This window comes from Flavobacterium sp. NPDC079362, assembly GCF_050267765.1.
Classification (GTDB): Bacteria; Bacteroidota; Bacteroidia; order Flavobacteriales; family Flavobacteriaceae; genus Flavobacterium; species Flavobacterium azizsancarii.
In genome coordinates, this window is record NZ_JBNNFM010000028.1 from 1 (window position 1) to 57671 (window position 57671).

At 33.6% G+C, this 57671-nt stretch carries 46 protein-coding genes and 1 other RNA gene (1 of these 47 running past the window's edge); 19 read left to right on the plus strand and 28 right to left on the minus strand.

Features of this window, described 5'->3' with window-relative positions:
- The 6 genes from nagB to ACQKCJ_RS19290 form a co-directional block, all read right to left on the minus strand.
- On the minus strand, positions 1-1003 hold a 1003-nt coding region (gene nagB, locus ACQKCJ_RS19265; protein ID WP_427402728.1), incomplete at its 3' end, for a glucosamine-6-phosphate deaminase.
- 119 nt (positions 1004-1122) lie between these two features.
- Positions 1123-2700 carry a RagB/SusD family nutrient uptake outer membrane protein gene (locus tag ACQKCJ_RS19270; protein ID WP_427402729.1) on the minus strand — a complete coding sequence of 526 codons (1578 nt, stop codon included), beginning with the start codon at positions 2698-2700 and terminating at the stop codon, positions 1123-1125.
- Between the two features lie 11 nt (positions 2701-2711).
- The gene (locus tag ACQKCJ_RS19275) at positions 2712-5759 is read right to left on the minus strand and encodes a SusC/RagA family TonB-linked outer membrane protein (RefSeq protein WP_271336051.1); all 3048 of its coding nucleotides are present in this window, start codon (positions 5757-5759) and stop codon (positions 2712-2714) included.
- A 358-nt stretch (positions 5760-6117) separates the two neighbouring features.
- Entirely contained in the window at positions 6118-7143 is a 1026-nt protein-coding gene (locus ACQKCJ_RS19280) for a glycosyl hydrolase family 18 protein (protein WP_271336050.1), read from the minus strand.
- A gap of 89 nt (positions 7144-7232) precedes the next feature.
- The gene (locus ACQKCJ_RS19285; RefSeq protein WP_271336049.1) at positions 7233-8753 is read right to left on the minus strand and encodes a SusD/RagB family nutrient-binding outer membrane lipoprotein; all 1521 of its coding nucleotides are present in this window, start codon (positions 8751-8753) and stop codon (positions 7233-7235) included.
- An 11-nt stretch (positions 8754-8764) separates the two neighbouring features.
- Positions 8765-11953: a SusC/RagA family TonB-linked outer membrane protein gene (locus ACQKCJ_RS19290; RefSeq protein ID WP_427402730.1), complete on the minus strand. Its 3189-nt coding sequence runs from the start codon at positions 11951-11953 to the stop codon at positions 8765-8767.
- Positions 11954-12223: 270 nt separating this feature from the next.
- Between ACQKCJ_RS19290 and ACQKCJ_RS19295 the strand changes: the two genes are divergently transcribed.
- From ACQKCJ_RS19295 to ACQKCJ_RS19305, 3 genes are all read left to right on the plus strand, one after another.
- Positions 12224-13276, plus strand: coding sequence for a sensor histidine kinase (locus tag ACQKCJ_RS19295; protein ID WP_271336047.1), 1053 nt, complete (start codon positions 12224-12226; stop codon positions 13274-13276).
- Positions 13266-13967: a LytR/AlgR family response regulator transcription factor gene (locus tag ACQKCJ_RS19300; protein WP_271336046.1), complete on the plus strand. Its 702-nt coding sequence runs from the start codon at positions 13266-13268 to the stop codon at positions 13965-13967. The genes ACQKCJ_RS19295 and ACQKCJ_RS19300 overlap by 11 nt, the downstream gene beginning before the upstream one ends.
- A gap of 176 nt (positions 13968-14143) precedes the next feature.
- Positions 14144-15616 (plus strand): MFS transporter, encoded by a 1473-nt coding sequence (locus ACQKCJ_RS19305; RefSeq protein ID WP_271336045.1) that lies wholly within the window; start codon positions 14144-14146, stop codon positions 15614-15616.
- 174 nt (positions 15617-15790) lie between these two features.
- Here the strand turns inward: ACQKCJ_RS19305 and ACQKCJ_RS19310 are convergent, their stop codons facing one another.
- Both ACQKCJ_RS19310 and fsa read right to left on the minus strand, forming a co-directional pair.
- Positions 15791-16288, minus strand: a complete 498-nt coding sequence (locus tag ACQKCJ_RS19310; RefSeq protein ID WP_271336044.1) for a hypothetical protein — start codon at positions 16286-16288, stop codon at positions 15791-15793.
- A gap of 89 nt (positions 16289-16377) precedes the next feature.
- Positions 16378-17034 carry a fructose-6-phosphate aldolase gene (fsa, locus tag ACQKCJ_RS19315; RefSeq protein WP_192187922.1) on the minus strand — a complete coding sequence of 219 codons (657 nt, stop codon included), beginning with the start codon at positions 17032-17034 and terminating at the stop codon, positions 16378-16380.
- A gap of 216 nt (positions 17035-17250) precedes the next feature.
- Between fsa and ACQKCJ_RS19320 the strand changes: the two genes are divergently transcribed.
- Both ACQKCJ_RS19320 and ACQKCJ_RS19325 read left to right on the plus strand, forming a co-directional pair.
- Complete coding sequence (locus ACQKCJ_RS19320) at positions 17251-17496, plus strand: hypothetical protein (protein ID WP_427402731.1); 246 nt, start codon at positions 17251-17253, stop codon at positions 17494-17496.
- 2 nt (positions 17497-17498) lie between these two features.
- A complete protein-coding gene (locus tag ACQKCJ_RS19325; protein WP_427402746.1) occupies positions 17499-18590 on the plus strand; it encodes a GAF domain-containing sensor histidine kinase in 1092 nt (363 codons plus the stop codon).
- A gap of 28 nt (positions 18591-18618) precedes the next feature.
- Here the strand turns inward: ACQKCJ_RS19325 and ACQKCJ_RS19330 are convergent, their stop codons facing one another.
- From ACQKCJ_RS19330 to ffs, 3 genes are all read right to left on the minus strand, one after another.
- Entirely contained in the window at positions 18619-19422 is an 804-nt protein-coding gene (locus ACQKCJ_RS19330; RefSeq protein ID WP_427402732.1) for an SDR family oxidoreductase, read from the minus strand.
- 107 nt (positions 19423-19529) lie between these two features.
- On the minus strand, positions 19530-19907 hold the full coding sequence (locus ACQKCJ_RS19335) for a hypothetical protein (RefSeq protein WP_271336041.1): 378 nt from the start codon (positions 19905-19907) through the stop codon (positions 19530-19532).
- Positions 19908-20175: 268 nt separating this feature from the next.
- Positions 20176-20273, minus strand: an RNA gene (gene ffs, locus ACQKCJ_RS19340) — signal recognition particle sRNA small type.
- 88 nt (positions 20274-20361) lie between these two features.
- Between ffs and ACQKCJ_RS19345 the strand changes: the two genes are divergently transcribed.
- Entirely contained in the window at positions 20362-21414 is a 1053-nt protein-coding gene (locus ACQKCJ_RS19345) for a glutaminyl-peptide cyclotransferase (RefSeq protein WP_271336040.1), read from the plus strand.
- 164 nt (positions 21415-21578) lie between these two features.
- Entirely contained in the window at positions 21579-22817 is a 1239-nt protein-coding gene (hutI, locus tag ACQKCJ_RS19350; protein WP_271336039.1) for an imidazolonepropionase, read from the plus strand.
- Between the two features lie 123 nt (positions 22818-22940).
- Here the strand turns inward: hutI and ACQKCJ_RS19355 are convergent, their stop codons facing one another.
- Entirely contained in the window at positions 22941-23819 is an 879-nt protein-coding gene (locus tag ACQKCJ_RS19355) for a hypothetical protein (protein ID WP_271336038.1), read from the minus strand.
- Positions 23820-23917: 98 nt separating this feature from the next.
- On the opposite strand from ACQKCJ_RS19355, the gene ACQKCJ_RS19360 reads away from it, so the two are divergent.
- Entirely contained in the window at positions 23918-24964 is a 1047-nt protein-coding gene (locus tag ACQKCJ_RS19360; RefSeq protein WP_271336037.1) for a formimidoylglutamase, read from the plus strand.
- A gap of 124 nt (positions 24965-25088) precedes the next feature.
- On the plus strand, positions 25089-26339 hold the full coding sequence (locus tag ACQKCJ_RS19365; RefSeq protein ID WP_271336036.1) for a DEAD/DEAH box helicase: 1251 nt from the start codon (positions 25089-25091) through the stop codon (positions 26337-26339).
- A gap of 129 nt (positions 26340-26468) precedes the next feature.
- Here the strand turns inward: ACQKCJ_RS19365 and ACQKCJ_RS19370 are convergent, their stop codons facing one another.
- The 3 genes from ACQKCJ_RS19370 to aroC form a co-directional block, all read right to left on the minus strand.
- Positions 26469-28667, minus strand: a complete 2199-nt coding sequence (locus ACQKCJ_RS19370) for a response regulator (protein ID WP_271336035.1) — start codon at positions 28665-28667, stop codon at positions 26469-26471.
- A gap of 136 nt (positions 28668-28803) precedes the next feature.
- Complete coding sequence (locus ACQKCJ_RS19375; protein ID WP_271336034.1) at positions 28804-30108, minus strand: dicarboxylate/amino acid:cation symporter; 1305 nt, start codon at positions 30106-30108, stop codon at positions 28804-28806.
- Positions 30109-30161: 53 nt separating this feature from the next.
- Positions 30162-31220: a chorismate synthase gene (aroC, locus tag ACQKCJ_RS19380; RefSeq protein WP_271336033.1), complete on the minus strand. Its 1059-nt coding sequence runs from the start codon at positions 31218-31220 to the stop codon at positions 30162-30164.
- 188 nt (positions 31221-31408) lie between these two features.
- Between aroC and ACQKCJ_RS19385 the strand changes: the two genes are divergently transcribed.
- Both ACQKCJ_RS19385 and ACQKCJ_RS19390 read left to right on the plus strand, forming a co-directional pair.
- On the plus strand, positions 31409-32236 hold the full coding sequence (locus tag ACQKCJ_RS19385; protein WP_427402733.1) for a UDP-2,3-diacylglucosamine diphosphatase: 828 nt from the start codon (positions 31409-31411) through the stop codon (positions 32234-32236).
- 146 nt (positions 32237-32382) lie between these two features.
- A complete protein-coding gene (locus ACQKCJ_RS19390) occupies positions 32383-32880 on the plus strand; it encodes a hypothetical protein (protein WP_271336031.1) in 498 nt (165 codons plus the stop codon).
- A gap of 271 nt (positions 32881-33151) precedes the next feature.
- Here ACQKCJ_RS19390 and ACQKCJ_RS19395 read toward each other — a convergent pair whose 3' ends face one another.
- The 7 genes from ACQKCJ_RS19395 to ACQKCJ_RS19425 form a co-directional block, all read right to left on the minus strand.
- Complete coding sequence (locus ACQKCJ_RS19395; RefSeq protein ID WP_427402734.1) at positions 33152-33580, minus strand: protease complex subunit PrcB family protein; 429 nt, start codon at positions 33578-33580, stop codon at positions 33152-33154.
- A 19-nt stretch (positions 33581-33599) separates the two neighbouring features.
- Complete coding sequence (bshA, locus tag ACQKCJ_RS19400; RefSeq protein WP_427402735.1) at positions 33600-34736, minus strand: N-acetyl-alpha-D-glucosaminyl L-malate synthase BshA; 1137 nt, start codon at positions 34734-34736, stop codon at positions 33600-33602.
- An 803-nt stretch (positions 34737-35539) separates the two neighbouring features.
- The gene (locus ACQKCJ_RS19405) at positions 35540-36022 is read right to left on the minus strand and encodes an ABC transporter ATPase (RefSeq protein ID WP_083692817.1); all 483 of its coding nucleotides are present in this window, start codon (positions 36020-36022) and stop codon (positions 35540-35542) included.
- A gap of 83 nt (positions 36023-36105) precedes the next feature.
- Positions 36106-36897, minus strand: a complete 792-nt coding sequence (locus ACQKCJ_RS19410; RefSeq protein WP_427402736.1) for a (Fe-S)-binding protein — start codon at positions 36895-36897, stop codon at positions 36106-36108.
- A gap of 138 nt (positions 36898-37035) precedes the next feature.
- Positions 37036-38373, minus strand: a complete 1338-nt coding sequence (locus tag ACQKCJ_RS19415) for a (Fe-S)-binding protein (protein ID WP_271336026.1) — start codon at positions 38371-38373, stop codon at positions 37036-37038.
- A 4-nt stretch (positions 38374-38377) separates the two neighbouring features.
- The gene (locus ACQKCJ_RS19420) at positions 38378-39343 is read right to left on the minus strand and encodes an MlaD family protein (RefSeq protein ID WP_271336025.1); all 966 of its coding nucleotides are present in this window, start codon (positions 39341-39343) and stop codon (positions 38378-38380) included.
- A gap of 51 nt (positions 39344-39394) precedes the next feature.
- Positions 39395-40522 carry an N-acetylmuramoyl-L-alanine amidase family protein gene (locus ACQKCJ_RS19425; RefSeq protein WP_271336024.1) on the minus strand — a complete coding sequence of 376 codons (1128 nt, stop codon included), beginning with the start codon at positions 40520-40522 and terminating at the stop codon, positions 39395-39397.
- Positions 40523-40571: 49 nt separating this feature from the next.
- Between ACQKCJ_RS19425 and ACQKCJ_RS19430 the strand changes: the two genes are divergently transcribed.
- Together ACQKCJ_RS19430 and ACQKCJ_RS19435 are read left to right on the plus strand one after the other, a co-directional pair.
- A complete protein-coding gene (locus tag ACQKCJ_RS19430) occupies positions 40572-43328 on the plus strand; it encodes a putative LPS assembly protein LptD (protein WP_427402737.1) in 2757 nt (918 codons plus the stop codon).
- A 125-nt stretch (positions 43329-43453) separates the two neighbouring features.
- Positions 43454-43834 carry a RidA family protein gene (locus tag ACQKCJ_RS19435; protein WP_271336022.1) on the plus strand — a complete coding sequence of 127 codons (381 nt, stop codon included), beginning with the start codon at positions 43454-43456 and terminating at the stop codon, positions 43832-43834.
- Here the strand turns inward: ACQKCJ_RS19435 and ACQKCJ_RS19440 are convergent.
- The 6 genes from ACQKCJ_RS19440 to ACQKCJ_RS19465 form a co-directional block, all read right to left on the minus strand.
- Positions 43815-44201: a methylglyoxal synthase gene (locus tag ACQKCJ_RS19440; RefSeq protein WP_271336021.1), complete on the minus strand. Its 387-nt coding sequence runs from the start codon at positions 44199-44201 to the stop codon at positions 43815-43817. The two genes, ACQKCJ_RS19435 and ACQKCJ_RS19440, sit on opposite strands and share 20 nt — an antisense overlap.
- A gap of 191 nt (positions 44202-44392) precedes the next feature.
- Entirely contained in the window at positions 44393-44767 is a 375-nt protein-coding gene (locus ACQKCJ_RS19445) for a methylglyoxal synthase (RefSeq protein WP_271336020.1), read from the minus strand.
- A gap of 12 nt (positions 44768-44779) precedes the next feature.
- Positions 44780-45631, minus strand: coding sequence for an N-acetylglucosamine kinase (locus tag ACQKCJ_RS19450; RefSeq protein ID WP_271336019.1), 852 nt, complete (start codon positions 45629-45631; stop codon positions 44780-44782).
- A 131-nt stretch (positions 45632-45762) separates the two neighbouring features.
- Positions 45763-46767, minus strand: a complete 1005-nt coding sequence (gene gap, locus ACQKCJ_RS19455; RefSeq protein ID WP_271336018.1) for a type I glyceraldehyde-3-phosphate dehydrogenase — start codon at positions 46765-46767, stop codon at positions 45763-45765.
- A gap of 88 nt (positions 46768-46855) precedes the next feature.
- Positions 46856-47842, minus strand: coding sequence for a 6-phosphofructokinase (gene pfkA, locus ACQKCJ_RS19460; RefSeq protein ID WP_271336017.1), 987 nt, complete (start codon positions 47840-47842; stop codon positions 46856-46858).
- 311 nt (positions 47843-48153) lie between these two features.
- Entirely contained in the window at positions 48154-52653 is a 4500-nt protein-coding gene (locus tag ACQKCJ_RS19465; RefSeq protein ID WP_271336016.1) for a translocation/assembly module TamB domain-containing protein, read from the minus strand.
- A 194-nt stretch (positions 52654-52847) separates the two neighbouring features.
- Between ACQKCJ_RS19465 and tsaD the strand changes: the two genes are divergently transcribed.
- From tsaD to ACQKCJ_RS19495, 6 genes are all read left to right on the plus strand, one after another.
- On the plus strand, positions 52848-53870 hold the full coding sequence (gene tsaD / locus ACQKCJ_RS19470) for a tRNA (adenosine(37)-N6)-threonylcarbamoyltransferase complex transferase subunit TsaD (RefSeq protein WP_271336015.1): 1023 nt from the start codon (positions 52848-52850) through the stop codon (positions 53868-53870).
- A gap of 2 nt (positions 53871-53872) precedes the next feature.
- Positions 53873-54586, plus strand: a complete 714-nt coding sequence (locus tag ACQKCJ_RS19475) for a 16S rRNA (uracil(1498)-N(3))-methyltransferase (RefSeq protein ID WP_427402738.1) — start codon at positions 53873-53875, stop codon at positions 54584-54586.
- A 135-nt stretch (positions 54587-54721) separates the two neighbouring features.
- Positions 54722-55360 (plus strand): DUF4159 domain-containing protein, encoded by a 639-nt coding sequence (locus tag ACQKCJ_RS19480; RefSeq protein ID WP_271336013.1) that lies wholly within the window; start codon positions 54722-54724, stop codon positions 55358-55360.
- Positions 55361-55370: 10 nt separating this feature from the next.
- On the plus strand, positions 55371-55865 hold the full coding sequence (locus ACQKCJ_RS19485; RefSeq protein ID WP_271336012.1) for a TrmH family RNA methyltransferase: 495 nt from the start codon (positions 55371-55373) through the stop codon (positions 55863-55865).
- A gap of 159 nt (positions 55866-56024) precedes the next feature.
- A complete protein-coding gene (locus tag ACQKCJ_RS19490) occupies positions 56025-56975 on the plus strand; it encodes a zinc metalloprotease (RefSeq protein ID WP_427402739.1) in 951 nt (316 codons plus the stop codon).
- Between the two features lie 114 nt (positions 56976-57089).
- Positions 57090-57671 carry the 5' portion of an AI-2E family transporter gene (locus ACQKCJ_RS19495; RefSeq protein ID WP_271336010.1) on the plus strand. The gene runs 510 nt beyond the window's last position, so 582 of the gene's 1092 nt are visible here — the first part of the coding sequence; its start codon is at positions 57090-57092; its stop codon lies off the right edge, out of view.

A 57671-nucleotide genomic window follows, 5' to 3' on the forward strand; every position in this document is an offset into this window, starting at 1 on the left:
TATTAAGATCATAAGCAGAACCTTCCTGCGCCAAAAGATCAGACATTCCGTTATTGTTGTAATCTCTGTCTGTTAATTTTAATATTGATTGTTTTATTTTTTGGCACAACCAAACAATCGCTTTGCTTTTTAATTCCTGGTTCCAGATGCATTCTCCAACGAGCCAAGGCGTTTTGAAACGCGTTAATTCTGATGCTGCAGACTGGTCTAATACAAAGGTTGCATTAGGATGGTTTTGTAAAAATGTAGCAGGAACTTCTGAAGATATATCACCTTGAATAGTTCTCTTGATGATATCGGCTTTGTTTTGTCCCCAGGCCATTAATACGATTCTTTTAGATCTCATGATGGTTGAAACTCCCATGGTAATCGCTCTTTTAGGAACGTTGTCGATACCATTAAAATCTGATGAAGCGTCTACTCTTGTAATATGATCCAGTGTAATAATCCTGGTTCCTGAATTGACGTGTGATCCCGGTTCATTGAAACCTACGTGACCTGTACGACCAATTCCTAATAACTGAAAATCAAGTCCTCCGGCATTTTTAATGTTCATTTCGTAGTCGATGCAATATTGATTTAATTCCTCAATATTTACAGTTCCATCAGGAATATTAACGTTCTCCGGTTTGATATCAATATGGTTAAAAAGATGCTGGTGCATGAAATAATGATAGCTCTGATTGTTCTCTTTGGTCATTGGATAATATTCATCCAGATTAAAAGTGATTACATTGCTAAAACTTAATCCTTCTTCTTTGTGCATTCTCACTAATTCCTCATAAACTTTGATAGGAGAAGAACCTGTTGCTAAACCTAATACGCAAGATTTTCCTTTTTCTTGTTTAGATCTAATTAATTGCGCGATTTCCTGCGCTACAATTATCGAAGCTTCTGTAGAATTTCTGAAGATTTCGTTGTGGATTTTCTCAAATCTCGTCTCTTCAAATTTTCCCGCGCTTTTATAGCTGATATCAGGTTTTATTTCTAAAGCACTTTTCATGTCTTTTTTCTTTTTTTTTGTATTTACAACTTTGGTTTTTGAAATGGTATAAGCAACTCACATTGCTTATACCATTTACTAACCAAACTTAAATTCTTATAGTTCTTTGATATTTTATTCTAGAAATTCGGAGCATTCACATCCCACCAATTTCTTGTTCCTCCAGTATCAGGACCATTAAGCTTTGCAATTCCTGTTTTAAGTCCTTCAGGGTTTCCGTCTTTTTCACTAGAAACAAAAGGTATTCTTCTTACCCCAAATTCAGTAGTAACTGCACCACCACTTTGATTGTTAATAATTGGTAATAATTTAGGATAACCCGTTCTACGATGATCTGCCCAAGCTTCCATCCCATCAGGAAAATTAGCAATCCATTTTTGAGTGATGATTTTTTGCAATTTTACTTCATTACTTGCTGCATTATCCCAGGCAACGGTAACTTTATTTACTGCTAAGCCATTATTAGATGGGGCAACCGGATCTACATAATCTTTAGCCATTTTTACATTATCAGCGATATAATCAGCAGCGCCTCCAGTAGCAAGCAAATCAAATGATGCATTAATACCTGCTTTATACAATGTTTCGGCGTCACCACCCATATTCCATCCTCTTAGCGCTCCTTCTGCTCTTAAAAAGTAAATTTCAGAAGTGTTCAGCCATACTACTCTTTTATCGTCTCTTATTATTTTACCAAAATTTGAGAATGGCATATGTATCGTTTTATCTCCCTGATTTCCTCCGGTACGAACTCCTTTATATTCTCCGGGAACTTGATCAGATGTTGTAAAATAAACCTGCATTCTAGGATCATTGTAACCTCCCATAATAGACTCCATGTCTGCAGACATACGGCTGTCATTATATTCATAAGCAGATACCTTAAGAGGATGCTGTGATACATTTTTAGTTACTATAAAACTATCGCTTACAACTTTCATCACACCAAATTTTTGGCTAACGGCTTTTTCAGCTTCTTCTTTAGCTAATGCTGGATTAACTTTTACAATACGCATTGCTAATCTTAAACGTAATGAATTCGCATATATAACCCATTTTTTATAATCACCTTCATATGTTGAACGATCTATATTCGTAAAAGAACTTTTCTCGCCGGCATCGACTCTTTTTGTTAATTCTGCAACAGCAAAATCTAAGTCTTTAAACATTAACCCATAAGCTTCTTCCTGAGAATCGTATCCAATTGCTGCATCAGTAGTACCTAATTTTGAGTATACAATTGGCCCCCATGAATCTGCTGCTTTATGTAAAGTTTGTACTTTAATAATTGTAGCAAGAGCGTAAAACTCATCATATTTACCTTTGGATGCAGCTTCAACTTTTAAATAATTTGCCATAACCTGTGTGTAAATAGCTTCCCAGCCCCAAAGGTTCCAGTTATCAGAAAGTGCATAGGAAAGATTATTAGCTCCATCAAAACCTGGTGGGGTCGTGTAACCTCCCCAATTATTACCCGATAAGTCGATGGCTACCTGGTATTTCCAACCCGGAACATTCACCATTACATTATCAAACATGGTTGTAAAAGGACCTTTTATATAATTAAAGTCCTGTTTTAGTTCATCTTGTGTAAAAGCATCAGGATTACTGTTAATCTTTTCGAAATTATCTGTACAACCAACTAAGGCTAAAAGACCGAAACAGATTAATGATTTTTTTATATTATTTGTTTTCATGATATTTTAAATTAGAAAGTTACATTTAAATTAAGACCAATACTTCTTGTTGATGGCATACCATAAATATCAACTCCCTGTAAACCTTGACCTGTACTTAAAGCAATGTTTGGATCAAAAGGTGCATCTTTATAAATAAAGAATAAGTTTCTTGCGATTAATGATAAAGTTGCCGTATTAACAAACGGAAGTACTTTTTTGTTGAAAGTATAACCAAGTGAAACCTCTCTTAAACTTACATTTGTAGCAGAATATACATATTCAGCTGTAGCACCATTAACCCCGGCAACTGTAGTGTAATACTGCTCAGCAGGCATACTCGTTACTTTTGAACCATCAGGCCTAACTGCATCAATTGCAACACCGCCTGCGTTTCTTGCATCTCCACTTCTTTTTGAAACTCCATAAAAATCATTCATAGATTCTGTAATACTCATTACATCTCCGCCAAAACGTCCGTCGATTAAGAAGTTTGCTGTAAAAGCACCAAACTTAAATGTGTTTGACCATCCTAACATAAAATCAGGATTTGCATTACCTACTTCGCGCAATCCAGCTTCTAACGATACATTTCCTTTATCATCTAAAACAATTTCTCCTTTATCGTTTTTTACAATATGTTTACCTTCAATAACTCCAAATGGTCTTCCTTCAGTTAAAGCATATCTGTAATTGATATTATTTACAGGTGTCAACGGAATTGTACCTCCTAATTCTTCAGGAATTTCTTTAACTTTATTTCTGTTTTGAGAATAATTTACTGTAGTGTCCCAAGAAAATTTATCTCCGGCAATGATTTTTCCGGTAAGAACAACTTCAAAACCTTGATTTGCAATACTACCAGCATTAATTCCATAGTTTATGTAACCAAAAGGGTTGGTTGCAGGCGCAGCAACCTGAACATACTGATTTTTAGTTACTGAATTATAGTATGAAATCTCAAAACCTAATCTGTTATTAAACATTCTCCACTCAGTACCAAATTCGTATTCTGATTTTAATTCTGGTTTTAATGATTCACCTGGTCTTGGTCCTACTGAAGGATAAAGAATATTACCTCCCTGGATAGTTGATTTTGGAGAAGTTACAAAAGTCGAAATATCATTACCAACTTGCGCATAAGTTCCTCTCACTTTAGCAAAGTTAATCCAAGCTGGCATAGTTGTCATTTCACTCAAAAGAGCTGTAACCCCTACAGATGGATAGAAATAGGATCCAGTATCTGTATTTACCAACGTAGAAGACCAGTCGTTACGTCCTGTAACATCTAAATACAACATACTTTTATAACCAAAAGTTGCAGATGCAAATACAGATTGAACTTCTCTTGAAGAACCAGTAGACTGTAAACTTAAATTATCTAATCCGGAAGCGCTTCCAAAGTTACCTAAAGTAAACAAGTTTGCATTAACAAGCCCTCCAACAATACCAGAATCCAAAGTAGTTGCATGATTTCCTAATGTGTTATTGATACTTGCCCCAACTATGGCATTAAAACTGAAATCTTCGTTGAAGTTCGTATTGATTTTAGCGATTAAATCTCCGTAACGCTGTGTGCTTAATGTGGCAACATTAATGTATCTACCATTTATATTAGATAAGGAAATGTTTGTAGTTGCGTATATCCTTTTATCAAAATCGTTTTCAATTCTGTTATAACTATATCTTGCACCAATACTTAACCAGTTGTTTGCTTTATAGTCTAACGCTATATTTCCATTAAAGAAATTATCTTTATCAACAGATTTGTTTCTATTAATTAACCAATATGGGTTTTGAACATAAATATCAGCATTTGGCAAAGTATAAAAATTTTGTCCGTATAAATTTCGATCTGGCTGATAAGCTTCAAAATTATCTTTATAATAATTAAAGTCATTTCCTCTTTGAAACAAATATACTCCCGTAAGAGGATTTGAATAAAGTCCGTTTACAGGTCTGTTATCAATAGTTTGAGTTGTATATTTTGCATCAGCAGAAACAGTTAATTTATTATTAAAAAATTTCGCTGTCTGACGAATCCCAAAATTATTTTTCTTTAACCCGTTTCCTTCTATCACTCCTGATGCAGAAGTATTAGCATAAGATATACTTGTTGAATTTACTTCTGTTCCTGTTGTAAACGCTAATGAAGTAATTTGTGTAACTCCCGTATTAAAAAAGTCTTTTTCAAAATCATTTGACTGCACTTTTCCTCCCCAAGATTTTTGAGCACCAGCCGTTCCATATTCATGTTGGAATTTTGGCAAAGAATGTACCGACTCAAAAGTTGTAACAGAAGAAACTGCTAAGTTAGAAGTGTTTTCTTTAGTCTTTTTAGAAGAAAGCAAGATAACACCATTTGCTCCCTGAGATCCGTATAGTACAGATGCTGCTGCACCTTTAAGTACTGTCATTCCTTCGTAATCATCAGGATTAATTAATGATACAACATCTCCACCATCACGGTTACCTCCGGCAGTACTACCAAATGAATCGTTTGGCTGATTCGAACTTCCGTTATACAAAGGAATACCATCAATAACATAAAGAGGCTGACTGTTCATGATAGAAGAGTTACCACGAATAAGTACTTTAGTAGATCCTCCAGTACCACCAGAACTTTTTGTTACGGCAACACCGGCAATTTTACCAGCAATTGTATTGATAATGTTGGCATCTTTTACACGAGTTAGTTCTTCTCCTTTAAGTTCCTGAGCAGAATAAGTTAAAGATTTTCTAGTTTTCTTAAGACCTAATGAAGTTACAACAACTTCTGTTAATGCATTAGATGCTGCAGTGATCATTTTAACATTAATTGTGGCAGCATCACCAACAACAACTCTTTGTGTTTCAAGACCTACATAAGTAAAAACTAAAGTCTGTCCTTTTTGTGCTTCAATTGTGTACAAACCATCAAAATCGGTAGTAGCACCTTTTTGACCTCCTTGTACTGCAACAGATGCCCCTGGCAATGGCATCCCCTCAGAATCTGTAATCACACCTTTGACATTTTTTACTTGTGCAAGCGAAACTTGCGCCGTAAAAACAATCATAAAGATTAAGAAAATTTTTTTCATGTTTATTTATTTTGTTAGTTATGGTGTAAATTTATTCTTAAGGGATTGTTAAAAAAAATAATTTATACAAACGACTGCAAATTTTAAACCAACGACATAAAACAATCAATAATACGTTTCACGAAAACGTTTTCAAATTACTTTATCTATCGTTTTTATCACATTTACCACTATTTTATTCATAGAATTTACTTATTTAGTAAAAATTCCCCATTTACAATAAAAACCTAATAACGTGATGTTTATATGTGAATTTAAAACTAAAGAGGCTATTTTTTTAATTATATGCAAAAAAATAATACTCATAATCTTACTGCTTTAACAAAGTATTGTATTTTCAATTTAAACGATATTCATTTTAATTTCCACATAAACCTGTTGTCTTTACTTTTAAAGTTGTAAATGTTTTATGAATAAGATCCAGTAAAGAATATTCATTGAAAGAATCCTGAGCTAATTCCCAAATCATAATACCGCCCGTATTTTCAGAAGCCAATGTTACTTTTTTGGCAATTGTAGGTCTGCCATTATAATATATCTTACCTAATTCGTCCTGATCTGCAAATTGAGTTCCTGCTTCTATAATTTGAGCATATGTAGAACTTGTAGCATCAGGATAAGTAAAATTATAACCGTAAAAAGGCACACCCAGAGTAATTTTATCACTTGGAACATTTTGAAGTTTGTGCCAAAAATCAATTCCTTCTTTTGCAAAATCAAAAGAACTATGCTGTCCGGGATTATTAGGAGTCCATGGTCCTGTGCTGTCATAAGCCATTACATTAATAAAATCGAACGCATTTAATGCTGCCGAATTTATATTTTCGAAACGGGTATTATTGGGCAAAGCTGCCGTTAATAATTTTTTATGTTCTGCAAGGCTCTTTTTTAATTCAATAATAAAACCGCTATATCCTGAGGTCACAGCGTTCCATTCCAGATCTACATCTACCCCATTCAGATCGTGCAACTCTACAAAACTTATTATGTTCTGAATTAGACCCGGCCTGTTTTCCGGTTTGTCTATCAAAAAAGACCAATTTGATGCTTGCTCTTCTGATATCACTCCACCGGCAAGCGAAATACTTATTATAATAGTAGGATTAACTGATTTGACATATTTAATAAGCGAATCAAGATCTCCGTTAAAAATTAAATTTCCATTTTTATCCGGATTTGCAAATGCGATATTAAGATGTGTCAATTTGCAAAACTGTATAGAATTCATTTTATCGAAATTCCCTGATGATAAATAACCTACGACTCTTGCAGTTTTAGTTTTTGAATTTTCAGGATCAGATTGTTTTTCAGCTGAACAGCTGTACGCTGAAAAAAGAGAACTTAGAAAAAAAAGGATGCCTAGTAAGGCTTTATTTTTTATCATAATTTTTAATTTAAACTTCTTGTTTTTAATCTTAATTAGAATGAAAATAACACCTTATTAGGCATAACTTTATATTTGAGATTTTATTTTTAGTTTACATCCCACCAAACTTTACCTAACCAATCATTCTTCCCTCCTAATCTTGCTACAGCTTCCTGATAATTTTTTTCGTTTTTTTGTAATTCATCACTTGGATAGTACAAACGTGTTGGCACAACTCCGCCTGTTCCGGAATCTGAATTTGTTATGGGTACTAAATGAGGATATCCTGTTCTTCTCCAGTTAGAGTATGCTTCGATACTATTGAATAAATAGGTGATCCAAATTTGTGTTCCAATTTGTTCTTTTTCTGTTCCTGCCACTAATGGCTTGGCATTTACATAAGCATCGATACTTGCCTGACTTGCAGGAGCCGCACCATAAATCTCTAATTGCTTCACACCTGCCTCAACACCTTTTTTATAATAATCTGCTGCAGAACCTGAAACCCAGCCTCTATAAGCTGCTTCTGCCAATAATAGTTCTGTCTCTGAATAACTTACATGCAAAAATGGAGTTGTTCTTAATTTTAAATAAGACTGTATACCAGAGGCTGAATTTGATCCTCCGGCAAGCTCCCATCTAAATACTCCAGGTTTAACACCTTCATATAATGTTTCGCCTGGCTGTATAGGTGCCCAGGGAACGACACTACTACTTGTTTTGGGAGTAGCGATCATAGTCAATCTTGGATCTCCGTTATTTTTTAGATAGTCTATTAGCAGTGAACTAAAATGATCTCCCTGATCATTTCCTATAAAACCATAAGACAATCCGTTTCCTCTGTAATCCAATCTGGCAGGATCATCACTAAAAGGAAAATCTAAATGATGCATAATACAGTTGTCATCATTACTTTCAAAAACTCCATTCTGAAGCGCTGCTTTCGCTTGTTTTTCTGCTTCAGCAGGGTTTACTTCTGAAATTCTCATTGCCGCACGCAAACGCATCGTGTTGGCTAATTTTTTCCATTTTGAAACATCTCCTTTATAAAACAGATCTCCTTTTATCAAATCTTTCCCAGTATTTAACTGATTAAAAGCTTCATCTAATTCTTTAAAAAAAGAAGCATAGATATCTTCTTGTTTATCATATTTGGGTGTTACAATTCCTTTAGAAAAAGCTAAACCTGCTTCTGAATAAGGTACATCACCATAAATATCTGTCAAACGCTGTGCAACCATCACTTTCATAATTTTAGCAACAGCATTCATATTTACAGCCAAAGGATCTTTACTCGTTACATCAAGAATATCAACAACACTTTTCATTTCATGAGCATATACGTTTCTCCATAAAGCCACTGCATATTCCTCTGAATTATTAAATTTGCCACCGTAGTTTGTAACCCCCCAGGAACCAGAGTAATGCTGCACAAAACCTCCTGCATATATTAAATTAGTTCTGTGCTGATAGTATCCGTCTCCGGACATACACAATTGGGTAAATGTAAGCTGACCTGCCGGATTTGCAGATAATGCCACAGGATCTTTTTCCAGTTCGTCAAAGTTTTCTGTACAGCCAACTACCGTAAATACTGCAAGTATGGCTATTATATATTTGATTTTCATAATTTACTTTTTTAGAATGTAATTTTAATATTAAAGCCATACGATTTCCTTGATGGTAATGAACCATATTCAAAACCTTGTCCATTTCCTGAAGTATACATCGACTCCGGATCTATGTTTGGTAAATCTTTACTGAATGTCAATAGATTTCTTGCAAATACAGAAAGATAGATAGAATTTATTTTTGCTCCGCCAAAAACACTTTTAGGTATGGTATACCCTAAACTTACCTCTCTTAATTTCACAAAAGAAGCATCATAAATAAAAGGTGCAGGCGTATTATCTGTAACATCTCTCCAATAATCCTGAGGATCTACAGGTTTTGTGTTTTTTACATAAACAGGATTATCAGCCGTTCCTGTATTTACCACTCCATTTGCTACATAACCACCCGTAGGAACCCATTTAGTGATATCGAAATTAGGATCAGTCGCGGCAGCTTGCGTTCTTGCAGCAATATAAGCATCTCTTCCTTCTGTAGTAATATCTAATAATCCTCTTGCTGCAGCAACAGAGTTTGTCATAGAATACACATCCATACCAAATTTCATATCCAATAAAAACTGAAGCGTGATTCCTTTATAAGAAAATCTATTGGTTAAACCAGCAGCCCAATCCGGAAGTCCTTTTCCTAAAGCAACCTTATTATCTGTGTAAACAGGCATACCATTTGCCCCTACAATCATTTCTCCCGAAGCTGTTCTTTGAAAATCTTTCCCAATAATGGTTCCAAATTGTCCGCCAACCTGTGCTACAATTGCGGCATTAGCCCAACGCGCCTCAGAAATAGTATAAGTACTGATATCCGGATGCAAAGAAAGAATTGAGTTTTTATTCTTAGAAAAATTCAAATCAATTCCCCATTCAAAATTCTTAGTTTTAATTGGAGTACCTGATAAAAATATCTCAATACCTTCGTTACGTAATTCTCCCGCATTTACTGAAAGAAATTCATATCCTGATGTTGCAGAAGAGGCTAAATCAAGTGTCTGATCAGATGTATCCTCACGATATACCGTAATATCTGCTTTTAATCTGTTTTTAAAGAAAGCCGTTTCTAAACCAAACTCAATTCCTTTTTTTGTCTGAAAAGTCAAGTTCGCATTTGGAGCCGATGTATTCTTAACATTTACCACACTCTGTCCGTCATAAGAAGAGTAAGTTGTGTAGTTTAATGAATTTTTATAAGCTCCCGGAGCATTAGAAACTTTTGCCCATGAAGCTCTTAATTTTCCATAAGAAAAAGCATCACTCTTAATATTAAATGCATCTGAGAATACGAAACCTAATGAGGCTCCCGGATAAAAAGCATCTTTATTAATAACACTGAACCAGTCATTTCTTCCTGTAAACTCAGCATATAAATAACCTTTGTAATCCAACTTTGCAGAACCGTAAACTGAATTTGTTCTTGTTCTTGTTTCTATTGGTGCATTTATTGTCTGAGTTGAAAAATTACTAATATATTCTGTTCCCGGCTGAATAATATTGGTTCCCTGACTAGAATTTTCTGATCTCCTGAAATCCCTTCTTGTTGCTCCTAAAATTCCTGAAAAAGTCAAATCAGTAGCTAATTTGATTGCATTAAAGCTGGCGATGATATCAGTATTCATTTCAGAAACCGTAATATCATTTAATCCAAGATAACCAGTATCTCTTCCTGGCCATGTATTGCCCGGAACCATGAAATCTTTAGAATCAAAAACATAAGTATCCAAACCGGTTCTAAAAGTCAGTCCAACCCATTTTTCAAGTTGATAGGTTCCTGCAACATTCCCTGTAAAACGATTTTTCTTAGAGGAATTGTGATTCGCATCTACCGTTAAATAAGGATTCAATTGATAAATATTGTTATTCCACTTATAGATTTCTGCAGTCTCCGGATTTCCATAATTTTTCAACCACGCCTGATCAATATTTGGTGCCAGACCACTTAAGGAATAACCAACATTGTTAGGAGAATCACCTAAGCCAGGTCGATTATTTGTTGTTTCCATCATGTAATTTACATTAGCATCTAAAGTAAATTTCTCTGATTTTAAAGTAGCGTTTAAAGTCGCATTATTTCTTTCTAATCCTGAATTTGGAATAACGTCATCATTTTTCATGTTATTAAATCCAAAACGAAGAAATGCGTTTTCACTTCCTCCAGAAAGTGCAATTCCGTTTGTTGTTGTAACACCGGTTCTGAAAAAATCCTGAATATTATTATCCACTTTAGCATAAGGACGCATAGAACCATCAAATATTTTTACCTGTTCTCCTACATGATTAGAAAATTTAGGTCCCCATGCACTAGTCGTATATCCGTAAATTTCACTAGGTGCCTTTAAAGGATCCGGCAAAATTCCGCGGCCTCCAGTACCATATTCATCTTGAAAATCATCATACTTTGCATTTACACGATCAAAACTAACACCGCTGGTCAGTTCTACTTGCAATTTTCCTTTGCTTCCTTTTTTAGTCGTAATTAGTATTACCCCGTTTAAAGCTCTCGAACCGTACAAAGCTGATGCAGCTGCGCCTTTTAATACAGTCAGACTCTCAATATCATTCGGGTTAATGCTCGAAAGACCGTCACCGTTATCTCTTCCGTCAAACCATTTACTGGCTGCGGCATTGTCATTATTCAAACCTGAGTTATCAATTGGCACTCCATCTACAATATAAAGCGGCTGGTTACTCTCGCCTATACTAGAAATACCTCTAATAATAACTCTGGCACTCCCTCCTACTCCTGTCGAAGGCATCGAAACATCAACTCCGGCAATTTTACCTGAAAGCGACGATGCTACATTTGTTGTAATCACTTTATTAAGCTGATCTCCTTTAATATCCTGAACCGCATAACCCAGTTCTTTCTTCTGTCTCTTAATACCTAACGCAGTCACTACAACTTCATTTAGGTTTTGTGTATCTTCTGCCAATACAACATTTACTGTAGTTGATTCGCCTACAGTGGCAGTCTTGGTTTTAATACCGATATACGAAAACACAAGAACATCTCCTGCAGATGCTTGTATCGTATATTTTCCGTCATAATCAGATTGGGCGGTTGTTTTCCCTCCTTGAATTACAATACTTACTCCTGGCAGCGGCAATCCGTTTTGATCGCTCACTAAACCTTTGATTGTTTTTACTTGGGCAAGCGTGACCTGCGCAGTAAACACAAACATAAAGATTAACATAATTTGTTTCATTTTAACATGGTTTTGTTGGTTAAGCGATAAATCTATTGTTAAAATTAACATAAATAAAACATTTTAAACAAACAGCACAAAACCTTAAACCAACGACACAAAACAATCAATAATACGTTTTACGAAAACGATATCCCAAATAGATAATATAAATTTTACCTTTTTTTACAAAATTTTATTCAAAAGAATTGCGTTTTACCCAGTAATTGTTTAAAGTTGCACAATATTTATAAGTAAAAGAATACCTAATAACAAATTGCAAAAGTAAAGTTGACTGAAATCCAAAAATTAAAATTTGACATTAAGCTTAAAAACCACGTTTGGTTTTGGGGCAGCTATTTCACTCTTAACTTTTTACGATGGGGAGCTTACTTTAATGATTATCCTTACTCCTTCAAATCAAACCTGATTGAGTTCTCTTTGCATATCCCACTTGTCTATTTTAATCTTTTTGTTTTAGTACCACGTTATGTATTAAAGCAGAAATATATTACATATACAATTTCGCTGATCATAAGTTTATTTTGCATCTATTTACTAAAAACAGCTCTTACCTATTATATTATATCAGAAAACATCTGGCCTGAGGCGAATAGAGAATATCATCCTTTCGAAATCAACCATATTGTTGCCGTTTGCATTGGCGAATTGTACGTTCTTGCCATGGCATCATCCGTTTACCTTACACTAACGTGGTTAAGAGAGAGAGAAAGAAACAGATCTTTGAGAGAAAATCAGTTTAAAATCAAACTAAAGTATCTTGAAAATCAAATCCAGCCGCATTTCTTTTTCAACACCCTAAACAATCTCTATGCATTGTCATTAGAATCTTCTGATAAGGTTCCGGATGTAATTATAAAACTATCAAATTTGATGGAATATGTTTTATATGATGTAAAAGGAACCAAATTTGTTCCATTAATTAAAGAAATTGATTATATTCAAAATTATATCGAAATTGAGAAGTTACGCTTTGATAATGTAGAAGTTACAGTAAACTTAGAATCTAATATCGATGACATTATAGTACCTCCTCTAATATTCATTTCATTGGTCGAAAATGCCTTTAAACACGGGAGTATAAACAACAATAACTTAAAAATTAAAATCAATTGTAAGATTATCGATAATAAAATATTGGATTTTGAAATCTTAAATAATTTTGTAAATTCACAAAATTTAAATACCAAAGGCGGAATTGGCTTAGTAAATACCAAAAAAAGATTAAAATTAATTTACAAAAACGATTTCAGTTTAAAAAATACCACTAAATTAAACTACTATATAATCCGTTTGCAAATACCTATTAATAATGAAGATTAAATGCGTGTTGATTGATGATGAGCCATTAGCGATCAAAGTCCTGCAAAATTATTTTACAAATTTTACAGATTTTGAGGTAATTGGTACATTCAATAATTCTTTAGAAGCGCTTGATTTTATAAACAGTACTGCTGTGGATGCCGTGTTTCTGGACATTAATATGCCTATGATGACAGGTTTTGAACTTATTAGCTTAATAGAAAACAAAACAAAAGTCATTATTACCACTGCCTTCAGGGAGTTTGCAGCAGAAAGCTATGATCTTGATGTTCTGGATTATTTAGTAAAACCAATTCCATTACCGCGTTTTATAAAATGTATCAATAAAATCACTACTGAATACAATGTAAAAAACAATATCAAGGTTGAAACCACAAAAGGCGATTCTCATATTTTTATCAAAGTCGATAAAAAAATGATGAAAATTAACATTGAAGAAATCCTATTTGTTGAGGGCATGAAGGAATATATAAAAGTTGTCACGCCTGATAAAACTTACATTACCCATAAATCATTGACATCTTTGTCTGAAGAATTACCTGCAGATCGCTTTTTACGCATTCATAAATCGTATGTAATTGCGCTAAATAAGGTAAAATCTATCGAAGGAAACCGTATTCAGATACAATCTTACACCATTCCTATTGGCAGAAATTACAGTAAAGAGGTAAAAAATAAAATTCTTGAATAAACTTTAACTTTTAAATTCATTTTCTAAGTCGGTAAAAATTAACACTTTGTTGAAAAAATGACGTCGTTCGTTTAAATTTAACATTATTTGTGCCTTTTTATTTTTTTTTGATATACTTAACAAATATATTTACGGTCTTCAAAAAACAATAAAATAAAAAATTAACCTCTTAAATTATGAGTTCAGAAAATGTTCAAACCAAATGGGGACAGTTTATCTCGTTGATAATTGTTTTCTTCTTTTGGGGTTTTGTTGGTTCTGCCAATGATATCCTGATTCCGGTATTCAAAAAAGTTTTTACTTTATCTCAAGTACAATCACAATTAGTAGCCTGGGCATTTTACGCCGCATACTTCGTAGGGTCTGTGATTTTCTTTTTAGTATCTACAAAAGTAGATGTTTTACAAAAATTTGGATACAAAAAAACCCTTTCTGCTGGTTTACTTCTTTCAGCAGTTGGATCATTCTTATTTATTCCTGCCGCAACAATGGAAAGCTTTCCATTCTTCTTAACAGCTTTATTTACTGTAGGTTTAGGATTTTCAATCCAGCAAATTGTAGCGAATCCACTTGCAATTAAAATGGGAAGCCCTCAAACAGGAGCTCACCGTTTGACTTTAGCAGGAGGTATTAATTCTTTTGGAACAACAATTGGAGCTATTTTATTAGGAATTGCTTTGTTTGGAATGGGAGATAACAAAAACACATCACTTTCATTAGAAGATATCAAACTACCTTTTATTATCCTTGGACTTGCTTTTATCGCAGTTGCCATTTTCATGAACTTCTCTAAAATCGAAGATCCTGCAAAAGAAGAGGAAGAAGTAGTGAAGGTAGCTCACGAAAAATTCAAAATATCTGACTACCCTCAACTATACCTGGGAATGTTAGGAATCTTCATTTACGTTGGAACTGAAGTTACAATTATCAGTAACTTACCCGCTTTATTGCATACCGCTGAATTTGGTAATGTTTTAGAAGATGCCATAGCGCCATTTATTGCACTTTATTGGGGAAGCTTAATGATAGGCCGTTGGAATGGTGGTGCAAACGTTTTCAACACTTCTAACTTAGTAAACACAGCATTAAAATTCATTGTACCGGCAGTAGCTTTTGGAGTTATTATTGGCGCCAACATTTTTGCTGCTCACGATGTTTCTGCATTCTATATTTATCCACTTTGGATTTTATTGTTTATCGCCGTAAGTTTTGTAGGTGGTAAAAATGCCGGAAAAACGTTAATGCTTTTCGGAATATCAGGATTATTAATGATGGTTGCAGGATTGGTTTGGCCAGATCCTTCAATTGCTAAATTCTTCTTTATCTCCGGAGGTTTATTCTTATCTATTATGTGGCCGTCGATCTTCGATTTAGCGATTGCAGGTTTAGGTAAAAATACAGGAAAAGCATCTTCATTTTTAATTATGATGATTCTTGGAGGAGGAGTTATTCCTTTGATTCAAGGTAGTATTTGCGACTTTGATCTTACCAGTCCAGGAGGAATCTTCGGAATCACATGGACACATTTCTCTTATGTTATTCCACTTCTTGGATTTGCTTATTTAGGATTTTACGGTTTCTATTGCCCAAAAATCTTAAAAAGACAAGGAATTGATCATAACATTCAAAGCGAAGGCGGAGGTCACTAAGCCAAATCATAAAAACAAAAAAAATCCCAAATTCCAATTTTATCGATTGGAATTTGGGATTTTTTTATTTGCAACTTTATCTTTTCCTAAACCCTACCGGTTTTTAAAACCTGTAGGGTTCCTATACGTCAAATCAAAACCTTTGAACCTTTATACCTTTGCATCTTTGAGCCTCTACTTAGCATTTATAACATTTTCCAGATTCTTCTTGAATACTGCTTTATTTTGCGCTGACAACGTATAAACAACATCTTTATCAGCATGTACTATCACTTTGTCTATATTAGCTTCTAAAAGAGCTTTTGGGTCTTTTATTTTCAAAGTGCAGGCACCATCGAAAAAACCATCATCTTCGATAATTTTTTTCGCCTCGATAATAGTTCCGTCATTTAAAACTGCTGAAATTGTCATCGTCTTATTCAGTGTATTAGAGTAAAACCCATCCATGACCAATAATAATCGATATGAATTTTTCAATTCAGGCCCTTTAAACTCATGGCGTGTAATGTTATACCGCAAACCTTTTGCCAGCGTTTGAAATTGCACAGAACAATCCAGTTCAAAACTGGCCACATCACCTGCTTCATTAACCTGTTTTACAATTTTAGCAACCTGAGCATTAGCCACCATATTTCCAATCAAAAACACGAAAATCAAAATACTTTTTTTCATATACATTTCTTTTTGAGACATATAAATGTAAAAAAAAATCGCCACCTTATTTAAAAGATGACGATTTTTAAATTTTAAATACCTGAGTATTACTTATTTCCTTTTTCGAAATCAGCTACAAATTGAGCCAATCCAATATCAGTTAATGGGTGTTTCAACAACCCGTAAATTGCAGAAAGAGGTCCCGTCATAACATCAGCACCAATTTTAGCACAATTTACAATATGCATTGTATGACGCACAGAAGCAGCTAAAATTTGAGTTTCATAACCATAGTTATCATAAATCAATCTAATTTCTTCGATCAAATTCAAACCATCAGTTGATATATCATCTAAACGACCAATAAAAGGAGAAACATAAGTAGCTCCTGCTTTTGCAGCCAATAAAGCCTGACCAGCAGAAAATACTAATGTAACGTTTGTCTTAATTCCTTTATCAGAGAAATATTTTGCAGCCATTACACCTTCTTTAGTCATAGGCAATTTAACTACGATCTGATCATGCAATTCAGCCAATTCTTCACCTTCTTTGATCATTCCATCATAATCAAGCGCATTAACTTCAGCACTAACATCTCCTTCAACAAGATTGCAAATATCAACATAGTGCTTTAAAATGTTGTTTTTTCCGGTAATTCCTTCTTTTGCCATCAATGACGGGTTAGTTGTTACACCATCTAAAACACCTAAAGCCTGTGCTTCTTTAATCTGAGCTAAATTAGCTGTGTCAATAAAAAATTTCATAATTATATCTATTTAATTGTGTTCCTCTTTTGGGCGTGTTCGCCGCGGCGAATCGGGCTTTCGCCTTTATCTTTTGTTCCGTTTCACTTCACAAAAGGATACCGCCTCTATCTCTCACGCAAAATTCCGTGCAAAATTACAATTTATAATTTCCATAAAATAAAAAACTAAAGAAAAATTCTAAATATCAAGATTCAACCACATTATTTCTATAAGATGAAACTAATTTTATTTTTTGTACTTTTAAACAATAAAATTCCCAATAAAAAAGTGCTAGAAGATAACTTCAAACAAGATATAATTAATATCGAGAACATTACAATTGTTCCTAATCTACTTAATGTTATTTGCCAAACTACCGGAATGGGTTTTGCAGCAGTAGCAAGAGTAACAGAGGATCGATGGATTACTTGCAGCGTACAGGACAATGTTAATTTTGGTTTAAACCAGGAGACGAATTAAAAATAAAAACAACGATTTGTAACGAAATCAGACAAAATCCTAAACCTGTAATAATCGATAATGTAAGCAAAGATCCTGATTATCACGATCACCATACTCCCGCAATGTACAAATTGCAAAGCTATATTTCTGTACCAATAATACGTCAGGATGGAAGCTTTTTTGGAACATTATGTGCAATTGACCCAAAACCAAACAGCTTAAAAGAATTCAAAATTAGCGAAATGTTCAATTTATTCGCTGAGCTTATTTCGTTTCACCTTACGGCAGTAGAACAGTCAGCAGAAAACAAACTGATTCTAAAAGAAAAAACACATCTTCTTGAAAAAACAGTCGATGAAAAAAAAGGCATTGAGAAAAAGCTAATCCAAAAGAATATTTCATTAGAAAAAATGAACAGCGAGCTCGAAGCTTTCAACTACATTTCAAGTCACGATTTACAAGAGCCTCTAAGAAAAATTCAGCTATTTACAGATACAATTGAGCGCGAAGAAGCCTGTAATTTATCAGAAAAAGGGAAAGCAGCATTTCACAAAATCAAGTCTTCAGCTTTTAGGATGCAAAATTTAATCAATGATCTTTTGATTTATTCTAAAACAAAATTTGATGATAGAAAGTTCGAACTAAAAGACTTAAATGTTATCGCTAAAGATGTTATTGAAGATCTTACAAATGAGTTTGAAAATAAAAATGTAACTTTTGATATACAAGAATTAGGAAAACTCTCTGTAATAGAATTTCAATTCAGGCAATTACTTTATAACCTAATCAATAATTCATTAAAATTTGCAAGTCCGGACCGCAATTTAATCATCACGGTATCAGCAAAAATTACAAACGGTGAATTAGAAAAACTTTCACCGCTTACCAAATATTATAAAATAACCATTGCAGACAACGGTATTGGATTTGATCCGTCGTACAGCGATAAAATATTTGGACTTTTCCAGGCTCTACACACAAAACCCCTGAAAAGTACCGGAATTGGGCTCACAATAGTAAAACGAATTGTAGAAAATCACAACGGATTTATCAAGGCTGAAGGGATCCTGAATCAAGGAGCAAAATTCGAGATCTTTATTCCAGTAGAATAGATTCGAATTTTGCTCTCAGATTGTATTGTTACAATTTATAATGATTCATTAACATATTTTCATATACTTTATCAGGAAGAGCACGTTTTAAGACAATCGAAAACTTTTGCATGAAAGCCCCCACTTTATAATGCACGTTTGGCTTTTTTTGCTGCATGATCTTATAAATAAATTCAGCCATTTCAGTAGGATTACTTCCCGCATCGACATGCTCATTCATTGTTGCAAGCGTTTCTCCATATACTTTTTCGTAGGCAGAACCTTTTACAACCGGCGCGTGATAACGTCCTGATGCAATATTTGTTGCAAAATCTCCAGGCGCCACATTCGTAATTTCGATTCCAAATGACTTTACTTCCATACGCAAAGCTTCTGTAATCAATTCCAAAGCTCCTTTTGATGCAGAGTAAACACTGCGATATGGCAATCCCATATAAGCAGCAATCGAAGTAATATTAATAATCAAACCAGATTTCTGCTCACGCATTTGTGGCAAAACAGCCTTCATTACTTCAATAGGTCCAAAAAAATTAGTCTCGAAATTATTTTTAATTTCTTCCATCGGAATTTCTTCCAAAGGTCCGGTAATTCCAACACCTGCATTATTAATCACCACATCTAATCGACCTGAATTTGCAATAATTTTATTTACGGCCAACTTTATCGATTCGGCATTGCGAACATCCAAAGCAACCAACGGGAAAATTGAATTGAGTACTTTCTCAGGATTTCTGCTTGTTCCGTATACTATGAAACCTTTTTTATGTAAAAATTCTCCAATTGATTTTCCAATCCCAGAAGATCCTCCGGTTATTAAAACGACTTTGCTCATTGCAAGTTAGATGTTAAATGTTATTAGGTAAAAAATTAATGTTTTTTTTATTGCGGTCAAATATACAAAACAATGACTATTTTTTTAAACGATAAACTACGGCCTTATTAATGATCAAGCCAATATTTAAATTCAAGTTTTGATTCTAATTCTTTTATCATTGTTGAATCCTTTACTTCTTTAGAAAAATCAACACTAATCTTATCAGGATCTATTGTTGAATATTGTACTACGAAATATTTATTTAATTTAAATGTAGAACTATCAGGACAAGCACCTGCTCTATTTCGGTATAATTTATCATTTACATAATATTTTACATACGCATCACTAGTTTTTCCTGTTGGCCTACATAAAGTATATCTACAAATAGTCTCACCAGGATATTCTCTGATTTCTTTTTTATAATTTTTTCCTTTAACAACAAGATAAATCAATCCAAAAAATAAAAAGACAAAAAATAGTTTCGAAAATTTTTCTTTCATTAATTAAAGAATTTCAGGCGTAAACGAATAATACATTATAATCTTAGAACTAATTTGTTTATAAACATTTTCCAGATACGTTCCCAGGGTTAAAACCTCGGGCTAAGACTGAAATACAACAAAAATATAGAAATTAGAGCTCTATCTTCTCACATTTCACTAATAACACTTCAAATTCAAAACATCCAAAAATAAAAAAATCCTCCATAAGGAAGACTACTTTTCAATTAATTATAAAAAAAAATCCCGAAAGATCGGGAATAAAAAAAAATGGCAAGCGACCTACATCGCACCGCTCAACCACGTACCCTTGCTATGTTCCCATCCTGGGGGAGTCTGCAGGAGCTGGTCGTGTAGGACTTGCCGGTGCAAATATACAATCTTTTTATATTTTTGCAAGACCTTTGTTGCTATAAAAATATCGTCGTATATTGGCTTATTCAAATTTTTAACTATGAAAAAATATAACTTCCTAACTGTCATTTTATTAGGAATCACATTAATTGGATGTGGAGATAAAAATAAAGCTGAAAATTCTTTATTTAATATTGATGATTCTGCTTTTCCGGCTCATTTTACACAACAAGAATCAATTTCTATTGGAATTTTGAACCCAAATTCGAAAGAAATCGACAGCATTGCATACTTTGTCAACGACAAAAAAGTGGGAAGCACAAAAGGTGCTCAAAAATTTAATTTCGCATTAAAAGATCAAAAATTAGGATATCAATACTTAAAAGCTTCAGTTTATTTTGGATCTGCTTCTTCTGATGCAACCAAAAGAATCGAATTAGTTTCTAATATTGAAGCTAAACCTTTAAAATATAAAATAGTCAATACTTACCCTCACGATAAAAAATCTTTTACTGAAGGTTTAGAGTTCTATAAGGATACTTTGTATGAAAGCACAGGACAAGAAGGCGCTTCTTACTTAAGAAAATACGATTATAAAACAGGAAAAATCTACAAACAAATTGATCTTGACAAAAAATATTTTGGTGAAGGAATTACTTTTATCAACGGAAAATTGTTTCAGTTGACGTGGCAAAACAAAACCGGTTTCATTTATGATGCAAACACATTAAAATTAGAAAAAACATTTGCTTACGATAAAGACATTGAAGGCTGGGGAATGACAAATGATGGAAAATACATCTATCAGACTGATAAAACAGAGAAAATCTGGAAAATGGATCCGGCAACTCAAAAAATGGTAGATTATATCAATGTATACTCAGGAACGTCAAAAATTAAAGCAATCAATGAATTAGAATGGATTAACGGAAAGATTTACACCAATGTTTGGTTTAAAGATGCGATTGCAGTTGTAAATCCAACATCCGGAGCGGTTGAAGGAATTCTGGACATGTCAGGTTTACGCAAATTGATGCCGGATGTAACCAAAGATGATGTTTTAAACGGTATTGCTTACAATCCTAAAACAAAAACAATCTTTGTAACAGGAAAAAACTGGAGTAAAATGTTCGAAATAACAGTTTCAGAATAAAAGTTAAAAGGAAATATTCAATTTTTTTTAATTTCAAATTCCAATATTAAACACGAATTTCACAGATTTCACGGATTAGCTCGTGATAATTTGTGAAATTTGTGTTTTAATCTAATAGCTAAATATCAAAAAAGTCTTTTCTCTAATACAACTAAATTCATATAATGATTACTCTCATCAAAAACATAAAAGAATTACTTCAGGTTCGTGAAACTTCTGTCCCTAAAGTTTCAGGGGCCGAAATGGCAGTTCTTCCTTCTATAAAAAATGCATTTTTAATTATAAAAGACAATCTTATCATAGATTTTGGTTCTATGGGAAATCTTCCGGAAATCAAAGCTGACAAAGTTATTGATGCAACAGGAAGAATTGTTTTGCCTTCATGGTGCGACAGTCATACACATATTGTATATGCAGGAAATCGCGAACAGGAATTTGTAGACAGAATCAACGGATTCTCTTATGAAGAAATTGCTAATCGCGGCGGCGGAATTTTAAATTCAGCCAAGAAACTCAACGAAACTTCTGAAGAAGAAATTTATGAGCAATCAAGACTACGCTTAGAAGAAGTCATGCATTTAGGAACCGGAGCTGTCGAAATAAAGTCCGGTTACGGCTTAACAATTGAAGGCGAACTAAAAATGCTGCGTGTTATTAAAAAATTATCTAAAAATTATCCAATTTCAATAAAAGCTACCTTTTTAGGCGCTCATGCTTTTCCGCTTCATTACAAAGACAATAAAGCAGGTTATATCGAAGAAATCATCACTAAAATGCTGCCGGAAATTGCTCAAAACAAATTAGCAGATTACATTGATGTGTTTTGCGAGACTGGTTATTTTTCTGTTGAAGAAACTGAAAAAATAATGGAAGCCGGAATTAAATTCGGCTTAGAACCAAAAATCCATGTAAATCAGTTTAATTCTATTGGAGGAATACAGGCCGGAATTAAATTTAAAGCCCTTTCTGTCGATCATCTCGAAATTATGACACGAGAAGATATCAACGCTTTAAAAAACACAGAAACAATGCCTGTAGCATTACCATCATGTTCTTATTTTTTAAGTATTCCGTACACGCCAGCCAGAGAAATGATAAAAGCAGGCTTACCAATTGCTTTGGCTACAGATTTTAATCCAGGTTCTACTCCGTCCGGAAATATGAATTTTGTAGTGGCAACAGCTTGTATCAAAATGAAAATGACTCCTGAAGAAGCCATTAATGCTGCAACAATAAATGGCGCTTATGCTATGGGAATCTCTGAAACCCACGGAAGCATCACTAAAGGAAAAAAAGCCAATTTAATCCTTACGAAACCTATTTCGTCTTATTATCAGATTCCATATGCTTTTGGCAGTAATCTCATCGAAAGCGTTTTTCTTGAAGGCGAAATCTTAATGTAAAAGACTTTTCAAACAGATTCTAAAAGCAATTAAAGAGATCATCTAATTCCATAAAAAAAGGTCTGCGAAAACTTCGCAGACCTTTAATATTTTAGTGGTATTATTATTCTAAAATACTAGTTTTTACCTTAAGTTAAAACTAGTTTTAGAAACTAATTCATCATTATCAAAAACATTGATAAAATAAGTTCCTTTAGCAAAATCTTTACCTGGTAAATCTTCACTAACATTCACTGTTTTGTTTTCATACTTAACAGTAGTTTTAAAACTATAAGTTAAAGTATTATCACCAAAATTTTCTGTTTTTTTATCTCCTAAAACATTATTTTTAGCATCGATAACTTGTACATAATACGTTTTATCACCTGATTTTGCAATTTGGTTTTCAGCAACAGTAAAACTAATTTTCAAAATATCTGCACGGCTTGCTTTATCAGTTTCAATTTGTTTTCCAGAACTTCTAAGTTTGTAAGCAGAAGTTTTTGTGTTCAAAATTGATAATTTAGCCCCTTTTTCAACAGTTTTTGCTAATTCTTCGTTTTGACCAACTAATACTTCATTGTACTTTTTAGATTCTCCTAAAACTACGATTGTACTATCTCTTTGAGTTGTTAAAACACCATTTTGTTTTTTCAATTCATCATTTTCAGCAACCAGAGTTTTCATTTTACCTTGCATTGCCTGAACCTGAGATCTAAATTTAGATACATCTCCTTTTGATTTATTCAAATCATCCATTAGAGCTACTACTTTATCTCTTTCCTGAATTAATTCATCAGACATAGAAGTATTTTCAGCGATTGCAGCATCATAAGTTGTTTTTAACTCTTGCAGATCTTTCATAACAGATTCTTTCTCTGTTAGAGTTGTTGTAAGTTCAGTTTTTGTAACATCTGAATCAGACGATAATTTAAAAATATACACTAAGCTACCAATCAGTAGGACTGCTAAAACTGCGATTACCGCTTTTAGACTTGAGTTGTTGTTCTTTGGGTTTTCCATATTTAAAATAATTTTCTTTAAAACAAATTTAAGAATTAATATAAGGTTATAACGTAAGTTACTACAATTATATTATTTTTGGAAAATAAAATTTTTTCATGGAGAAATTAATTCCTTTTACTATTAATGATTTAGCAAAAGTCACAAATCATCGCAGTGGTGAAATAAAGTTCGGAGAAAAGATGATTATCATTCCGAAAGGAGTTGATAAAATTAATTTTCTGAAAGAAAGCGAAGCCAAATATGTGCTTTTGGGAATCCCCGAAGATATTGGTGTGCGCGCCAATTACGGAAGGCCCGGAGCAGCATCCGCATGGGAAAGCGCTATAAAAAGTATTGCGAACATCCAGCACAATCGCTTTGCTAAAGGCAGTCAGATTATTGTTTTAGGACAAATTAATGTCACCCAGGAAATGCGTGATGTCGAAAATCTTGATTTCAATGATATTGACGATCGCTCAAAATTGAGCCAGCTTGTTGAAAAAATCGACAAGGAGGTCTCGCATATTATTTTTAATATCGTAAAAGCAGGAAAAATCCCGATCATCATTGGCGGAGGTCACAATAATGCTTACGGAAATATAAAAGGTTCTGCTCTGGCCAAAGGAAAACCAATCAATGCTATTAATTTTGATGCCCATTCAGATTTTAGGATCCTTGAAGGCCGTCATAGCGGAAACGGGTTTTCATATGCGTATGAAGAAGGTTTCTTAAAAAAATATTTCATTTTTGGCTTACATGAAAACTATACTTCAAAAAGTGTTTTGGATATCATCAAAAAACTGGAAGACAGGGTTCGATACAATACTTACGACAGTGTAAATATTCGCAAAGAAAAAGACTTTAACAGAGAAATGGCTTTAGCATTAGAATTTATCAAAACAGATTCTTTTGGTATAGAAATAGATCTGGATGCAATTCCCAATATTGCCAGTAGCGCCATGACAATCAGCGGATTTTCAGTTGAAGAATTACGCCAGTTTATTTCCTTTTTCGGACAACACAGAAACGCGACTTATTTGCATATTTGCGAAGGAGCACCCGATTTGGCAGATTCTCCTAACAATAATTTAATTGGTAAATTGATTGGTTACTTAATCACTGACTTTATAAAAGCAAACAACGAAAAAGAAAAATTGCCATGAAGGTCAACCGGCTTAAAACCTCATATTTTCCAAATAATAGAAGATTCAAATAAACGATTGGTCGAATAAACCTATCTTTGCACAGAATTTTAGTACTTAAAACTAGAATCTTAATACCTAAGATATGTTATTCGAAGATTTATCACTTTCAAAAAGTATACAAAAAGCCGTATTTGAAGAAGGCTACCTTAACCCTACTCCTATTCAGGAACAATCTATCCCGATTGTTTTGGCAGGAAGGGATTTAATTGGTTGCGCACAAACCGGTACAGGAAAAACTGCAGCATTTGCAATCCCAATCATACATCAATTACACCGAATTGTAGGCTCAACAAAAAAAGCTAAAGTAATTCGTGCTCTTATAGTTACTCCAACACGTGAATTAGCGGTTCAGATTGGACAAAGTTTTGATACTTATGCCAAATATACTAACCTGACTCAATTGACGATTTTTGGTGGGGTTTCGCAAAATCCACAGGTAGATGCGTTAAAAAATGGAGTTGATATTCTGGTTGCAACACCAGGAAGATTATTAGACTTACAAAAACAAGGTTTTCTTGATTTAGATCATTTACACACTTTAGTTTTAGACGAAGCAGATCAAATGCTGGACATGGGTTTTATAAACGATGTAAAAAAGATCGTAAAACTAACACCTAAAAACCGTCAGACTTTATTGTTTTCTGCAACAATGCCAATTGCAATTCGCGAATTAGCCGAAATGTTTTTGCAGGATCCTGCAAAAGTCGAAGTTTCTCCGGTTTCATCAACAGCAGAAAACGTTGAACAGCGTGTTTATTTTGTTGAAAAAACAGAAAAGAGAAATTTATTATACCATTTAATAAAAAACGAAGATTTATCGAATGTTTTGGTTTTCTCAAGAACAAAACACGGAGCTGATAATGTTGTAAAAGCACTGAGAAAAAATAATATCGCAGCCGAAGCAATTCACGGCGATAAATCTCAAAATGCAAGACAACGTGTTCTTGATGCTTTCAAAAATAAAGAAGTTGGTGTTCTGGTTGCTACAGATATTGCTGCCCGTGGTATTGACATTGATCAATTACCATTTGTAATCAATTTTGACTTACCAAACATTCCTGAAACTTACGTACACAGAATTGGACGTACAGGACGTGCCGGAAACGGAGGAATTGCAATTTCGTTTTGTAGTAAAGATGAACACGGATATTGGAAAGACATTCAAAAACTTATAAAAGTGGATGTTAAAACCATTACTGATCATCCGTATCAATGGCATGCAGGAAGTCCTGAAGCAGTGGCAGAGAAACCTAAAAATTCAAACCGAAGCAGTGGAGCACATAAATCCAGAAAGTCAGACGCTTCTAAGCAAAATAAAAAACGCTGGTATTAGTATTAGCATACTATTATTGTAAATAGTTCTGAACACGAATTTCACAAATTAGCACAAAGTTTAATAGTTAAAATTAGTTTGAAAAATTAATTTAACGAAAGAATTAGTGGCAATGAATGAAATTCGTGTTTATTTGTTTATACTCAACTCGTTTTTCGCCTCATTTATTAAATAGCTTATAATTTTAAACAATTTAATAGGTTCAAATGGCTTAATAATAATATCATTGATTCCAGACGAAATTGCTTCATCAGTAATTTCATCCTTGTCAAAAGCTGTCAGAGCTACAATAGGCGTTCTTATCCCTTTTAAACGAATTCTTTTAGTAGTTTCAAAACCATTCATCAAAGGCATATTAATATCCATTAAAATAAGATCAAAATCTTCTTTTTCTAATATATCCAAAGCGCCAAAACCATCGTCAACTACTTTACAGATATAATTATTTTTTTCGATGATCTTCTTTGTTACCAATTGATTTATGAGATTATCCTCTACAATTAAAATTCTATAAACTTCATGTGATGTTAAATCAACTTCGATTTCATCAATAATATTTTTTGTTCTCTGAGGATCATATTCAAAAGGAATAACAAACAAAAACGAGGTTCCTTCGCCAACATTACTTTCAAGACTTATTGTACTGCCAAAAAGCCCTAACAATCTTTTTACAATACTCAGGCCTAAACCAGTTCCCTGATAATCCTCGTCATTTCTGCCAACCTGAACAAATTTCTCAAAAATTTTCCCCTGATCTACAATTGCAATCCCAACGCCATTATCTTTTATAAGAAAATCAAGAAAATAGATCTTTCCCTCTACCTTCTGCAGCTTTACAATAATCTCAACTTCTCCATCTTTGGTAAACTTTAATGCATTACTCACTAAATTCATAAGAATTTGTGCAAGCCGCAACTTATCCCCAATTAAATATTCCGGAATCTCAGGATCTATAGTGATTGAAATCTTATTATTATTTTTTTGAGATAAAAAAGAAAGAGAATTTTTGATCATTGTAATTTCATCTGAAATATTAAATGTCAAATTTTCCAATACCACTTTATTCTCTTCAATTTTATTAATCTGGAGAATATCATTTACTAATGACAATAAATAACGCGCTGAAAATTTCAGGGAACTCAAATGCTGGCTTCGGGATAATTCTTTATGTTCTTCAAGCAACATATTAGTAATACCAACAACACCATACAAAGGAGTGCGCAATTCATGGCTTATAGTCGAAATAAACTGAGTTTTGAGCAAAGAGGCTTCTTCTGCAATTTCTTTTGCCTGAAGGAGCTCTAAATTATGTTTTTTCTTGAATTTTATATTTTTTACTAAAGTGATAATTAAAAAGAGAAGAATAAGGGAAATCAGAATAAACAGAACAACTATTATTCTTGATTTTTTAAGACTTTGGTATTGTGAATCTTTTTCATTTTCTATTTTATCTATCTGTCTTTTATATTCATCCAGTTCAAGACTAAAACCGGCACTCGAAGCTTTCTTGAGTTTTTCCTGATTGTACAATTCATCAGTAATTTTATCATATAAAGCGAGGTTTTCATAAGCTTCTTTGTGCCTTTCGTTTTTATTCAAAAACTTCGAATATTCTAAATGAGCGAATGCCAGATCTGATTTCTCTTCACTGTTTTTTCCGGCCCTTATTGCTTTCTTAAAAAAATCATTTGCTGATACATTTTCATTTTTATGACTCATGTACATCCCGTTAAGCATATTAACTACAATACCAGTAGATCTGTCACCGTATTTTTGGATATTATTGCCTACAAATTTCAAATAAGGATATCCTTCTTCGTATTTACCAATATCAAAATAGGCCCAGGCTATATTTACATTTGTAAAATAAACCTGGCTCATGTCATTAATTTTTAAACCGTAAGCAATTGATTTTTTATAGTAACTGATGCCTTTATCAAATTGTTTTTTTTCGAAACAATATATATTCCCTAAATTATTATAAAGACTGTATTTTATAGAATCGTTGTTTGTTTTATTAGCATAAAACAAACCTTTATTATAGAAGAAAATTGCTTTATCAAACTCTGATAATTCACTGTAATTACCAGCAATAATTTTGTATGATTTTGCTATTAAATAATTATTCTTGGCTGCTGTAGCATAATTTAGTGCTACTCTGGAAGTAATTAATGATTTTTCGAAATTGGCTTTCTTATAATCATTCCATGCTTTTTTTACAAGTGCTGTGATTTTCTCATCTGACATGCTTTCAGATTGCGCACTTGCCGAATTGGCGAAACAATTCAGGAGTAAAAACATCAATAAAAAATTCCGCATTTGGGGCATCAATCGGCTAATTTTATCAAATATACACTTAAAAATAAAAAAAAGCTGTATTTCATTAAAAAATACAGCTTTTCTTTATTTGCTTGCTTATTACTTAATATTTCGATATGTTTTTATTTAAAAAACATCGAATATCTTATATATTATCTGAAATAACATCCTGTCCATCCGGAATGTCATCCATATCATTATCATTTTCCCATTGCCCAACAACAGAAGTTGCCAATGCATTCCCTAATACGTTTGTAGCACTCCTGAACATATCACAAAAGTGATCTATTGGCAAAATCAGGGCAATTCCTTCTACAGGAATTTTAAACATTCCACAAGTAGCCGCTACAACTACCAAACTTGCTCTTGGTACTCCGGCAATTCCTTTACTGGTTAACATTAAAACCAGAAGCATAACCATTTGAGTTCCCAAATCTAAATGCACACCATAAAACTGAGCAATAAAAATACTTGCAAAGGTCATGTACATCATACTTCCGTCAAGATTAAATGAATATCCCAGCGGTAACATAAAAGATACAATTTTATTTTTTACACCAAAATCTTCTAATTCTTCTGTTAATTTTGGAAAAACAGCTTCACTGCTCGTTGTTCCAAAAGCAATTGCTACAGGTCCAACAATACGGCGTAACAACTCTGTCATTCTTCCTTTCAGGAAAATATAACCTACCAGAATTAAAACTACCCAAAGCGTACTTATTCCAATTAAAAACGATCCGAAAAATTTAAAATAGGTAATCAATAACTCTTCTGCATCCCGTATTGCAAATACTCCGGCAATTGCTCCAAAAACTCCAATTGGAGCGAAGTTCATCACATAATTTACCATTTTTAAAACGATATGCGATATTTTATCAAAAGCATTAATAACCGGCTTCACAGTACTTCCTAACGAAGCTGCAGCCAATCCAAAAAATATTGCGAATATAACGATCTGCAAAATCTCATTAGTCGCCATTGCCTCAAAAATACTTTTAGGAACAATGTGTTCAATAAAATTTTCAAAAGACAATATTTTTGTTTTAGCAGTTACCTCAGATGCAGCCGCCATATCTACATGATCTAATTTCAGACCAACTCCCGGCTGTAAGATATTTACATAAAACAATCCTATTAATAATGATATAAAAGAAGCTGTGAAAAACCATCCAAGAGCCTTTCCTCCAATTCTTCCTACTGTTTTTAAATCTCCAAGTTTAGCAATCCCCACAACTAAAGTTGTAAATACTAAAGGAGAAATAATCATTTGTACCAATCGGATAAAAATGGTGGCAAGCATTTTTATTTTATCACTAAATGATTGCGCTGCCTCGGCCGAAATCGAGTTGTGCAATATAATTCCTAAAGTTGCCCCAAGAACCATTGCAATTATAATTTGGCCCGTTAACCCTGAAAGAAATGATTTTTTTTTGGTTTCTTTTACTTGCATTAATTTATTTATTTAGAATTAAAATACCAAGACCCTCACTGTCTTAATTTTTATTAATATGTTTTGTTGATCAAATAAAAATCAGCCAAAACAATTGCGGCCATTGCCTCTACAATAGGCACTGCACGCGGAACAACACACGGATCATGACGGCCTTTTCCGGTCATTGGTGTGATATTACCTTTATTATCTAATGAATCCTGAGTTTGCATAATAGTCGCAACAGGTTTAAAAGCTACTCTAAAGTAGATATCCATACCGTTACTGATTCCTCCCTGAATTCCTCCGGAAAGATTTGTTTTTGTAGTTCCGTCAGGATTGTATAAATCATTATGTTCACTTCCTTTCATTTCAGAACCAGAAAATCCGCTTCCGTATTCAAAACCTTTTACAGCATTTATAGAAAGCATTGCTTTTCCCAGCTCAGCATGTAATTTATCAAAAACAGGTTCGCCTAAACCAACCGGAACATTTTGAATCACGCATGAAACTATTCCACCAACAGTATCTCCCTGTTTACGGATATCACGAATGTATTCCTCCATAATGGCTGCTGATTTTTCATCAGGACAACGAACAGGATTACTTTCTATTTTAGAAAAATCCAAATCCTGATATGGCGTATCTAAATGAATTGGCCCTACAGATGAAACATAAGCATTGATTTTAATTTCAGGTAACATTTGCTTTGCAATTGCACCGGCTACTACTCTGCTTGCTGTTTCTCTCGCTGAGCTTCTTCCGCCACCGCGATAATCACGAAAACCATATTTTTGGTCGTACACATAATCAGCATGACTTGGTCTGTAATTATCTTTTATATGAGAGTAATCATCAGATTTCTGATTGGTGTTCGGGATAATAAAACCTATTGGCGTTCCAGTAGTTTTACCTTCAAAAATTCCGGATAAAAACTGAACTGCATCCGGTTCTTTTCTTTGTGTTACAATTGCTGATTGTCCTGGTTTTCTTCGGGACATTTCAACTTCAATTGCTTCTAAATCAATTTCAATTCCTGATGGACAACCATCGATAATTCCGCCCAAAGCTTCACCATGAGATTCTCCAAATGTTGTAACCTTATATAGGGTGCCGTAGCTATTTCCTGCCATTGTAATTTGTTTTGAGCAAATGTAAGTTTTATGAATTAAATTAAAAAATTTAAAATTAGTATTATTAAGTAAAGGTTAAGTAGTTTAAAAATTACAATTTAATAAAATTGTCGCCAAATTGGTAACCTTTTGATAAAATATAGCTCGCCAGAGTTTCTTTTATTTGTTAAACTTCAAAAAAAGAAAAATTGAAAAAACGAAATGTCGAACTGGTCATTCTCTCAGATGTCCATTTGGGAACTTACGGAAGTCACGCTAAAGAACTAAATAACTATATATCAAGCATTAAACCCAAAACATTAGTCCTGAACGGGGATATTATTGATGCCTGGCAATTTAGAAAATCATACTTCCCAAAAGCACATTTAAGGGTCATTCAAAGAATAATTGGTATGGCTTCCAAGGGTACAAAAGTGTATTATATCACTGGAAATCACGATGAAATTCTTCGAAAATTTAGCGACATGAACATGGGAAATTTTGCTTTGGTCGATAAATTAGTTTTGGAATTAGACGATAAAAAAGCCTGGATTTTTCACGGAGATGTATTCGACGCGTCTGTACAGCACTCTAAATGGATTGCAAAATTGGGCGGATTGGGTTACGATTACTTAATTTTAAGCAATCGATTTGCGAACTGGTGTTTGGCAAAAATTGGGCGTGAACCTTATTCTTTTTCTAAAAAGATTAAAGCAAGCGTTAAAAAAGCAGTCAAATTTATATCAGACTTTGAAACTACTGCCACAGATTTAGCCATCGAGAAAAAATACGATTATGTGATTTGCGGACATATACATGAACCAAAAATTGTAACAAAAGAGAACAAACACGGCTCTACTTTATATCTAAATTCCGGCGATTGGGTAGAAAACCTGACAGCACTGGAATACCATAAAAAACGATGGAAATTATACTCTTACGCTGAAAGTAACTTTACTGAAGAAGAAAACCTTTTTGAAATGGAGGATATTTTAAGTTCTCAGTTAATTTCTTCTATATTAAAAAACAACATCTAAAATTAAAACTGCATTACAGATAAAAAGCTACTTCCTATACTCCTGGTTAGTTTCAAAAATGTGAATTATATAACAATTTTCAAAAATAGTATACGTTTGAAAATTATACGACACAGTACATTTGAAAAAAATTAATAACCATTTTTATGAAAAGAATCATTTTATCTGCCCTTATGCTATTAGGTCTAGCGTTTACGGCTCAATCGCAAGAAATTTCGAAACACGCTTTAGGGATTCGTCTGGGAGACAATAACGGATTTGGGGGAGAGATATCATATCAATTAGGATTAAACCAAAAAAACAGACTGGAATTTGATTTAGGCTGGAGAAACAGCAGTGATGTTGACGCGATTAAAGGTGTTGCTCTTTACCAATGGGTTTGGAACATCGATGGCGGATTTAACTGGTATGCTGGTGTTGGTGGTGGTATCGCTGCTTGGGATCACGATTATTATAACAACAATTTTAAATATAATGACAGCGGAACTTATGTATTCGCAGCCGGAGATATTGGTATAGAATATAGATTTAGCGAAGCTCCTATTACATTATCACTAGATGCAAGACCGGAAATTGGATCAGGATATTATGATGATGACAACTTTGGATTCGATGTAGGATTGGGTGTTAAATTCAGATTCTAAATAAAAAATAATTATAAAAAGAAATCCTGTCGTTTTTAAGCGACAGGATTTCTTTTTTGTTTTCAATCTTGAGAGAAATCGAAGTATTGATTAAGAATGCATTTTAACGCAAAGTGCGCAAAGTTTTTTATATGCTCGATTTTATAAAAAGTAAAGTGCGCAAAGCTTTGTGTCGAAACAGCTTTGCGAACTTTGTGTTTTCTAAGTGTATTATTATAAAAATCTTAGCGCACTTTGCGGTTAAATTCTCAATCTAACCTAAAAAAAGTGCTTATTTAATGATAATCTCTTTTTTAGAATGTATTTTTACTACCGTATAAGGATATGTTATTACCTGCATAACCATAGCATCCGGAGCAGGATTTAGTTCTTTTACTGTAATGATAATATTTTTATCTGTTTCCTCTACTTTTTCAACCTCAATCGAGTAACCTCCGGTATTCTTTTCCCCCATATTCAAAACAACATAGTTCGAATTGCTAATGTCATCATGTTTCATTTTTTCGGCCAGATGAGGATCAGTTTCTAACATTTTGATTTCGTTTGGTTCAGTCAAAATTTCAAAAAACTTGATATTTCCGCCACCGTCAGATTGTTCCGTTAAAACTTCATATAAAGCTTTCGAACCCGAATCTGATGTTTTTTTTACTCCACACGACATCAAAACAAAAACCAATAAAACCGTAAGTACTTTTTTCATTTGTATTTATTTTAATAATCTAGCTTTTATAATCATCGATAGCTCTTTGATACAAAGCTTCGTATTTAGGCAATATGTTTTTGATGTCGAATTTTTTAGCAACCTCTAATGCATTTTCTTTAAACTGATTTAAGACTGCATCATCTTTAAGGATTTTAATTGCATTTGCAGCCATTTCATCCACGTTACCAACATCACTCAAATAACCTGAAAAGCCATCGAAATTAACTTCCGGCAAACCTCCGGAATTACTCGAAATAACAGGAACTCCGCAAGCCATTGCTTCTAAAGCCGCCAAACCAAAACTTTCAGTTTCTGACGGAAGTAAAAACAAATCGGTCATGCATAAAATCTTATCAATTTCATTACTGTTTCCAAAGAAAATTACTTTATCATAAATTCCCAGTTCCATACAAAGAACTTCTGCTTTCTCTTTTTCAGGACCATCCCCAACCATCATAAGTTTAGACGGAATCTCTTTCTGGATATTATAAAAAATCTTAATAATATCCGGAATACGTTTTACTTTTCTAAAGTTACTGATGTGGGTAATGATACGTTCATTTTCCTTCGCCATCACATAACGATGACAAGGTGCCTGAGGATCTTTTGCCATTTTATCCAACTCAATAAAATTCGGGATTACGCGTATTTTATTTTTGATCATAAACAACTTCAAGGTATCGTCTTTCAAACTCTGGGAAACAGAGGTCACATAATCTGATTTATTGATACTAAAAGTCACTGCAGGTTTATAAAAAGGATGATTTCCTACCAATGTAATATCCGTTCCGTGAAGCGTTGTAATCATTGGAAGATTAATTCCCTCGTTCTTCAGCATTTGCTTCGCCATATAACCGGCATACGCATGCGGAATAGCATAATGCACGTGCAAAACCTCAATTTTATACAATTTTACCATATCTACCAATTTGCTTGACAAAGCCAACTCGTAAGGCTGATAATGAAAAAGAGGATATTCAGGAACGTTTACTTCGTGATAATGAACATTAGGATTCAAAAGTGCCAGCCTAACCGGCTGACTATAAGTAATAAAATGGATTTCGTGTCCGCGTCTGGCTAATTCAAGGCCTAGTTCTGTAGCAACTACACCACTACCACCAAATGTCGGATAACAAACTATTGCTATTTTCATGTATTAAATTTAATACTACGAAAGTACTCAAAAATAGCTTTTAATCGAAGTTTTAGATTGTTAGATTTTTGTGAAGATTAGATTTATCAGAGTATTAGATTATTAGACTAACTTAGAATCTTAGACTATCTTAGACATCAGATTACTTAATTTCTAATTCATCGAAAACCAAATAAAAGGCTCAATATTTTAACCAAACTCAAAACTCATATTCATGCTTATTTTCAGGAGCAGAAAAATTAATTTCCAAAAGAACCTTATGTCCCGCTGTCCGCTATATCTTTTCCTTGCTGGCAGCAGCAAGAAAAAGGATATCACTTCCATCGGGGCTAGATAAGAACTCTAGTTTTCATAAGAACTTCAATCCTAAACCCGACAGGTTTTAAAAACCTGTCGGGTTTGTTACGATCTTCCTTTGTCAGAGTTTAAAACCAAGAACGTAAGGAATTTTAAACTTTTTTTGCAAAGATTAATACGTATTTCGCGTAAAACAACCACAATCTTTCATTTCGACGAAGGACAAATCACACTAGAAACTCCGTACAGAAAGATCAATCTTTGTCGAATATTGGATGTGATTTACTGCGTCTGTTCGCTATCGCTCGGGACTCTTCCGTCGAAATGACAAAAAACACACAGATCCGCTTTAAACATAAGCTTTCGACAAAGCTCCTTACGCTCTTGGTTTTAAACTTTGACAAAGGTTTCTACACAAAACGCACGAAACCCGACAGGTTTTAAAAACCTGTCGGGTTTGTTGTGATGGCGGCAATCATACCTTTTCTATATTATATAAATTCCTCTTAGAAAAACCTGCTATGCCAACTATCGGCAGCAGGAACTTCCCAAGACTCATTGTATTCTTCGATATTGTTCACCAGATTATTAAAAACAATCGTATTCTCAGATACTGATTTATCTTTAACCATTTTCTTGAAATCAATTAAAGGTTTGTGTGCGATATGTTCACCTAGTTTAAAAGTCACGTTCATTTTATCTAACAAATCAACGTTGTACTTTTTCTCTAAACTCTGGATAAATTCTACTGAGCTATCAATAGAACATCCTGTAGCCGCCTGCACATCCTGATTGACAGCCAAAATAATGAATCGGTTGTATTTCAGTTCATACGAAGCTTCTAAACTTGTTCCGTGAGCTGCCCAACCTTCAACAAAAGCTTTCAGGTCAGTTTCTATTTCAGAAAATTCTTCCTCAGAAAATTTTCTGTTTGATTGATAAATCCAAATTTTGGACTCACCTGGTAAATCTTCAAAAGGTATATACATTTTTACTTTTGTTTTTCTTGTTTGTTTTTCTTGTTTCAGGTTTCAAAACTTAAAACCTTAGCATCTTAGTAACTTAGAACCTTTTATAAATCTTGCGCATTAGCAATTAACTCAGCAATGTCCATCACTTTCACTTGCCCTTCTTTCTCCTGGTGCTTGATACCATCTGTTAACATTGTATTACAGAACGGACAACCTGCTGCAATAATATCCGGTTGTACTTCAAGAGCGTCTTCTGTACGTAATACGTTTACTTCTTTGTTTCCTGGTTCAGCATCTTTAAACATTTGCGCTCCACCGGCTCCACAACAAAGTCCGTTTGCTTTTGAGCGTTTCATTTCGACTAATTCAACATCCAGTTTTTCGATTAAATCTCTTGGCGCTTCATAAATCTTATTGGCTCTTCCTAAATAACAAGGATCATGAAAAGTAATACGTTTTCCTTTAAACTGACCACCTTCGATGGTTAATCTTCCATCATCCAGTAATGACTTTAAAAACTCTGTATGATGAACTACCTCATACTGACCACCTAATTCAGGATATTCATTTTTTAAAGTATTAAAACAATGCGGACAAGCCGTAACAATTTTTTTAGCTTCATAAGCATTCAAAACCTCGATATTCATCATGGCCTGCATCTGAAACAAAAATTCATTTCCGGCACGTTTTGCAGGATCTCCGGTACAACTCTCTTCTGTACCAAGAACTGCAAAAGAAACATTTGCGCGATTTAAAATTCGCACAAATGCTTTTGTAATTTTTTTTGCTCTATCATCAAAACTTCCCGCACAACCTACCCAAAACAAAACTTCTGGTTGTTTTCCTTCGGCCAGCATTTCTGCCATTGTTGGTACTACTAAACTTTCTGACATGTCTCTTTATTATTAAATCGGTTAATTGTTCATTTGGTTAATCGCTCTCTTGAAAAACCTTTTCCATAACATTAAAAACCGAACTTTTTATTTTTTACAATCGAATAAACGGTTAAATAAATAACTTTTTAAACTATTTTAATTCTCATTTTTCCAATTCAATCTGTCCTGCTGATTGTATTGCCAAGGCGCTCCATTGTTTTCGATATTCGTCATCATCGCATTTAACGGCATTGGAGCAGCACTTTGTTCCATAACCAGATAACGGCGCATATCCATAATAATAGACAACGGGCTAATATTTACGGGACATTCTTCTACACATGCATTACATGATGTACAAGCCCACAATTCTTCGGGAGTAATATAATCGTTTAATAATGTTTTGTTATCCGGAACAAAAACACCTTTATTAGCATCTATATTCTTTCCTACTTCTTGTAAACGATCTCTTGTATCCATCATAATTTTACGAGGAGACAATTTTTTACCGGTTTGATTGGCAGGACATGACGATGTACAACGACCACATTCTGTACAAGTATAAGCGTTTAATAGCTGAACCCAGTTTAAATCCTGAACATCACTGGCTCCAAATTTACTTGGCACAGCATTTTCATCTGCCGGAGCAGCAGCAAACGGATCGGCATTTGGATCCATCATTAATTTTACTTCTTTTGTAACCGATGCTAAATTATCAAACTGTCCTTCCGGATTTAAGTTTGCAAAATAGGTATTTGGAAAAGCCAAAAGAATGTGCAAGTGTTTTGAGAAGTACAAATAGTTCATAAAAACTAAAATACCTGCAATATGCAACCACCAAAAAACCTCAAACAACAATCCAACCAATTCATTTGACAATCCGTTAAACATTGGTGCAATAAATTGACTTATTGGAAAACTTCCTGCTTTATGAAAATGCGAAAATCCTCCGGGAACATTTTGCAGATGTAAATCTGAAGCATTCATCAATAAAAACAAAAGCATCAAAACTGTTTCGAAGTACAGAATGTAATTGGCATCACTTTTAGGAAATCCGTTTAAATCAGGATTAATAAAACGTTTTAACCTGATCACATTTCTTCTGATCCAGAAAACTACAACAGCAAAAATTACAAGTAGTGCCAATATCTCAAAAGAAGCAATCAAAATATCATAAACGACTCCTAAATAAGGAGCAAAAATTCTATGGGTTCCAAATAATCCATCAATAATAATTTCGATTAACTCGATATTAATGATTATAAAACCTACGTATACAAAAATATGAAGTATTCCGGCTACAGGGCGTCTCACCATTTTTGACTGCCCAAGAGCAATCAAAGCCATGTTTTTCCAACGTGCTTTAGAATTATCTTTTCGATTTACATCTACTCCTAAATTGATGTTTCGGATGATTTTTTTTACGCTCGATGCAAAAAAACCGAAACCAATTATAAGGAGGATAGCGAATAAAATATTATCTAAATAACTCATCTAATTATTTTTTAGTAGTTGAATCTGCTTCTTCTGCCGGTGCCACATATGGCTTATTTTTCTTTCCAAAAAGAGAAACATTTACGTAACGAGTTGGGTACAAACGAACGTCTTGCAATAACAGCTCTAACTCTTTTGAAGTTTTAGCAAGATTATTATACAAAGCATCATCATTTAATAATTTACCTGCAGTACCTTTTCCTGAGTTTAAGTTACTCATAATACCATCTACTTTAGCTAAAGTCTGGTTTAGGTTTCTAACTGTTTTTCCTAAATCGGCTTTGCTTAAAGAATCAGATATCTTATTGAAGTTACTTGACATTTTATTAAAGTTTGTCACTACTCCATTAATCTGACCTTTATTTGTATCCAAGATAGAATTAAGAGTTCCGGAAGCTCTGTGAAACTGCTCCATAGTCTGACTTAATTCTCCTAATGATTTTTTCAGGTCTTCTTGTCCTTTTTTATCCAGAACATTATTTAATCCGGAAACAAGTGTATTGATATTAAGCAGCATTAAATCTAATTTTTGCTGAATAGGCTCAATTTTACCTCCTAACGATTCTGTTAAGCCAAGCTCAACAACAGACTCAAGTGTCTGACCATCTACAGCAGGATCTTTATCCGCAAGATTAGGCATAATCTTTATTTGTTTTCCGCCAATTAAACTTGGAGAATATAAAGCTGCTTTACTTGTTTTAGAAATTGGAAAATCTGTTTTTAACTGAAGTTCAACTAATAACTTACCGGTTACTTCATTGATTTTGATTTTACTTACTTTACCTATTGTAAGACCATTTATAGTAACGGGTGCTGATGCTGACAAATCTTCAACATTATCATATTCTACATATAATGTCTGGTAATTTGTAAAAAGGTCTTTGCCTTTTAAAAAACTATAGCCCCAAATAAATAATAAAATCGACGCGATGACTAAAATAGCCGTTTTAATTTCTCTTGTTAGTTTCAAAATTCTTAGTGTTTTGTACAAAATTAATATAAATATTCGAACAAAAGGCTATTATTTAATCGCCTCTTGAATACTGATTTTTTCTCCGTCTTTATTTGCAATTAAAAAAGCAGCTCCATATCCTTTATCTTTAGCTTCTTCCAAATATTTTTTGGCAGTTGCATAATCCGAAGTTTCCTGATAGAAATATTTATAAATATTGTTTTCATACAACATTGTTACATTTTTCAGGCCTTTGAAGTTTTTAGGTTCCAGTGGTGTTTTTTTAATGCTGGCAATAAGCTGTACTTTAAAGAAAACTCCTTTTGGGGCATTCTTGGCAACTGCAGCACTTTCGACAATTTTATTTTTTACGGGGGTCGAAGTATCTTTTACCGGTCTCGCATCTATAGATTCGTTAGATCCGTTACCAAAGTACTCTCTTTTATAACTAATAATTGCTTCGGCAACGGCTTTTGCAATATCATTTTGTCCTTCTTCTGAATTTAGAATATTTCCTTCTGTAGGATTAGAAATAAATCCGGTTTCTACTAAAACTCTTGGCATATAAGCTTTATGAAGTACCATAAATGGCGCTTGTTTCACTCCGCCTTGTCTTAATTTTTTTCCCAGTTTTTCAAAATTATCTTCGATTTTACTTGCTAAAGAAATACTATTGTCTAAATATTCTTCTTGCATCATAGTAATTCCAATCATAGATTCAGGCGAATTAGGATCGTAACCTTCATATTTACGTTTATAATCTTTCTCAAGGGTAATTACGGAGTTCTCTTTTTTCGCCGCTTCAAGATTCGATGCCACTTTACTTAAACCCATTACATAAGTCTCAGTTCCGTCAGCAGCAGTATTTTTATTTGCATTACAGTGAATAGAAACAAAAATATTAGAATTGGCTCTGTTGGCAATATTCGCTCTTTCGACCAAATCGATAAAAACATCGGTTTTGCGGGTATAAATAACATTAACATTTGGGGTCGACTCTAAAATCTTTCCCACTTTTAGAACAATAGCCAAAGCAATATTTTTTTCGATCCGTCCGCTATAAACAGCGCCAAAGTCATGATCTCCATGCCCGGCATCAAGTGTTACCTTAAAAACATTTGATTGGCTGAATGCACAAAAAGACGATATCATTAGAAAAAAAGTAAATATTACTTTAATTTTGTTAAATATATTCATAAATCTAAAAGTTAATTTTAATAAAACGTAACTGCTATAATTTTTACAATTGATTATTTTTGACAAAAAATTATATGTAAGTTTGACATGTCAAAAAACAAGCCATAATTTTACAAAAATAGCATTTAAACCTTTGCATACAAACTTATTTAATATCGTTTTATTATCATTTTTCCTAACATTAGGATGTGGTAATTTATATTCGCAAGAGATAAAAAACAAAAAAAAAGCATTACCAGCTGTAAAACAAACAGATAAACCCAAAACTGTTGTTACAGATGTTGCTCCGCCAATTGTCGTTGACACCATAAAATTGGATACGGTAAAAACTAAAAAGAACTTTCTTGATGCTGTTACCAAGTACAAAGCAAAGGATTATGCCAAGTATGATAAGAAGGCTAAGACGCTTACTTTATACAACGAAGCAGAATTATACTACAAAGATGTCGAATTAAAATCTGGAATTATCGTTTTAAATCTGGAAAAAGATGAAGTTTATGCCGGACGTATAAAAGATTCTGCCGGAGTTTTGACGCAATATCCAAATTTTAAACAAGGCGCGAGTGAAGTTCAGCCTGATTCTATCCGATTTAATTTTAAAACAAAAAAAGCTTTAATTTATAATTCAAGGACTGAACAGGGAGAATTTAAAATAAAGGCTGCGATAACGAAAAAGGAAAATGACTCTGTTTATTTTCTAAAAGGGGCGCGTTTTACAACTTCAAAGGATATTGACAATCCTGAATATTATTTCCAGACGAACAAAGTAAAATTTATTCCGGGTAAAAAAGTAATCACAGGTTTAACCAACATGGTTATTGCAGATGTACCAACTCCTCTTGCCCTGCCTTTTGCCTATTTTCCAATGAGTCAGGAAAAAAGTGTTTCCGGTATTATCATACCTAGTTATAATGACTCTAACACGAGAGGTTTTTCATTGCAGAATATGGGGTATTATTTTGCTTTGAGCGAGAATTACGATTTAACTGTTCTGGGAGATTATTATACGAATGGTAGTTATGCCATGCGCTTTGAATCCGCATATGCAGAAAGATATAAATACAGAGGAAATATAAACGTTCGTTTTGAAAATTTGATCAACAGTGAGCGTGGTTATCCTGATTACAGCAAACAATCTATTTATAATATCCAGTGGTCACATTCTAAAGACACTAAGTCGAATCCTAATTCAAGTTTTTCTGCTTCTGTGAATATGGGTAGTAGTAAATATTTTAAGCGATCTATTAATCAGGCGAACATTGGGTCTAATCTAAATAATACTTTAAGTTCATCTATTTCCTATAATAAAACTTTTAATACAATACCGCAAGCCCGTATCTCATTAACGGCAACGCACCAACAAAACACTCAAACAGAAGAGATCCTGATGACATTACCGGCTTTACAAGCAAGTGTTGATCGTGTATATCCGTTTGTTGGAAAAGACGGTGTTAAAAAAGGATTTATAAAAAACATCAACTTACAATATAACTTAAGTGGTAAAAACAATTTTAAAACAACAGATTCATTGTTTTTCAAACCACAAATGTTCAGAGATGCTCAAATAGGAATGCAACACAGTATTCCGATTAGTACAAACTTTAAAGTATTTAAATATTTTAGTGCAGGAGCATCGACTAACTATCAGGAAACATGGGTAACCAAAACTATTGATAAAAATTACGACAATTCTCAGGGTAAAGTCGTAGACAATGTTGTTAATGGATTTGATGCCTACAGAACTTATAATTTCAGCACCAACCTGGGAACTACAATTTACGGTACTTTCAATTTTGGAGAAGATAAAAGAATTCAGTCTATTCGTCACGTCATGCGTCCGACTGTAACTTATGCTTACACACCAAGTTTCGACCAGTATTACAACAATTATACTGTTGATGCTTCAGGAAAAATCTCTACATATTCAAGATTCGATGGTGGTATTTTTGGAGCTCCGGGTAAAAGCAACTCAAACATTGTATCATTTGCTTTAAGCAACACGTTTGAGGCAAAAGTAAGAGACAGAGACAGCACAAAGACGGAACCTAAGAAAATTATGCTGTTGAACAATTTAAACTTCAGTACAAGTTATAATTTTAATGCTGACGGAAAAGAAACTTTAGCCTGGCAACCTGTTCTTGTAAGCGGTGGAACTCAGTTTTTTGATAATAAAATGAATGTCAATTTTGGGGCAACACTGGATCCTTACGCTATAGATAATGGCGGAAAAAGAATTAGTACTTACAACATCGATAATGGCGGAAGTTTGTTCAGAATGACTAGTGCAAACGTGACTTTAAATTATTCTTTCTCGAATAAGGGAACCGGAAAAGATCAGGATAACAAACAAAGTGAGCGGAATGGTGGTCGAAAGGATGATTTGTTTGGAACAAATACGGACTTGAATGACAGTCGAAACAGCCAGTTTGCAAATGAAAAGGATGATGATACAGATGTTATAACGGAGTTTTTTAACTCTAAGATTCCTTGGGATATGACAATGGCGTATTCCTTAACGTATTCAAATGTAAACAGGGAAAATAAAATCACAGGAAACTCTATTATGATATCTGCCAATATGGATATTACCCCAAAATGGAAGGGCGGAATTTCAACTGGTTATGATTTAGTACAAAAGGGTGTTACTTTTACCCAATTTCGTTTTGAGCGAGATTTATTAAGCTGGAGAATGGCTTTTAACTGGAGTCCTCTGGGTGTAAACGCCAACTGGAATTTCTTTATCGGAATCAAATCGGGAATGCTTAGTGATATTAAATGGAATAAACGCAGTACGTCTAATCGCTAATATCTCTCTTTTAAACATACACTATTCTTGTATTCGATTATCAAAAAAATTAAGTTTAGAGATTTAATCTTAATTTCATTATTTTAAATCACAATTCTTTATTTGAGAATTTTAAAACTATTATTATGAAAAAAATCATTTTTACAGACAAAGCTCCAGCACCAATTGGCCCATACAACCAAGCTGTTTTATCAGGAAATACACTTTATGCTTCTGGTCAGATTGCAATAAATCCTGCCTCAGGAGAAATTATTACTGATAATATCAATGATGAAACAACACAGGTAATGCAAAATATTGCTGCGATTCTGGAAGCTGCAAATATGACTTTCGAGAACGTTGTTAAAGCAACTATCTTCATTATGGATATGAATAATTTTGCTGCTATAAACGCCATATATGGTTCTTATTTTGACGAAAAAACGGCTCCTGCACGTGAAACGGTTCAAGTAGCCTGCTTGCCTAAAAATGTAAATGTAGAAATTTCTATAATTGCAGTGCAATAGCATTTAATAACAATTGTGCCGTTGCTTCGTTTGTTGCCAGCGGCACATTATGTACATCGCAAACCCAGAGCAGCATATTTATATCTACTTCATGAGCATGGTTTGTCAGTGGGTCTTTAAAAAAGAAAACGATTTTAATTTTGCCTTCTGCTACTCTGGAAGCAATCTGAGCATCTCCGCCCATCGAACAAGGAAGCATCTTTTTTACCTTAAATCCTGATTTCTCCGCATTTCTTCCCAGTAATCCTGTTGCAATAAGTTTTATTTTATCGTGTTGCAGTGTAACTTCGTTTTTTATTAAAAAATGAATCATATCTGCTTTCTTATTATCATGGGCAATTATCGCAATTAACGTCTTTCTTTTCATGATTTAACAATAAATATAGTACCAAATTTACGTCTAAAAAGCGAACAAACTCACAATAAGACCATGAATATCAAATATTTAAATAAACCACAATAAAAAACAGCAATACTATTATTATGGCGAATTTAAGGCATAAAAAAAACCGTTTCAGTAACGAAACGGTTTTTGAATATATTTAAATAATGTAAATTCTATAATTGCAAAGCGACAGCATTTAGTAACAACTGGGCAGAAGCTTCATTTGTAGCTAATGGTACATTATGTACATCGCAAACACGAATAAGCATATTAATATCGACTTCATGGGCATGGCTCGCCAGAGGGTCTTTAAAAAAGAATACCATCTCTGTTTTACCTTCGGCTACACGCGCAGCAATTTGCGCATCACCTCCCATTGGTCCTGAAAGCATTCTTTTTACCTTAAATCCAGCGTTTACAGCTTTACTTCCGGTAGTTCCTGTTGCGATCAGCTTAATATTTTCCTGAAGAAGAAGAGTTTTGTTTTTATTCAAAAACTGAACCATATCTGCTTTCTTACCATCGTGAGCTATAATAGCAATTTCCATATTTTACTTTTATTATTGATTAGCAACATGATAAGCTATTAAACCATCAATAGGTCTTCTTAAAACATTTCCTAATTGAAGCTCATATTTATCAAATATTTCCTGTAATTCGTCTTTCAGATAAAAAGCAATTGAACCTACAAAATGAACTGGAACTTCTTTGCAGTTATCATATTGTTTGATGTAGTTTTTTACGAAAGATTTCATTCCTTTGAAAATAATTTTTCTACAAAACTCTGTGTCTTTATGTTTGATTAAAAACTTTGCAAAGGTTGCTAAATAAGCATTTGGATTTGGCTCTTTGTATAATTTATTCTTGATATAATCAGGATCTAAATCATACTCTTTTTCAAATTCAACCGCCAATTCTTTAGGCATTTTATTGAAATAATATTTTCTTATTAATTCTTTTCCAAAAACATTTCCACTACAATCATCCATAGCAATATACCCTAATGATTGTACTTTTTGATGCAATACTTTTCCATCAAAATAACTGCAATTAGAACCTGTACCCAAGATACTCACAATTGCTGCTTCTCCTTTTGGAGTAGTGGCATAAACTGCTGCATAAGTATCTTCATGAACTTCTACAATAGCATTCACGAAATATTCCTGGAATATTTGCGAAAGTTCTGTTTTCATTCTGTCAGTTCCACAACCTGCTCCGTAAAAGAACAAATGTGTGGCATTTTTTTTATTTTGTAATATATCGAAACGGTCATTTAATCTTTCGATAATTTCAGGACCGTCAAGAATTTCAGGATTTAACCCTAAAGTTTGTGTGGTGAATAATACTTTTCCATTATCATCAATTGCAATCCAATCGGCTTTAGTAGATCCACTATCAACTATTAATTTCATTTTATTTAGTTTTTGGATTAGGTTTTCTTTAGCTAAATAAAAAGTGTGTTTTTTACATTAATTAAAGAAGTAACAAAATATGAAAAATCCCGTTACTTTGAGATAACGGGACTTTACAAAAATATATAATATTATTTTAAACCTGCGATATGTACAGATAAATCAATTAATTTACTAGAGTACCCGTATTCATTATCGTACCAAGATACTAATTTGAAGAAAGTTGAATTTAAACCGATACCTGCTGTAGCATCAACGATTGAAGTTCTTTTATCAGAGATAAAATCCTGAGATACTACTGCATCTTCAGTATATCCTAAAATACCTTTTAATTCATTTTCAGAAGCTTTCTTTAAAACAGCCATAATTTCTTCGTAAGAAGTTTCTTTAGCTACTTTTACAGTTAAATCTACTACAGAAACGTCAGCAGTAGGAACACGGAAAGACATTCCAGTTAATTTTCCATTCAAAGCAGGAATTACTTTTCCAACCGCTTTTGCAGCTCCTGTAGAAGATGGGATGATGTTGATGCTAGCAGCACGTCCACCTCTCCAGTCTTTTCTAGAAGGACCATCAGCTGTCATTTGAGTTGAAGTTGTTGCGTGAACAGTTGTCATTAAACCTTCAACAATTTCGAAATTATCGTGAATAACTTTAGCTAAGGGAGCTAAACAGTTTGTAGTACATGAAGCATTAGAAACAACAAGATCAGTTGCTTTTGCGCTTTCGTGGTTTACACCCATTACAAACATTGGAGCATCTGCAGACGGAGCAGAAATAATTACTTTTTTAGCACCACCTTTAATGTGCTCATTTGCAGTTTCGATAGTTGTGAAGATACCAGTACATTCTGCAACTACATCAACATCAACTTCGTTCCATTTTAAGTCAGCTGGATTTCTTTCTGCAGTAATACGGATATTTCTTCCGTTTACGAAAAGTTTTCCTTCTTTTACTTCTACAGTTCCGTTGAAACGACCGTGAACTGAATCATATTTTAATAAATAAGCTAGGTGATCAACATCTAATAAGTCGTTGATTGCTACTACTTCTACATTATCTCTATTGAAAGTTTCTCTAAAAACGATTCTTCCGATACGTCCAAATCCGTTTATTCCTAATTTTACTTTTGACATTTTTCTTAATTTTTGCTTTTGTTTTTATTACACTACTTTAAAGTCTAATTTCCTCACAATAAACTTCTTTCCTTTTTAAACTTTTATTTTATGTTGACATGATATCAGATACTCTCAACAATTCTCTATCAATTTCAGACTTTCCTTTGATAGCTTGTTCAAGAGGTGTCAGGGCAACTTTATCTGCCTGAAGACCTACCATATAATTTGACTTACCTTCTATTAAAGATTCTACTGCTTTTACACCTAAACGGCTTGCCAGAACACGATCGAAACAAGATGGAGAACCACCACGCTGCATGTGTCCTAAAACAGATACCCTAACATCATACTCAGGTAAATTAGCCTCAACGTAATCTTTTAATTCGAATACATTTTTACCAATTTTATCTCCCTCAGCAATAACAACTATACTTGATGATTTTCCTGAAGCTTTACTTTTTTGAAGTGAATCAAGTAATCTCTCGAGACCTAAATCTTCTTCAGGAATAAGAATTTCCTCTGCACCTGCACCAATACCAGCATTAAGAGCAATGTGTCCGGCATCTCTACCCATAACCTCTACAAAAAACAGACGGTTGTGTGAACTTGCGGTATCTCTAATTTTATCGATACAATCTACCACTGTATTCAAGGCTGTATCATAACCTAAAGTATGACTTGTACCAAAAATATCATTATCGATTGTACCCGGGATTCCCATTACTGGAAAACCATATTCTGAATTAAAAATTAATCCTCCGGTAAAACTTCCGTCACCTCCTATTACGACCAAAGCATCTACTCCGGCTTTCACAAGATTCTCGTGCGCTTTTTTTCTACCTTCCGGGGTTCTAAACTCAACTGAACGAGCTGATTTCAGGATCGTTCCACCTTTGTTTACAATATTATTTACGCTTCGGGGTCCCATTTCTTTGAAATCTCCTTCGATCATTCCCTGATACCCTCTATAAATTCCTATGCATTCTATATTATGATAAGCACATGTTCGAACAACTGATCGTATTGCGGCATTCATTCCAGGTGAGTCTCCTCCCGATGTCAGAACCCCAACTTTTTTTATTGTTTTTGGCATTATTTAAGTATTAAAGTGTAAAATTAGCAAACATTCACCACTTTCTAGGCGATGTTTATCATTAATTAATAAAATTTGTTAAATTCAAACGTTTTCGTTAATAAGTTTTTCAATAGCAAAAAATTCATTTAAAATAATAAAAGCCACTTATTTTAATTAAATCTTTAAAATTAACAATACATAAATGAAGTGTTATAAAATTTTAAGCATTTTGCCATTCTCAAAAAATAAATGAGCCTCTAAATTTAGCATAAAAGAAACCATTTGCCTTAGCAAATGGTTTCTTTTATGAATATTTTAAACAAATCCTTTTAAAAATCGTTATCAGGAATCAAACCCTCGTTATTATTTTGTGGCGGCGGCTTTTTCTCTTCTTCTTTTTTATCCGGTTTCTTTTTGTTTTTTTCTGCGTCTTTTTTATTAGAGAACTTTACTAAATCAGGATTTAAATACGAGTCCTGCAAATCGTCTGAAGAACTTTTTATGGCTCTTTCTAGTTTATGGTTTTTAAACAATTTGTTGACCAGCTCGCTAAAAGTATCAAAGTCGACTTCGTACGAAATACCAACTCCCTGAGTATATCCAATTCCCTGACCTATATAATTAATATCATTCTCTTTATTAAACAAACGAAGGTTCATTGTTCCGTCCTCATTAACCCTATACAGTATTTCGATATCTCCAACAATAGCAGATTCGTTAACACCACCTATCGGAACTCCTAATTTTCCGTTTATTGTAATTCTTTCGTTTACCTGAGAGGTTATATTGGCAACAAACTGACCATCTGCCTCCTGCCCTAATCTTTTATCGGCAGAAATATAATTTAAATCGATATTGACTTTATCATTATCTGATTTTATAATTCCTCCTAACAAACTGGATGCAGTTTCTGTCAACGTTCCGGACAAATCGCCCTGACTAAAACCATCTGTACTCATGAATGAACCTGTAGATAATAAATATAATGCCTGTGTCTGGCGAATATCTTTGTCATCTAACTTGTATTGTATCTCTGACTTAAGAACATTACTTACGGACGGGAACTGAATATCAAAATTAGGCTCAGGGCTTGTTAAATCTCCTCGTAAACCAATTACAACTTCTACCGGTACTTTTTTATTAAACGATGAAGTATTATCTAACAGTACAGCCGGATTTGCTGATGTTTTATAAACTGCTTCCAGATTTAACTGAGCTTTCATAGGGTTTCCTTCCCATATGATAGATCCTCCTTTTTTAACTGAGAATTTTTTATCTATTAAACCGCCGTATTTAAAATTATATGTTCCTTCGTATGCCTGGAAATCTCCCCACATATTAAACTTACCTAATGTATTGATTTTAAACAATAATGATCCGTATCCTTTTCCTTTCATACCGTGACCTGAATTACGATCTAAAATTACTTCGACCTCTGCATCCGGCGTAATATCAAAATCAAACTCGAGTTCAAGACCATTATAATTTCTTGTTTTTTCGATTATTCCATTGGCGAGGTTGTATTTTTCTTTTGGAGTTACAAAATGTATCCAACTGCTCTCTCCAACGCTTTGTGCATTGTTAATAGGTATTTTTACTTCTGTACCTTTCTCAGATTTAGCATCTACTTTTATAAATAAACTTTCTGTTGGACCTTTTATACTTGCTGTACCGTTTATAAATGCAGTACCAAAATAGGCTGCATCTTCACTATCTTTTGTATCAAGTGCCAGTAATCGTTTTGATGTAATGGTCAAATCCAGTTTCCAGTCTCCAAAATTATGATGCTCAATACTTCCGTTCAATAATCCCTTAGTACCGTATTTGGTATCTGTTAACTGATTATTCCTGAACAAGAACTTTTCATCTGTTAAATCAATAACCGTTCGGTCGCTCAATTCGTAATCTGTATTAAGGTACGGCACTGTCATTCCGGCTTTTTCTACATAAAGCCTTCCGTTTATTTCCGGTTTTTTAAGATTACCAACTACTGCGGCATTTCCGGAAACAGAACCTCTGACATTAGACAATACATCGCCGCCAACTGTGCCTAAAGTTGCCAGATTAAATCCTTCGAGTTTTAGATTTAAATCTAAAAATGTCTCTTTATTTTCGATTGCAAAAGTTCCGCTTGCCCTAAACGACTCTGTAAAACCATTTTGTATGGACGAATTTATCGTAAACTTTTTAAAATTCTCATCTCCGGAGATATCAAATTTCAAAGTTCCTAAATCTACTTTATTCAAATTAAGATGATCTATAGAAATCGCAGCAGTAGGCTGATAGACGTTCTTATTTTGCTTATAATTTATATTTCCGTTCAGATTACCATTAAAAACAAATTTAGAATTTAATGGTGTAATTTTATTTATATCGACATCTTCAAAATTCAGTACAAGATCCTTATAATCGTTTCCTTTTATAACACCGTTCAAATCAATTTTCTGATTTTCATGGGATAAAATAATATTATCAATTGTAAAGTTTTTAAAATACTGATCAAAAACAATCTGATTGTCTTTTTCCTCGTTTTCGTTCAAATACCATAAATAGTCTTTGAACTTCATTTCTGATTTCTTGATCCCAACAATGTTGTTCTTGTTCTTATCGATAGTATGATACAAATCGAGATTATAATAATCCTCTCCTTTTTCTCCACCTTTAAACTCAGACCGAACAAACAGTGTATCTTTTGAGGTAACATTTATCAAACTAAAATCACGCACTTTATAATAAGGTGTTTTTATACTGTCTAACTCAACGTAAGCATTATAAAGCGTGTTTTTATTATCAATATTAATTCGGATATTATCGAATGTGTTTTTTGCTGCTGTAATTTTCTGGGACTTAAACCTGAATTTAAACTCTCCTAAATCAGCGTCAATTTTTCCGCGCACTACCGTAGATGAATCAATATTAATTTCCGGATAAAGCATTTCTACCACTTTATCATAAACATGAAAATTGAAACGTAAAAACTGGCCCTTCTTGACTTTATAAGGCTTGTAATTGGTATAAAGACTTCCTACAGAATTCATTACGAGCTTATCTAATTGCCCAAACTGAAATTTACCTACTATTTCTCCTTGTACAACATCATTTGAACTAATGGTGATTGTACGTAATTTATCGGCATCGAAATTTGAGTTTACTGTAATTTCATCAAAAGCATACGTAGCCTTTGGATTCTGAAAAACAGCATCTTTGATCGAAACAGTTCCCTGAAGATTTTCTATAGAATTTCCTGTAACTTCAACAACAGCATCTCCTCTAAAATGCGCAATAGAATCATTTAAAAACTTTAATTTTCGCAAATCGGCATTTTCAACATTAATATGAAAATCATACCTGCTTTCGCGTTTGCTTAAATCTACCAAACCATCAAATGTCAAACTTAAATTAGGATCATTTACAGCAACCTGTCCTTTATAGTATGGTAATTTAAAGTTTCCGTTTATAACAATATTGTTATAGGTATATTTATTATAATCTAGTTTTGATATATCTCCTTTTATAATCGTGTTGAGATATTTCTCTGTAAAACCAACACCATCAATATCCAGATTTAAAGTCGTTTTACCAATATCTTTTCGATTCAGTAAGGCGCCAACATTAAAGTTATCCAAAATTATATTTCCGGTATAAGAGGCTTTATCTATAAAATCGATATTATTCATATGCAATTTAGCCTGCCCGTTACCCAGATCCGTAATCATCTTAAAATCGGCTTCCAGAGCTGTTGTCGAGACTTTTGCTTTTCCAACAATATTAAATCTGCCTACTCTCTGCATTTCTTTCGGAAGTTTTTTACCCAAAATACCAGGCAATATCACTACCAAATTATCGTAACTGGAGATTAATCTGTCAAACTTTCCATCCATAGAAAACTTCTGGGTTTTACTTCCCAAAAGATTTTTGAAATTAATTGTTCCGTTGATCTTCGAACCATTTGTATCACTTAAATTAAGTTGTTTTAAATTAAGATCATTTAAAGTTCCTTTTATTTTTGTTTTAATTCTAAAATGCTGGTTTTTACCTAATCCATCATAAAAATAACGAATATCGTTTGAAGCTATCGAAGCAGAATCAAGCGCTACATTAAACTTTACTTTATCAGTAAAATCAAGAAAATCTTCTACTTTATAATTCAGGATAGCTTGTCCGTAAATCCAGGATCTTTTGGTCTTAATGGCTAAGTCGTCAACTTTAATTTGTTTTTTGGTATAACTGAATTTACCCGCAAAATTGGACACATACAAACCGCGATGATCTAAAAAAGAGAATCTGTGAATGGTTGTATTTACATCCGGACCGTATAATTTAAAGTCACTGATATAGGCGTTTAGCTTTTTGAAATCAAGAAATCTTGGGGTATTTTTGTTTTCATCAATAACAGAAAAAGCTCCTTTAGAAATATAAGCGTTTCTGGCTGTAAGCAAAAAGTGTTTGTCAGATTTTGTTTTCTTTCCGGTTTCAAACAATTTAATAAATTTATTAATATTGTTTTCGTCCTCGTTTTTATAGGTTTTCAAATTAAAAATCATACCTGTCAAACGAAGATCCCCAAAAAGCAAATCTCCTTCTAACAATCTCTGGATGCTTAAAATATCAGTTGTAATGATATCAGAGTAGATCAACGTTTTCTTGTGATGATCTAAAATGAGTACTTTCTTGAGTTTTACACCACCAAAAATATTGATCGCTACTTTATCGACACTAATATTGGTTTTAAAATCTGTATTAAGGGATTCTGTAATATAATGTGCAATTTTTGTCTGCACAACCGGCAAAGCCAGAATGATAGCGAGTGCCAACAAAAGTAAAATCAACCCAATTAGGGTTCGTGATATTATTTTCTTTACTTTTTTGATAGCTGCTTTTATTTTAGTTTTCTTTTAAATTTATTTTGAACAGGCAAAGAACGACTGTTTTTGATAAAAATTCTTTAATTTTGGCTTCTCTTATAACAAAAGAAAATCAAATATTTGATTTGTCAAATATAATTCAAAATTCGTGCCTTTATATGCAAAATTCAGAGGTTTTTATTCTTGCCATCGAAAGTTCATGCGATGATACTGCCGCCGCAGTTTTACATAACGACAAAGTACTCTCAAATGTTGTGGCAAATCAGTTAATACACACTCAATATGGTGGTGTAGTTCCAGAATTAGCCTCGAGAGCGCATCAACAAAACATTGTTCCTGTAATAGATGCTGCACTTCGTAAGGCAAATGTACAAAAAGATCAATTAACAGCCATTGCCTTTACACAAGGTCCCGGCTTAATGGGCTCTTTGCTTGTTGGAAGTTCTTTTAGCAAATCATTATCACTTGCCCTAAAAATTCCGTTAATTGCTGTCAACCATATGCATGCCCATATTTTAGCCCATTTTATAGACGAAGAAGGCTTTGACAAACCTGAATTTCCTTTTTTAGCTTTAACAATTAGTGGCGGACATACTCAAATTGTAAAAGTAAATGGCTTTTTTGACATGGAGATTATTGGCGAAACTACTGATGATGCCGTTGGAGAAGCGTTTGACAAGAGTGCAAAAATCCTGGGACTTCCCTATCCAGGCGGACCATTGATTGATAAATATGCTCAATTGGGAAACCCGAAAGCGTTTGCATTTACTAAACCAAAAGTTCCCGGACTGAACTTTAGTTTCTCCGGATTGAAAACGGCGATTTTATATTTTATCCAGAAGAAAAAGCTGGAAAACCCAAATTTTATCGAAGAAAACCTGAATGACATTTGCGCTTCTATTCAATATACGATTATCGAAATTTTGATGGATAAATTGAAATTAGCGGTAAAAGAAACAGGAATCACGCAAATTGCCATTGGCGGAGGAGTTTCGGCAAATTCAGGAATCAGAACAAGATTAAAAGAAACAGAAGGAAAATACGGATGGAAAACCTTTATCCCAAAATTCGAATACACAACCGATAACGCTGCAATGATAGGAATTGTAGGATATCAAAAATATTTATCAAGTCGTTTCGAAACTTCAGCAGTAGTTTCGAAAGCGCGAATTCAATTTTAATTATGCAATTATTTTACAATCCTGACATCGATGAATCAACTGAAAGTTTTTCTTTTGATAAAGAAGAAAGCCGACATATTATAAAGGTTTTACGAAAGAGAGATTCAGACATTTTACATGTTACAAACGGTTTGGGTTTGTTGTTCGAAACTGAAATTACATTGGCATCTGACAATAAATGTATTGTCAATGTACTCTCTATTAAGAAAGCTGACGAACCAAAATTTCGCTTGCATTTGGCCGTTGCACCGACCAAAATGAACGATCGTTTTGAATGGTTTCTGGAAAAAGCTACTGAAATTGGAATTCAGGAAATTACTCCAATTATTTGTGATCGTTCTGAGCGAAAGGTAATTAACCAGGACCGTTTTGAAAAGATTATTTTATCTGCGATGAAACAGTCTAACGAAACTTATTTGCCTAAATTAAATCAAGCGATTTCGTTTAAGGAATTTGTTAAGCAACAAAATGAAGGTTTACAATTGATCGCACATTGTGAAGAGACAGATAAAAAAACATTGAAAGAAATCATGAAACCTAATGAGAGTGTGACTATGCTGATTGGTCCTGAAGGTGATTTTTCTGAAAAAGAAATTGCACTGGCTTTAGAAAACAATTATCAGCCTGTTACTTTAGGGAATACCCGTTTAAGAACTGAAACTGCTGCAATTGTAGCATGTCACAGTGTGGTATTTTTTAATGAAAGTTCGAATTAAAGACAATTATTAAAGTAAGATGTCATTTCGACGAAGGAGAAATCGCACTAGAAACTCTACAAAGAAAGTCGTCAATCTTTGTCGAATCCCGCGTGCGATTTCTCCTTCGTCGAAATGACAAAAAAATATATTTATATGAAAAGAATATTTTACTTATTGTTACTTGTTTCAGTTTCTTCCTTTTCACAAGAAATTGCTTTGCTAAAGTATAGCGGAGGTGGTGACTGGTATGCAAATCCTACTTCATTGCCTAACCTGATCAAGTTTTGTAATGCCAATATCAATACCAGAATAAAAGCAAAACCATCGACTGTTGAACCCAGTAATCCTGATTTGCTTTCGTATCCTTTTGTGCATATGACAGGACATGGTAATGTTGTTTTTAGTGACGCTGACGTTAGCAACCTTAGAAATTATCTTAATGGCGGCGGATTTCTTCATATTGATGATAATTACGGAATGGACCAATATATTCGAAAAGAAATAAAAAAAATATTCCCCAATAATAATTTGATCGAAATTCCGGCAAATCATCCCATATTTCAAAAACCATATCCTTTTCCTAACGGATTGCCCAAAATTCATGAACATGACGGGACACGTGCGCAGGCTTTTGGTATTTTTGTAGAAAACAAATTAGTACTCTTATATACCTACGAATGCGATTTAGGCGATGGCTGGGAAGATGCCGAAGTTCATAATGATCCTCTCGCCGTTAGGGAAAAAGCCCTGAAAATGGGCGCCAATATTATCAATTATATCTTTACCAACTAAAATCAAAACAGTGCAGCTTACTCACGAAGAAAATCAGTTTGAAAGAAAAACATTTCCGATAACATTGGTTTGTGACCATATTTATTTTCAGCAGAATATTGGATCGCTTTTTAGAATCAGCGAAGCATTTGGCGTCGAAAACATCATTTTTTTAGGAAAAGATATTCCGCTCACTCCCAGAAAAATCAATAAAACCTCAAGAAGTACGCATCTTCATGTACCTCACTCTATAATCGAAAAAACAACTGATCTTGTTGATTATTTACTTCAGAATAACTTTGAAATTATCGCTTTGGAAATTGCGAGCAATAGCAAACCTCTAAAAGAAGTTGTAATTCCTGACAATCAAAAAATTGCACTTTTGATAGGAAGTGAAATTGATGGAATTTCTGATGAACTTTTAAAAATTTCGAACCAAATTGTCCACATTAATATGTTCGGAAATAACTCAAGTATGAATGTTGTACAAGCAGCAAGCATTGCTTTGTACGAATTTACTTCTTAATAATTTTGTCTTTATTTTTGTAAGAACTAGACTATATAAGGGATTGTAAAAATTCTGACAAATAATGTATTGTAAAAATTTTGCTACAATATATTTTTGTTATAAAATTGCGGTATAAATACCATATTTTAATTTTTTATAACAAAAACCCAAATTATTATGAAAAAAGTTATTATTACCGCATTTACAGCATTCGTGCTGTTTTCTTGTCAAAATGACTCAACAGAATCATCAGATTCAAATGTTAGTGCTATTGCCCAACGTGGCTGTGCGACTCAGGAAGTTTTTGAAGCTCAACTAAAAGCTGATCCTACCTTAGCCATTAGAATGAATGAAATCGAAGCTTTTACCAGTAAAAGTATCCTGACTAATCGTCTTGTAAATGGTAAAATTGAAATTCCGGTAGTGGTTAATGTTTTATACAGAACTGCTGCAGAAAACATTTCGGATGCGCAAATTCAATCTCAAATCGATGTTTTAAACAAAGATTTCAATGCCTTAAATTCAGATTACAATAGTGTTCCTGCTCTATTTTCTGGCGTAAAGGCGAATGTAGGAATTACATTTGTTCTGGATCAGATTATTAGAAAATCTACGACCAAAACTTCCTGGGGAACAAATGATGCTGTCAAGAAAGTGGCACAAGGTGGTTTAGCACCAACTTCACCAACAACAAAACTTAACTTATGGGCTTGTACCATTGGTGGCGGAATTTTGGGTTATGCTCAATTTCCCGGAGGCGCAGCGGCTACAGACGGAGTTGTAATTGATTCTAAGTATCTTGGTCTGGCCGGTTCAGGCAGTGCTCCTTATAACTTAGGAAGAACTGCTACGCACGAAGTAGGTCACTGGATGAATCTACGTCATATCTGGGGAGACGCAAATTGCGGAAGCGATTTAGTAAGTGATACTCCAACTCATAATACAGCAAATTACGGTGTTCCTGCTTATCCTCACTACAGTACTTGCACAGGAACTCCTGTAGAAATGACTATGAACTACATGGATTATGTTGATGATAATGCAATGTATATGTTCTCTCAGGGACAAAAAACCAGAATATCTGCAATATTCGTTACAGGTGGTCCTAGAGCCGCTTTTGGAATCTAAAAAAAACAGATTAAAATAATATGCTGAAAAGCGGGATGATATCATCTCGCTTTTTTTTGTTTAAGCCCCTGTTTTAAAAGCTTTTTTCCTATATTTATATCCTAAAATCGAATCATGATAACATCAAAAATCATTTCTAACGGAATATTAAGAGCTTTAGCAACAATAATTGTCATTCTAAGCATTCTATATTTTCTGTATGAAATACAAACTGTAATTGTTTACTTGTGTATCTCATTGCTATTGTGCCTTATTGCCAATCCTTTGATACAATTTTTAAAGCATAAATTAAAATTTAGCAACTCCTTGGCGGCTATCACTGCCCTTGTTATTTTTATATTGTCAATAGTAGGCTTTATATTATTATTTGTGCCTTTAATTATTACGCAGGCTAATAATTTATCTTTACTGGACACGCATAGTTTGCAGCAGCAATTTATTGAAACAGAAAAAAGCATCGAAGCTTATTTCAATATCCAGCACATGGATTTGAATAAGGTCCTGAAAGATTCTAAAATAACATCAATAATCGATTTTACTTATTTTACAGGTTTTCTAAATTCAATTTTAGGATTTATGGCAAATATGGGAATGGGTTTGGTATCTGTATTCTTTATCACATTTTTCTTTATTAAAGATCAGGATGCTTTTAAGGTGAGTGCCAGAAAAATTCTTCCTGATACAAACGAGGATAAG

What these genes read in the sequence shown, in the direction of transcription:
- ACQKCJ_RS19270 (WP_427402729.1), bottom strand. Translation starts at nt 2,700, where the DNA reads ATGAAAACAAATAATATAAAAAAATCATTAATCTGTTTCGGTCTTTTA.
- ACQKCJ_RS19275 (WP_271336051.1), bottom strand. Translation starts at nt 5,759, where the DNA reads ATGAAAAAAATTTTCTTAATCTTTATGATTGTTTTTACGGCGCAAGTT.
- ACQKCJ_RS19280 (WP_271336050.1), bottom strand. Translation starts at nt 7,143, where the DNA reads ATGATAAAAAATAAAGCCTTACTAGGCATCCTTTTTTTTCTAAGTTCT.
- ACQKCJ_RS19285 (WP_271336049.1), bottom strand. Translation starts at nt 8,753, where the DNA reads ATGAAAATCAAATATATAATAGCCATACTTGCAGTATTTACGGTAGTT.
- ACQKCJ_RS19290 (WP_427402730.1), bottom strand. Translation starts at nt 11,953, where the DNA reads ATGAAACAAATTATGTTAATCTTTATGTTTGTGTTTACTGCGCAGGTC.
- ACQKCJ_RS19300 (WP_271336046.1), top strand. Translation starts at nt 13,266, where the DNA reads ATGAAGATTAAATGCGTGTTGATTGATGATGAGCCATTAGCGATCAAA.
- ACQKCJ_RS19305 (WP_271336045.1), top strand. Translation starts at nt 14,144, where the DNA reads ATGAGTTCAGAAAATGTTCAAACCAAATGGGGACAGTTTATCTCGTTG.
- ACQKCJ_RS19310 (WP_271336044.1), bottom strand. Translation starts at nt 16,288, where the DNA reads ATGAAAAAAAGTATTTTGATTTTCGTGTTTTTGATTGGAAATATGGTG.
- fsa (WP_192187922.1), bottom strand. Translation starts at nt 17,034, where the DNA reads ATGAAATTTTTTATTGACACAGCTAATTTAGCTCAGATTAAAGAAGCA.
- ACQKCJ_RS19320 (WP_427402731.1), top strand. Translation starts at nt 17,251, where the DNA reads ATGAAACTAATTTTATTTTTTGTACTTTTAAACAATAAAATTCCCAAT.
- ACQKCJ_RS19330 (WP_427402732.1), bottom strand. Translation starts at nt 19,422, where the DNA reads ATGAGCAAAGTCGTTTTAATAACCGGAGGATCTTCTGGGATTGGAAAA.
- ACQKCJ_RS19335 (WP_271336041.1), bottom strand. Translation starts at nt 19,907, where the DNA reads ATGAAAGAAAAATTTTCGAAACTATTTTTTGTCTTTTTATTTTTTGGA.
- ACQKCJ_RS19345 (WP_271336040.1), top strand. Translation starts at nt 20,362, where the DNA reads ATGAAAAAATATAACTTCCTAACTGTCATTTTATTAGGAATCACATTA.
- hutI (WP_271336039.1), top strand. Translation starts at nt 21,579, where the DNA reads ATGATTACTCTCATCAAAAACATAAAAGAATTACTTCAGGTTCGTGAA.
- ACQKCJ_RS19355 (WP_271336038.1), bottom strand. Translation starts at nt 23,819, where the DNA reads ATGGAAAACCCAAAGAACAACAACTCAAGTCTAAAAGCGGTAATCGCA.
- ACQKCJ_RS19360 (WP_271336037.1), top strand. Translation starts at nt 23,918, where the DNA reads ATGGAGAAATTAATTCCTTTTACTATTAATGATTTAGCAAAAGTCACA.
- ACQKCJ_RS19365 (WP_271336036.1), top strand. Translation starts at nt 25,089, where the DNA reads ATGTTATTCGAAGATTTATCACTTTCAAAAAGTATACAAAAAGCCGTA.
- ACQKCJ_RS19370 (WP_271336035.1), bottom strand. Translation starts at nt 28,667, where the DNA reads ATGCCCCAAATGCGGAATTTTTTATTGATGTTTTTACTCCTGAATTGT.
- ACQKCJ_RS19375 (WP_271336034.1), bottom strand. Translation starts at nt 30,108, where the DNA reads ATGCAAGTAAAAGAAACCAAAAAAAAATCATTTCTTTCAGGGTTAACG.
- aroC (WP_271336033.1), bottom strand. Translation starts at nt 31,220, where the DNA reads ATGGCAGGAAATAGCTACGGCACCCTATATAAGGTTACAACATTTGGA.
- ACQKCJ_RS19390 (WP_271336031.1), top strand. Translation starts at nt 32,383, where the DNA reads ATGAAAAGAATCATTTTATCTGCCCTTATGCTATTAGGTCTAGCGTTT.
- ACQKCJ_RS19395 (WP_427402734.1), bottom strand. Translation starts at nt 33,580, where the DNA reads ATGAAAAAAGTACTTACGGTTTTATTGGTTTTTGTTTTGATGTCGTGT.
- bshA (WP_427402735.1), bottom strand. Translation starts at nt 34,736, where the DNA reads ATGAAAATAGCAATAGTTTGTTATCCGACATTTGGTGGTAGTGGTGTA.
- ACQKCJ_RS19405 (WP_083692817.1), bottom strand. Translation starts at nt 36,022, where the DNA reads ATGTATATACCTTTTGAAGATTTACCAGGTGAGTCCAAAATTTGGATT.
- ACQKCJ_RS19410 (WP_427402736.1), bottom strand. Translation starts at nt 36,897, where the DNA reads ATGTCAGAAAGTTTAGTAGTACCAACAATGGCAGAAATGCTGGCCGAA.
- ACQKCJ_RS19415 (WP_271336026.1), bottom strand. Translation starts at nt 38,373, where the DNA reads ATGAGTTATTTAGATAATATTTTATTCGCTATCCTCCTTATAATTGGT.
- ACQKCJ_RS19425 (WP_271336024.1), bottom strand. Translation starts at nt 40,522, where the DNA reads ATGAATATATTTAACAAAATTAAAGTAATATTTACTTTTTTTCTAATG.
- ACQKCJ_RS19435 (WP_271336022.1), top strand. Translation starts at nt 43,454, where the DNA reads ATGAAAAAAATCATTTTTACAGACAAAGCTCCAGCACCAATTGGCCCA.
- ACQKCJ_RS19440 (WP_271336021.1), bottom strand. Translation starts at nt 44,201, where the DNA reads ATGAAAAGAAAGACGTTAATTGCGATAATTGCCCATGATAATAAGAAA.
- ACQKCJ_RS19445 (WP_271336020.1), bottom strand. Translation starts at nt 44,767, where the DNA reads ATGGAAATTGCTATTATAGCTCACGATGGTAAGAAAGCAGATATGGTT.
- ACQKCJ_RS19450 (WP_271336019.1), bottom strand. Translation starts at nt 45,631, where the DNA reads ATGAAATTAATAGTTGATAGTGGATCTACTAAAGCCGATTGGATTGCA.
- gap (WP_271336018.1), bottom strand. Translation starts at nt 46,767, where the DNA reads ATGTCAAAAGTAAAATTAGGAATAAACGGATTTGGACGTATCGGAAGA.
- pfkA (WP_271336017.1), bottom strand. Translation starts at nt 47,842, where the DNA reads ATGCCAAAAACAATAAAAAAAGTTGGGGTTCTGACATCGGGAGGAGAC.
- tsaD (WP_271336015.1), top strand. Translation starts at nt 52,848, where the DNA reads ATGCAAAATTCAGAGGTTTTTATTCTTGCCATCGAAAGTTCATGCGAT.
- ACQKCJ_RS19475 (WP_427402738.1), top strand. Translation starts at nt 53,873, where the DNA reads ATGCAATTATTTTACAATCCTGACATCGATGAATCAACTGAAAGTTTT.
- ACQKCJ_RS19480 (WP_271336013.1), top strand. Translation starts at nt 54,722, where the DNA reads ATGAAAAGAATATTTTACTTATTGTTACTTGTTTCAGTTTCTTCCTTT.
- ACQKCJ_RS19490 (WP_427402739.1), top strand. Translation starts at nt 56,025, where the DNA reads ATGAAAAAAGTTATTATTACCGCATTTACAGCATTCGTGCTGTTTTCT.